The 56,945-nt window shown below is 68.9% G+C and carries 53 protein-coding genes, 1 pseudogene and 1 CRISPR repeat array (2 of these 55 only partly in view); of the genes and pseudogenes, 31 read left to right on the forward strand and 23 right to left on the reverse strand.

Annotated features, from left to right (window positions below; genetic code table 11):
- Positions 1-92 carry the start of a helix-turn-helix domain-containing protein gene (locus SACGLDRAFT_RS11005; RefSeq protein ID WP_040918933.1) on the reverse strand. It extends 748 nt beyond the left edge of the window, so the window shows 92 of its 840 coding nt (coding positions 1-92); it begins with the start codon at positions 90-92; the stop codon falls past the left edge of the window.
- 150 nt (positions 93-242) lie between these two features.
- On the opposite strand from SACGLDRAFT_RS11005, the gene SACGLDRAFT_RS11010 reads away from it, so the two are divergent.
- A complete protein-coding gene (locus tag SACGLDRAFT_RS11010) occupies positions 243-572 on the forward strand; it encodes a zinc finger protein (protein WP_040918936.1) in 330 nt (109 codons plus the stop codon).
- Positions 569-970, forward strand: a complete 402-nt coding sequence (locus SACGLDRAFT_RS21895; RefSeq protein ID WP_005464591.1) for an RING finger protein — start codon at positions 569-571, stop codon at positions 968-970. Before SACGLDRAFT_RS11010 ends, SACGLDRAFT_RS21895 begins: the two co-directional genes overlap by 4 nt.
- 317 nt (positions 971-1,287) lie before the next feature.
- A CRISPR array of direct repeats spans positions 1,288-1,620; the repeat unit is 28 nt; unit sequence GTCGGCCCCGCACACGCGGGGATAGACC.
- An 818-nt stretch (positions 1,621-2,438) separates the two neighbouring features.
- On the opposite strand, the gene SACGLDRAFT_RS11020 is transcribed toward SACGLDRAFT_RS21895, so the two are convergent.
- From SACGLDRAFT_RS11020 to SACGLDRAFT_RS11030, 3 genes are all read right to left on the reverse strand, one after another.
- A complete protein-coding gene (locus SACGLDRAFT_RS11020; RefSeq protein WP_005464595.1) occupies positions 2,439-2,918 on the reverse strand; it encodes an LppA family lipoprotein in 480 nt (159 codons plus the stop codon).
- A gap of 90 nt (positions 2,919-3,008) precedes the next feature.
- Entirely contained in the window at positions 3,009-4,715 is a 1,707-nt protein-coding gene (locus SACGLDRAFT_RS11025) for an alpha/beta hydrolase (RefSeq protein ID WP_005464597.1), read from the reverse strand.
- Entirely contained in the window at positions 4,715-5,014 is a 300-nt protein-coding gene (locus SACGLDRAFT_RS11030; protein WP_005464599.1) for a type VII secretion target, read from the reverse strand. Before SACGLDRAFT_RS11030 ends, SACGLDRAFT_RS11025 begins: the two co-directional genes overlap by 1 nt.
- Before the next feature lie 770 nt (positions 5,015-5,784).
- On the opposite strand from SACGLDRAFT_RS11030, the gene SACGLDRAFT_RS11035 reads away from it, so the two are divergent.
- Together SACGLDRAFT_RS11035 and SACGLDRAFT_RS11040 are read left to right on the forward strand one after the other, a co-directional pair.
- The gene (locus tag SACGLDRAFT_RS11035) at positions 5,785-6,318 is read left to right on the forward strand and encodes a hypothetical protein (RefSeq protein ID WP_005464601.1); all 534 of its coding nucleotides are present in this window, start codon (positions 5,785-5,787) and stop codon (positions 6,316-6,318) included.
- A gap of 29 nt (positions 6,319-6,347) precedes the next feature.
- Entirely contained in the window at positions 6,348-6,884 is a 537-nt protein-coding gene (locus SACGLDRAFT_RS11040; RefSeq protein ID WP_005464603.1) for a 2'-5' RNA ligase family protein, read from the forward strand.
- Positions 6,885-7,121: 237 nt separating this feature from the next.
- On the opposite strand, the pseudogene SACGLDRAFT_RS11045 reads toward SACGLDRAFT_RS11040, so the two are convergent.
- Both SACGLDRAFT_RS11045 and SACGLDRAFT_RS11050 read right to left on the reverse strand, forming a co-directional pair.
- Positions 7,122-7,837: pseudogene (locus SACGLDRAFT_RS11045) on the reverse strand (YoaK family protein).
- A gap of 53 nt (positions 7,838-7,890) precedes the next feature.
- Positions 7,891-8,229 (reverse strand): YciI family protein, encoded by a 339-nt coding sequence (locus tag SACGLDRAFT_RS11050; protein ID WP_040918939.1) that lies wholly within the window; start codon positions 8,227-8,229, stop codon positions 7,891-7,893.
- A gap of 110 nt (positions 8,230-8,339) precedes the next feature.
- Here SACGLDRAFT_RS11050 and SACGLDRAFT_RS11055 point away from each other — a divergent pair, with 110 nt between their 5' ends.
- The 11 genes from SACGLDRAFT_RS11055 to SACGLDRAFT_RS11100 all read left to right on the forward strand — a co-directional run bounded on the left by SACGLDRAFT_RS11055 (position 8,340) and on the right by SACGLDRAFT_RS11100 (position 18,942).
- Complete coding sequence (locus SACGLDRAFT_RS11055) at positions 8,340-8,861, forward strand: hypothetical protein (protein ID WP_005464609.1); 522 nt, start codon at positions 8,340-8,342, stop codon at positions 8,859-8,861.
- 17 nt (positions 8,862-8,878) lie between these two features.
- Positions 8,879-9,376, forward strand: coding sequence for a DUF421 domain-containing protein (locus tag SACGLDRAFT_RS11060; RefSeq protein ID WP_005464611.1), 498 nt, complete (start codon positions 8,879-8,881; stop codon positions 9,374-9,376).
- A 113-nt stretch (positions 9,377-9,489) separates the two neighbouring features.
- Positions 9,490-9,612, forward strand: coding sequence for a hypothetical protein (locus SACGLDRAFT_RS22930; RefSeq protein WP_005464612.1), 123 nt, complete (start codon positions 9,490-9,492; stop codon positions 9,610-9,612).
- A 722-nt stretch (positions 9,613-10,334) separates the two neighbouring features.
- Positions 10,335-11,258 (forward strand): hypothetical protein, encoded by a 924-nt coding sequence (locus SACGLDRAFT_RS11065; protein ID WP_005464614.1) that lies wholly within the window; start codon positions 10,335-10,337, stop codon positions 11,256-11,258.
- Positions 11,259-11,462: 204 nt separating this feature from the next.
- A complete protein-coding gene (locus SACGLDRAFT_RS11070; RefSeq protein WP_005464616.1) occupies positions 11,463-11,759 on the forward strand; it encodes an SAV_915 family protein in 297 nt (98 codons plus the stop codon).
- A gap of 4 nt (positions 11,760-11,763) precedes the next feature.
- Positions 11,764-12,039: a hypothetical protein gene (locus SACGLDRAFT_RS11075; protein WP_005464618.1), complete on the forward strand. Its 276-nt coding sequence runs from the start codon at positions 11,764-11,766 to the stop codon at positions 12,037-12,039.
- Positions 12,040-12,068: 29 nt separating this feature from the next.
- Positions 12,069-13,217 carry a WXG100 family type VII secretion target gene (locus SACGLDRAFT_RS11080; RefSeq protein WP_005464620.1) on the forward strand — a complete coding sequence of 383 codons (1,149 nt, stop codon included), beginning with the start codon at positions 12,069-12,071 and terminating at the stop codon, positions 13,215-13,217.
- Positions 13,218-13,304: 87 nt separating this feature from the next.
- Positions 13,305-14,390, forward strand: coding sequence for a coiled-coil domain-containing protein (locus SACGLDRAFT_RS11085; protein WP_005464622.1), 1,086 nt, complete (start codon positions 13,305-13,307; stop codon positions 14,388-14,390).
- Between the two features lie 50 nt (positions 14,391-14,440).
- Positions 14,441-15,370 carry an endo alpha-1,4 polygalactosaminidase gene (locus SACGLDRAFT_RS11090; protein WP_005464624.1) on the forward strand — a complete coding sequence of 310 codons (930 nt, stop codon included), beginning with the start codon at positions 14,441-14,443 and terminating at the stop codon, positions 15,368-15,370.
- Positions 15,371-15,531: 161 nt separating this feature from the next.
- The gene (locus tag SACGLDRAFT_RS11095) at positions 15,532-17,088 is read left to right on the forward strand and encodes a hypothetical protein (RefSeq protein WP_005464626.1); all 1,557 of its coding nucleotides are present in this window, start codon (positions 15,532-15,534) and stop codon (positions 17,086-17,088) included.
- A 261-nt stretch (positions 17,089-17,349) separates the two neighbouring features.
- Positions 17,350-18,942: a hypothetical protein gene (locus SACGLDRAFT_RS11100; RefSeq protein WP_005464629.1), complete on the forward strand. Its 1,593-nt coding sequence runs from the start codon at positions 17,350-17,352 to the stop codon at positions 18,940-18,942.
- Between the two features lie 51 nt (positions 18,943-18,993).
- Here SACGLDRAFT_RS11100 and SACGLDRAFT_RS11105 read toward each other — a convergent pair whose 3' ends face one another.
- Positions 18,994-21,624, reverse strand: coding sequence for a beta-N-acetylglucosaminidase domain-containing protein (locus SACGLDRAFT_RS11105; RefSeq protein ID WP_232283951.1), 2,631 nt, complete (start codon positions 21,622-21,624; stop codon positions 18,994-18,996).
- A 312-nt stretch (positions 21,625-21,936) separates the two neighbouring features.
- Here SACGLDRAFT_RS11105 and SACGLDRAFT_RS11110 point away from each other — a divergent pair, with 312 nt between their 5' ends.
- Positions 21,937-22,269: a YnfA family protein gene (locus tag SACGLDRAFT_RS11110; protein ID WP_005464632.1), complete on the forward strand. Its 333-nt coding sequence runs from the start codon at positions 21,937-21,939 to the stop codon at positions 22,267-22,269.
- A gap of 262 nt (positions 22,270-22,531) precedes the next feature.
- On the opposite strand, the gene SACGLDRAFT_RS11115 is transcribed toward SACGLDRAFT_RS11110, so the two are convergent.
- The 9 genes from SACGLDRAFT_RS11115 to SACGLDRAFT_RS11155 all read right to left on the reverse strand — a co-directional run bounded on the left by SACGLDRAFT_RS11115 (position 22,532) and on the right by SACGLDRAFT_RS11155 (position 34,444).
- Positions 22,532-23,545 (reverse strand): oligopeptide/dipeptide ABC transporter ATP-binding protein, encoded by a 1,014-nt coding sequence (locus tag SACGLDRAFT_RS11115; protein WP_005464634.1) that lies wholly within the window; start codon positions 23,543-23,545, stop codon positions 22,532-22,534.
- Entirely contained in the window at positions 23,542-25,527 is a 1,986-nt protein-coding gene (locus SACGLDRAFT_RS11120) for a dipeptide/oligopeptide/nickel ABC transporter permease/ATP-binding protein (RefSeq protein ID WP_005464636.1), read from the reverse strand. Before SACGLDRAFT_RS11120 ends, SACGLDRAFT_RS11115 begins: the two co-directional genes overlap by 4 nt.
- 2 nt (positions 25,528-25,529) lie before the next feature.
- Positions 25,530-26,480, reverse strand: a complete 951-nt coding sequence (locus SACGLDRAFT_RS11125) for an ABC transporter permease (RefSeq protein ID WP_005464638.1) — start codon at positions 26,478-26,480, stop codon at positions 25,530-25,532.
- A gap of 41 nt (positions 26,481-26,521) precedes the next feature.
- Positions 26,522-28,111: an ABC transporter substrate-binding protein gene (locus tag SACGLDRAFT_RS11130; RefSeq protein WP_005464640.1), complete on the reverse strand. Its 1,590-nt coding sequence runs from the start codon at positions 28,109-28,111 to the stop codon at positions 26,522-26,524.
- Positions 28,112-28,324: 213 nt separating this feature from the next.
- On the reverse strand, positions 28,325-28,960 hold the full coding sequence (locus tag SACGLDRAFT_RS11135; RefSeq protein WP_005464641.1) for a response regulator transcription factor: 636 nt from the start codon (positions 28,958-28,960) through the stop codon (positions 28,325-28,327).
- Entirely contained in the window at positions 28,951-30,177 is a 1,227-nt protein-coding gene (locus SACGLDRAFT_RS11140) for a sensor histidine kinase (RefSeq protein ID WP_005464643.1), read from the reverse strand. Before SACGLDRAFT_RS11140 ends, SACGLDRAFT_RS11135 begins: the two co-directional genes overlap by 10 nt.
- Positions 30,178-30,344: 167 nt before the next feature.
- Complete coding sequence (locus SACGLDRAFT_RS11145; RefSeq protein ID WP_040919878.1) at positions 30,345-32,825, reverse strand: ABC transporter permease; 2,481 nt, start codon at positions 32,823-32,825, stop codon at positions 30,345-30,347.
- Positions 32,822-33,571, reverse strand: a complete 750-nt coding sequence (locus tag SACGLDRAFT_RS11150) for an ABC transporter ATP-binding protein (RefSeq protein ID WP_005464647.1) — start codon at positions 33,569-33,571, stop codon at positions 32,822-32,824. Before SACGLDRAFT_RS11150 ends, SACGLDRAFT_RS11145 begins: the two co-directional genes overlap by 4 nt.
- A 171-nt stretch (positions 33,572-33,742) precedes the next feature.
- Positions 33,743-34,444: a FadR/GntR family transcriptional regulator gene (locus tag SACGLDRAFT_RS11155; RefSeq protein ID WP_232283952.1), complete on the reverse strand. Its 702-nt coding sequence runs from the start codon at positions 34,442-34,444 to the stop codon at positions 33,743-33,745.
- Positions 34,445-34,689: 245 nt separating this feature from the next.
- Here SACGLDRAFT_RS11155 and SACGLDRAFT_RS11160 point away from each other — a divergent pair, with 245 nt between their 5' ends.
- The 4 genes from SACGLDRAFT_RS11160 (at position 34,690) to SACGLDRAFT_RS22935 (ending at position 37,951) form a co-directional block, all read left to right on the forward strand.
- Positions 34,690-35,619: a dihydrodipicolinate synthase family protein gene (locus SACGLDRAFT_RS11160; protein WP_005464651.1), complete on the forward strand. Its 930-nt coding sequence runs from the start codon at positions 34,690-34,692 to the stop codon at positions 35,617-35,619.
- A complete protein-coding gene (locus tag SACGLDRAFT_RS11165) occupies positions 35,616-36,515 on the forward strand; it encodes an ROK family protein (RefSeq protein ID WP_005464653.1) in 900 nt (299 codons plus the stop codon). The genes SACGLDRAFT_RS11160 and SACGLDRAFT_RS11165 overlap by 4 nt, the downstream gene beginning before the upstream one ends.
- Positions 36,497-37,219: an N-acetylmannosamine-6-phosphate 2-epimerase gene (locus SACGLDRAFT_RS11170; protein WP_040918946.1), complete on the forward strand. Its 723-nt coding sequence runs from the start codon at positions 36,497-36,499 to the stop codon at positions 37,217-37,219. The genes SACGLDRAFT_RS11165 and SACGLDRAFT_RS11170 overlap by 19 nt, the downstream gene beginning before the upstream one ends.
- 597 nt (positions 37,220-37,816) lie before the next feature.
- Positions 37,817-37,951: a hypothetical protein gene (locus SACGLDRAFT_RS22935; protein WP_269726975.1), complete on the forward strand. Its 135-nt coding sequence runs from the start codon at positions 37,817-37,819 to the stop codon at positions 37,949-37,951.
- A gap of 169 nt (positions 37,952-38,120) precedes the next feature.
- Here SACGLDRAFT_RS22935 and SACGLDRAFT_RS11180 read toward each other — a convergent pair whose 3' ends face one another.
- Complete coding sequence (locus SACGLDRAFT_RS11180; RefSeq protein WP_005464659.1) at positions 38,121-38,879, reverse strand: SDR family oxidoreductase; 759 nt, start codon at positions 38,877-38,879, stop codon at positions 38,121-38,123.
- An 88-nt stretch (positions 38,880-38,967) separates the two neighbouring features.
- Between SACGLDRAFT_RS11180 and SACGLDRAFT_RS11185 the strand changes: the two genes are divergently transcribed.
- The gene (locus SACGLDRAFT_RS11185; RefSeq protein WP_005464661.1) at positions 38,968-39,438 is read left to right on the forward strand and encodes an RrF2 family transcriptional regulator; all 471 of its coding nucleotides are present in this window, start codon (positions 38,968-38,970) and stop codon (positions 39,436-39,438) included.
- Positions 39,435-40,556 carry a tyrosine-type recombinase/integrase gene (locus SACGLDRAFT_RS11190; RefSeq protein WP_005464663.1) on the forward strand — a complete coding sequence of 374 codons (1,122 nt, stop codon included), beginning with the start codon at positions 39,435-39,437 and terminating at the stop codon, positions 40,554-40,556. The genes SACGLDRAFT_RS11185 and SACGLDRAFT_RS11190 overlap by 4 nt, the downstream gene beginning before the upstream one ends.
- 12 nt (positions 40,557-40,568) lie before the next feature.
- Here SACGLDRAFT_RS11190 and SACGLDRAFT_RS11195 read toward each other — a convergent pair whose 3' ends face one another.
- Positions 40,569-41,612 (reverse strand): FAD-dependent monooxygenase, encoded by a 1,044-nt coding sequence (locus SACGLDRAFT_RS11195; RefSeq protein WP_005464665.1) that lies wholly within the window; start codon positions 41,610-41,612, stop codon positions 40,569-40,571.
- 55 nt (positions 41,613-41,667) lie between these two features.
- Between SACGLDRAFT_RS11195 and SACGLDRAFT_RS11200 the strand changes: the two genes are divergently transcribed.
- Positions 41,668-42,234 (forward strand): TetR/AcrR family transcriptional regulator, encoded by a 567-nt coding sequence (locus SACGLDRAFT_RS11200; protein ID WP_005464667.1) that lies wholly within the window; start codon positions 41,668-41,670, stop codon positions 42,232-42,234.
- Positions 42,235-42,288: 54 nt separating this feature from the next.
- On the opposite strand, the gene SACGLDRAFT_RS11205 is transcribed toward SACGLDRAFT_RS11200, so the two are convergent.
- Complete coding sequence (locus tag SACGLDRAFT_RS11205) at positions 42,289-42,996, reverse strand: FadR/GntR family transcriptional regulator (RefSeq protein ID WP_005464669.1); 708 nt, start codon at positions 42,994-42,996, stop codon at positions 42,289-42,291.
- Positions 42,997-43,195: 199 nt separating this feature from the next.
- Between SACGLDRAFT_RS11205 and SACGLDRAFT_RS11210 the strand changes: the two genes are divergently transcribed.
- The 4 genes from SACGLDRAFT_RS11210 (at position 43,196) to SACGLDRAFT_RS11225 (ending at position 48,874) form a co-directional block, all read left to right on the forward strand.
- Positions 43,196-44,506: an SLC13 family permease gene (locus SACGLDRAFT_RS11210; RefSeq protein ID WP_005464671.1), complete on the forward strand. Its 1,311-nt coding sequence runs from the start codon at positions 43,196-43,198 to the stop codon at positions 44,504-44,506.
- 42 nt (positions 44,507-44,548) lie between these two features.
- Positions 44,549-45,997 (forward strand): acyl-CoA synthetase, encoded by a 1,449-nt coding sequence (locus tag SACGLDRAFT_RS11215; protein WP_040918949.1) that lies wholly within the window; start codon positions 44,549-44,551, stop codon positions 45,995-45,997.
- Positions 45,990-47,312 (forward strand): carboxyl transferase domain-containing protein, encoded by a 1,323-nt coding sequence (locus tag SACGLDRAFT_RS11220; protein ID WP_005464676.1) that lies wholly within the window; start codon positions 45,990-45,992, stop codon positions 47,310-47,312. The genes SACGLDRAFT_RS11215 and SACGLDRAFT_RS11220 overlap by 8 nt, the downstream gene beginning before the upstream one ends.
- Positions 47,313-47,404: 92 nt before the next feature.
- Positions 47,405-48,874 (forward strand): alanine/glycine:cation symporter family protein, encoded by a 1,470-nt coding sequence (locus tag SACGLDRAFT_RS11225; RefSeq protein ID WP_005464678.1) that lies wholly within the window; start codon positions 47,405-47,407, stop codon positions 48,872-48,874.
- Positions 48,875-48,905: 31 nt separating this feature from the next.
- On the opposite strand, the gene SACGLDRAFT_RS11230 is transcribed toward SACGLDRAFT_RS11225, so the two are convergent.
- Positions 48,906-50,363, reverse strand: coding sequence for an amino acid permease (locus SACGLDRAFT_RS11230; RefSeq protein ID WP_005464680.1), 1,458 nt, complete (start codon positions 50,361-50,363; stop codon positions 48,906-48,908).
- 104 nt (positions 50,364-50,467) lie between these two features.
- On the opposite strand from SACGLDRAFT_RS11230, the gene SACGLDRAFT_RS11235 reads away from it, so the two are divergent.
- Positions 50,468-51,022: a GNAT family N-acetyltransferase gene (locus SACGLDRAFT_RS11235; protein WP_005464681.1), complete on the forward strand. Its 555-nt coding sequence runs from the start codon at positions 50,468-50,470 to the stop codon at positions 51,020-51,022.
- Positions 51,023-51,201: 179 nt separating this feature from the next.
- Here SACGLDRAFT_RS11235 and SACGLDRAFT_RS11240 read toward each other — a convergent pair whose 3' ends face one another.
- Positions 51,202-51,711 (reverse strand): DUF421 domain-containing protein, encoded by a 510-nt coding sequence (locus tag SACGLDRAFT_RS11240; RefSeq protein WP_232283953.1) that lies wholly within the window; start codon positions 51,709-51,711, stop codon positions 51,202-51,204.
- A 260-nt stretch (positions 51,712-51,971) separates the two neighbouring features.
- On the opposite strand from SACGLDRAFT_RS11240, the gene SACGLDRAFT_RS11245 reads away from it, so the two are divergent.
- From SACGLDRAFT_RS11245 to SACGLDRAFT_RS11255, 3 genes are all read left to right on the forward strand, one after another.
- Positions 51,972-53,396, forward strand: a complete 1,425-nt coding sequence (locus tag SACGLDRAFT_RS11245) for an MFS transporter (protein ID WP_005464685.1) — start codon at positions 51,972-51,974, stop codon at positions 53,394-53,396.
- Positions 53,397-53,449: 53 nt separating this feature from the next.
- Entirely contained in the window at positions 53,450-54,229 is a 780-nt protein-coding gene (locus SACGLDRAFT_RS11250; RefSeq protein WP_005464687.1) for a thymidine kinase, read from the forward strand.
- 229 nt (positions 54,230-54,458) lie between these two features.
- Positions 54,459-54,803 (forward strand): RNA polymerase-binding protein RbpA, encoded by a 345-nt coding sequence (locus SACGLDRAFT_RS11255; protein WP_005464688.1) that lies wholly within the window; start codon positions 54,459-54,461, stop codon positions 54,801-54,803.
- Positions 54,804-54,884: 81 nt separating this feature from the next.
- Here SACGLDRAFT_RS11255 and SACGLDRAFT_RS11260 read toward each other — a convergent pair whose 3' ends face one another.
- Positions 54,885-55,658 (reverse strand): polyprenol monophosphomannose synthase, encoded by a 774-nt coding sequence (locus tag SACGLDRAFT_RS11260; protein ID WP_005464690.1) that lies wholly within the window; start codon positions 55,656-55,658, stop codon positions 54,885-54,887.
- Positions 55,630-56,945, reverse strand: the 3' portion of a protein-coding gene (gene lnt, locus SACGLDRAFT_RS11265; protein ID WP_005464692.1) for an apolipoprotein N-acyltransferase. The gene runs 328 nt beyond the window's last position; 1,316 of the gene's 1,644 nt are visible here — the last part of the coding sequence; its start codon lies off the right edge, out of view — the gene reads right to left on this strand; the stop codon is at positions 55,630-55,632. The genes SACGLDRAFT_RS11260 and lnt overlap by 29 nt, the downstream gene beginning before the upstream one ends.

The following is a 56,945-nucleotide window of genomic DNA, read 5'->3' on the forward strand; positions in this document are numbered from 1 at the left end:
AGAGCGGCCAAGGTGTAGCCCTTCGCTTTTCGCGCGTCGCGAAGTTCGGCACCAAGCGCGAGGGCTTTCGGGAGATTCCTTGTGCTCGCCACGCACACGATCGTAGTCGAGGCATAGCCGACTGTGATCGTCATCCTATCGGGGCATTGCCTCTGATGTGCTGACACATTCAGCATGTGTGAACACATTAAGTGTGAGGCTACACATAGCCTAGTGAACCGGGGGTCACTAGGCAGCGTTATCTGTGGCAGCAAGCCGATGGCAAACGGCATGTCTACGACACCGTCAGGCACCGGGTACAAGCCGGGTGCCCCTTTACTGCGCTGTGTGGGGAGACCGTCACTCCTCAAATCGAGCGCGGCGACATGACGGCGGGTTTGTGGTTTGACGGTGAATGCCCGGTCTGCACCGTCGTGCTCGCCAAGGCCTTGGGCTGGCCTGTGCGGGAGATCTTCGATCTGGCGCATCGTTTCGCCTGGTCTTTGGAACTGCTTACGCGCCTGGCGGAGGTGCTCCACTGCTCCTTCGGGGAAGTCACTGAACTGACCGGGGCGCGGATGGTGGGCGCATGACGACTGTCCGGGATCTTGCTTTGCTCGACCGTCTGTCGCAGACCTCTCGCGCGCTCGGGATCATCACCGCCGAGTTCCGCGTTTGCCAGGTCTATGGTGAAGACCTCAACCCCGACACATTGCGGGAGATCGGGGAGAGTCTGCGTTCGCTGGGTGAGGCCCTGCTCGCTCGCGCCGACGAACTCGACACCACCCCACCTCCACGTCCCGGCAGATGCGCCCTGTGCGGCGCCGAGCCCGTCGCTTGTCCCCATGCTGAGGCGTGGATGGTCGAAAGCCGCTTTTGCGTCGACTGCATTGACCGTTGTCTCAGCGATGCCCGCCATGGCCACTGGTGCCCCGTTGATGCCTTCGCCCACGACCAGGAAACAGGTTCCCGAGGTCGCGGCGATGAATGACGTACCGGTCGCCGTGGTCACCCCACCGCCCGAGACCGAGACCGAGCGGACCGCACGGCTCTGGCTGCCGGATACTTGGCAGTGGCCCATCCGTGACCCCGATCCCCCACCCGAGAACGTGATCGCCGAAACCCACACGGCACTACACCGGTGCGATGAGCCGACCCTGCCGATCCTGCACGCCGTCCTCACCGAACTACGACAGCAACTCCCCCACACGGCCCCGGAGACACCGGGGAGTGGAAGGGATTCCCTCCTGCGGTGGCAGACTGAATGAAAACTGCTCGTTGCTCGGGTAAACTCCCAGGTCAGCAAGTGTCGGCCCCGCACACGCGGGGATAGACCATAGTCGGCCGGTTGTCCGGGCCATACGTCGGCGTCGGCCCCGCACACGCGGGGATAGACCGTCGAACAGGTCGCCGGACGAGCTGCTGGATGCGTCGGCCCCGCACACGCGGGGATAGACCCGGAGACACCATGTCCGACGAGACGATCCGCTTGTCGGCCCCGCACACGCGGGGATAGACCGGCCTCTAGGGGGCTTTAGCTTGGTGAAACACGGTCGGCCCCGCACACGCGGGGATAGACCTACGCCAACAGCATCGGGATGAGCACTGCGGCAGTCGGCCCCGCACACGCGGGGATAGACCGCGGTTGCCGGGCTTGGTGGCCTCGCGGGCCAAGTCGGCCCCGCGCATGCGGGGATGTTTTCGATACGCGCCCACCTCGTTGGTTTCCCAGTGGGTGTGGGGTCGGGCTGGGATGGCGTGTTGGCCGTTAGGGCTTGTCAACCGTGCGGTGTCGAGGACTAGTGGCCAGGTGTTCCCGGGGCGGTGAGTGGGGTTTCCGGTTCCGGGCAGTGTGGTTGAGCGGCTTACTTCAGCCGTTGCAGGCCCCGGAGGGTTTCCTCCGGTAATTGCGATGCCGGTGGTGGGCATCATGGGCCTCCTTGGTGGAGGCATGATCAGGGTTTCGGTGGGGTGGTTCGGTGGTTGGTTGGCGCGCCGTCGAGTGAGGTGGGCGTGTCGTTCTCGGTCGTGGGGAGCACGGCTGTGGGCTGTTCGTGCTCGACCGTGGTTCAGCCCCAGTGATCGAAACCCAGTCCGGTTTGGCGTGATGCTCGGCCTTCGACTGCAATCGGTGGGTGAGTGGGTCGGCCGTGGTCATTGTGGTGGTGGGGTGGCCGTCATGTCGAGGCGGTTCGGTGTCGTCGCGGGCCGTGGGGTGATCGCAGTGGTGCAGCGGGCGCGCAAGTCGTGAACCTGACCTGCCCGGTGAGTTCGGCTCGGGTTCGCGACGACCGCTGCGTTTCGTCGCCCCGCTGCAGCTCGGCGGCTGCCGGTTCGGGGCTTTCCATGCGTGACCGCGGTGGGGCCGACGGACCGGTAACCGGCCTCGGGGAGTTCCACGCGCGCCTACGAGAACACCCTTACCTCCACCGAAGACGGTGCATACCCCCGACATCGGGTCAGTAGAGCGGTTCCTCGGGAGCGGGGGTGCCTCGCCGGTGGGCTTCGCTGGTGAGGTGGCAGCCGGTGCTGAGGCTGATGATGGTGTTCTTGGCCGTCCCGAAGATCAGCTCGGCGCCGTACTGGTCGTAGAGGGCCACTTCGTGGTCGCCGGGCCGGTCGACCACGGTTCTCGGGTCGGTGAAGCCCTTCTCCGCGGCCAGCTCGGTGACCAGCTCCACGGCGCGAGGCCAGGCCTCGTCGGGGAGGTTGCCGGGCGAGCGGCTCGCGGCGATGTGCCGGACCTCCGCCTCGCGGACGGTGGAGAACTCGCCGGGACACGCGGAACCGGTGACCGGTTCCGCGGCGTCGAGGACGAACGGCGCGATTCCGAAGTCGCTGACCAACCGGTCGCGGATGAGGTCGAGCAGCGCGAGGTAGTCACGCTGCACGGTCTCGATGTCGGGACGGCCCAACAGCTCGTCGAACAGGGGGTTCACTGATCCGTCCTTCGCTGGGTCGGGGCCGCATCCGGTCGCGACCCAGCACGACAGCGGATGCGAGTGCGGTGAGCAGGGAGGTCTTGCGCATCAGTTCGAGAAGGGCTCGGTCAGGGTATCGCCGAAGCCCTTCTCGGTGCCTTTCACGACCCGGTCCGACAAACCGGCGGTGATGACGGCCATGTTGTACTGGCTGGTGCTGCCGTCCTTCAGATACGACGTGTGGCCGGTGACGCCGGTCAGCACCCGCCCGTCGCCGGGGTGTCGTGCCTCGGCCGAGGACGCGTACTGCATGCCCTCCATGTGGCTGGGGTCGATGCCGAACCGGCGGAAGTCGCCCACGGCGTCGTTCTTCGCCTCGATGTAGGTGGCGTGACCGTCGGGGACCTTGATGTCCTTGATGTCGTCGGTTCCGATTCCCGGCGAGCCGAAGAACACCACGTCGTCCACCCCGGTGTTCTTCTGGAGCGCGAAGCCCGTGGTGGTCGAACCGTAGGAGTGACCGAGCGCGGTGAGGTGGGCGTCGGTGTCCCGCGCGGTGTCGATGCCCTGCAGGAACGGGGTGAGTTTCTCCGCGCCCGCCTTCGCGGCGTCGTCCATCACCACCGAGTTGTCGGAGAACAGGCTGCCCGCCGTGAGCTGCGGAGCCTGGTAACCGATCCAGGTGACGGTGGCGACCGTGCCGCCGTCACCGTAACGACTGAGCTCGTCCTCGGCCCGCTTCTTCAGGTGGGCCATGTTCGAGTCGTAGCCGGCCATGCTGTCCGGCACGTTGGACGTCAGACCGGGGACGAACACGGCGACGTGATCGGCGGTGTCGACGTTGCCGTTGGAGATGGCCGCCTCCGTGCGCTCGCTGTCCGTGTTGAACAGCAGAAGCTGCCGCTCACCCGGCTTGGCCAGGGTTTCCTCGATCGCCTTGATCGACTCGAGTTTCTCCTTGACCCGGTCGAGTTTGTCGTCGGTGTCGGTGAACAGGCCACCGAGGAAGCTGTCGTCCAGCTCGGCCTGCAACCGGCGGGCCTCCTCCTGCAGCCGCTCCTTCTCGCTGACCAGCAGCGCACGGTTGGCCTCGTCCCGCGCGGTGAAGGGGATGCCGTCCCGGTTGCCGATCCACTCCGGATGGTTTTCGATGACGTACTTCTTCTCCTCGTCCGAGAGCGTGTCCCACCATCCGGCGTTGTCCCCCGGCGTGCCCTTGCCGTCGGGCGGTTCCAGCACCGACAACACACCTTGGCGTTGCCCCGCGGCCGCCGCCTCGGCGAGCGTCGTCGCGCCGTCGTCCCCGATCTTCCCGCTGGCGACCTTGTCCAGCACTCCGGCGAGGTCGGAGTCGATGTCGTTGGCTCGGCGCAGGATCTGCTCCACGCGGTCGACGAGTTCGGCGCGGATCCGTTCCCGCTCGCGCCGAACCTCGTCCTCCTGCCCGGCGGGCACCGTCTGCGGCGGTGCGACGTCTTTGACGGAGCCGTCGTCACCGATGGCGAACCCGTTGGCATCGGCCAGTCCGTCGGCCTCCTTGACGGCGTGTCCGAGACCGATGACGGCGTCCGCCGTCCGGCCGATCGCCGAGCGGACGGCGGACACCTCGGCGACGAGATGTTCCATCCGGTCGATGATGGTCTTGTGCTTGGCTTTCGCGGAGTCGGCGGCGTCGCCGGTCCACTCCGCGGGAGTGCCCGTCTCGGCGAACTCGTCGGACAACCCGAGCAACGTTTCCGAATGGCGCTTGAGCTCCTGCTCGGCCTCGTCGAGCGGGTCGGGGCGCCACTGTCGCACGTCTCCGTAGGTGGCCATCAGCCCGCCCTCGTTCCGCCGAACGCCGCGCTCGCGGCGTCCTCGTTGGCGCTGTAGTCGTCGGCCGCCTTGTTCAGCGCGTCGGCGTAGTCGTCGGCCTGTTTGACCCATCCGGTGAGCGCTGAATGCCACGTTGTGCTCACCGCGTCGAACGACCGCACACAGCGCGACCCCGGCATACCGTCTCCGGCGCTGCGAATCGCCCCGGCCAGATCGACGTCCGACACTTGTTCGGACGCTTTACGCACCGCCTTCGCAGCGGCCCGCAAGGCATCGATCTCCGTCTGGTACCCGGCCACTCGTGACCTCCCCCAGCCTGTCCACCCGCATGGGCGCGAATGATTGCGGGAATCATGCCACTCATCGGCGGGCGTGCGCAGCAAAAACGTCGTTAAGAGTTGATCACTGTTCGAGGGCCGGGCTCGTGGTCGCACGTCGGCTCAACGCCGCCTCGTTCCACCCCGGCCGCCACGCCGCTTCCCGCTTGTTATCCCCCCGGCACGCGGTGGGACATGCTCGTCGGTTGGCTCGCGTGGCGTCCGGGAGGGACAGGTGTGAACCGAGGTGTCGGGGCTAGCGCTCGCCAATCGCGCGGCGTACGACAGCCGCACGACCTGAGTCAAGGAGCGAGGCCGCCCCCTCCCGGCCGCACGGGGTCGGCGCCCCGGCCCGGTGCGGCCGGGAGGGGGCGGCTTGCCGGTGACGAGCGAAACGAGGGTCGGGGCCGCTACCCCACCGTATGCCACATAACATCCATTGTGTGTCACCCTAGTTTTTCGTTTCGCGTGTCGTGTTTCTATTTCGCGTATCGCGTTAGCGAAACTAAAGTGGCAGGTGGGCGCGGAAACGGGCGGGGGATTCCCGGCCGAATGCCGGGCGAGGAAACATGACGGGATGGCGAAGACACGGACGCGGCTTCCGCGAGCCACTCCGCGGCAGGGACGCCGGATGGATCACCGCGCCGTGATCGGAGGGGCACCGTGGTCCGAACAACTCGTCGTCGGGCAGCTTCCGGTCCTCGGGCGGTCGGTCGCTACCGTCTCTGTCCTACGACGGGAGGGAGGTCGGCATGGCGACGGAACGGGAGTTGGGCGCGGTTCTCGGCCGGTACGAGACCGACAACCGGCGGAGGCGGAAGATCGCGGTGATCGGCGTGCCCGCGGGCGCCGCCCTCACCGCGATCGGAATGATGGTCGTGCTGTCGGGGCTGGGCACCCCCGCGATCGGGGTCATGGTCTTCCCCGCGTTCGCCACCGGGATCGGACTGGGTGTGTTCGTGGTCGGGGTGTGGCAGGCTCTGCTGTCCGTCACGCGCACCGACGAGGCCTTCACCCTGCACGAGGGCGGGTTCGTCCACTCCTACGCCGGGAAGTCGTGGGCGATCGCGTGGGACGAGATCGCCGACGTCAAGGACAACGGCAGGGACACCATGCTGCAGCGATCCCTGGGCGGGGACGTGCGATACCGCGTCAAGCTCCGCTCTCCCGTCGGCCGGCGCCGGAGTGTAACGATCACCGGTTTCACCACCGACGCCGTCGAACTCACCAAGCTCGTGGAGCAGGCGGTGGTCCACGACGTGCGCCCCACGCGGGAGTCGACCTGACGCCGTCGCGACACGAGCCGGGGAGAGCGGTGGGGTGGTCCTCGGGGCATTCGGTCATCGCCGTTCCGGTCCCGGAGCTCGACGACTACGTACGCGGGCGAACCGCCCACTACGACGCGTCGTTCCTCTCCCCCGACCCCGCTTTCGTGCACGCCCACATCACGTTGTTGGGGCCGTGGTTGGCGGAGCCGTCGCGTGCCGACCTCGACGCGGTCGCGCGGATCATGGCGGCGACGGACCCGTTCGAGACCACGCTCGCGCGGGTCGAGACCTTTCCCGACGGACTGATCTATTTGCGTCCCGACCCGGACGAGCCGTTTCGGGCGCTGACCGCCGCCTTGGTGGAGGCGTTCCCGCACTGCCCGCCGTATGCGGGGGCGTTTCCCGATCCGGTGCCGCACATGACTCTGGACCGGCGCGCCGAGGGCATCACCCCGGAGAGCGTGGAGCACGACCTGCGGCACCTGTTGCCCACCCGGATCGTCGTCGATCGGGTCGATCTGCAGTGGTGGGCCAACCACCACTGCCACGTGCGGGAGTCCTGGAAACTCGGGACGTCCCTCTGACGGTCCACCCCCGTCAGTGACCGGCGGAGGCCTTCACCTTGCCGGGGATCACCGCCGCAAGGCGCCCCCGCATCCGATGAGCGGTGCCACGAGGAACGCGGAGAGTGTTCCGGGCTCGGATGTCCTCCGACGCGGTGCGGCATGGACGCCGGGAGCACCTACGCGACACTCGGCGCCGCACTGCGCTCCGTCGGTCTGGCCCTCCCCCCGCTCCGCGCGCTGAACACGCGACACCGCTCACCGTCCGTGCCGCTGTTCGCCTTCCCGGCCGACGCGCGCGAAACACACGGCGACGAGCGCGACGCCGAGTGCCGCGAGGACGAGCACCAGGCTCGGCGACACGCGTAACAACAGTGCCCCCGCGCTGGCTCCCGCCAGCATGACGGCAATGGACCCGAGCCGTCGATGGGGCCGTGCCATGCGGCCTCCCGCGATCTGGCTGTAGGTCACCACACCGGCGAGGGACAGGGTGAGCACGGTGGTCGTGAGATGGGGGACCCCGAGGTGATGCACCGTGCCGTTCTGCACCCCCAGTGCCACGGCCAGCACCATCACCGTGACCACCGTGCCGTCACCGGCGACCGGCAGCACGTCGACCGCGGTCAGCGCCGCCACGAGCGCGATCACGAAAGCCTCGATGCCGAACGCCACGGACAACCACCGCCGCGGTGTCCGATCGAACCGGTCCGCCGCCCGCCCGGCGATCAGCGCTCCGGCGATGAATCCCCCAACGCCGACAGCGGTGTGATCGCGTCGATGTGCGCGTCGGGGTGGAGGCTGAGACCGAGGAACGTGAGGTTGCCGGTCATGTTCGCGACGAACACCTGCCCGAGCGACAGGAAGCTCGCGGCGTCCACGAGCCCGGTGACGCAGGTCAGCACCAGCAGCAGGCCGACAGTCCACCGACGACTCACGGGACTTTTCGTCGCGGCCACCGTCATGTCGAGCAGCATGGCCACACCGGTGCCGGCCCGCTCGGTGAATCACCCCACCGGGGATCGCCGACTCAGGCTCGGGTCGTGGAGCGTGCGGCGAGAATGTCCGCCAGTCCGGGATGGGCCCGGCCCGCGGCGACGGTGGTGATCTCGTACCGCGCCACCCCGGCCACGACGAACGGGTCCTGCGCCGCGATGGCCTCGGCGGTGTCCCGGTCGACGCCGCATGCCACGATCACCCCACCGTCCTCCGACGGCACGGTCTGCCCCGAGAGCAGGAACGTGCCGTCGGCATGATGGCGCCGCAGATAGTCGACATGCGCCGCCGTGTACGGCGCGGAGTCGGCCTCCGTGCCCGTGTAGTGGACCCGCAGCACGTGCAGCGGGACCTCTGCGCTCGCTCGACTCACAGCCGAGCAAGCTAGCGCACCGGTCCGACAGTCCCGCCCCGAGAGCGGCTCGGGTTTCGACGACCGCGTGGTCGGGAAGAACCTGCCCGTTCCGTGGAGGAGGAGGCAGGGTGAGCGAGTCCGACGCCGACGGCCCCGACGTGGCCGATCTCATCGACGAGAGCCCGTCGTTCCAACGTCGCGAATGGGTGGTGAACCGGGTCGGGTGGGTGGTCATCGCTTTGATCGTGACGGCCGGGCTCGCCGGTGTCTGGGGTGACGGACTCGCCAGCCGAGCACAGGTGACCAGCGTCGACGGGCGGCTGCGCGTGGACTACGAGCGCTTCGTGCGCAACCTCGGTGAGGCCACCCTGCAGGTGTCCTTCGCGCGGGGAAGTGCGCGGGACGGCGCGTTCCGGCTCGCTCTGTCCCAGCAGTACCTGTCCAAGCACGAGGTCATGGCCACCACGCCCGAACCCGACACGATCACCGTCGCCGGTGGTCAGCTCGTCTACGAGTTCCCCGGACGCGGTGACAGCGCGCTGACGGTGACGTTCGACCTGCGCCCCACCTCGGGACCGGGCGTGCTGGACGCGGTGGTGGGGGACGTGTCCGGGCCGCCCGTGCGTTTCCGGCAGTTCGTCTACCCCTGATACGAAAGAGGACGTCCGTGGACACCGTGATCCGCACGCTGGCGATCTACCTGATCATCGTGGTGCTGTTCCGCGTCACCGGCAAACGCACCATGTCCCAGGTGACCACCGTCGACTTGGTGCTGCTGCTGGTGATCAGCGAGGCCACCCAACAGGCGTTGCTCGGTAACGACTTCTCCCTCACCACCGCGGCGCTGGTGATCGTCACCCTGGTGTTCTTCGACCGCTTCGCCGATCTGCTGAAGTTCAAGTCCAAGAAGTTCAGCAAGCTGGTCGAGGGCGCTCCGGTCGTCCTCGTCGCCCACGGCAGACCGCTGGAGCAGCGTCTCCGCAAGGAACACCTCAACGTCGACGACGTGCTCGCCGCCGCCCGCAGCCAACGGGGACTGCTCCGGTTGGACCAGATCGACTACGCCATCCTGGAAGGCTCCGGCGGCATCAGCATCATCCCCGCCACCGACACCGCGTCACGCGACCGCGCCGGAGGAGAAACGTCGGCGCCGCCCGGAGCCTGACCCCCGTCGCGTGTCGGGCCGGGCAGCGGGTGTCGGATGGACGAAGATCGCGGTGAACTAGTCTCCGATGCGGATCACCCGCACACCTTTTCCATCTGGGGGAGAAAGTTCCGATGCCCAAGCGAATCAACCGTCGAGCCCTTCTGGTCGGTTTCTTCGCCATGCCCGTCCTCGTCGCGTGTGGAGATCCCGCGAAGCAGAGGCTGCGTGGCAGGAGGCGTGTCGTCAAGCACTGAGGGCCCGTCTTGCCCATCGCCTCCGTGATGGGCAAGACGCGGTTTCGCCTGTTTTCGTCCCGGCTCCTGCCCACGGAAGTGGCGCTCGGCGATGGCCGGGGTGCTCAGCGCACGCCTCACCACGTCTTACTTCCCGGCAGTTCGCCGCATGGCTCCGGCACCGTTCGTCATCACCACTATGGGACCCGGTGGGCGCTGATCGCCCTCGTCTACTTGTCGCCGTTGTTGTCGGTGGTGGGTTCTTCCGTGTGTTCTCGGATCGTGGCGGCGCTCGCCCTCCCGGCTTCGACCAGCGAAAAGACCGAGGCTCGTTGACTTCTTTTAGTTAATGTCATTTACTTAGTGATCATTATTTTCTGGTCGGTCGCGAAGCACGCCCCAATCGGTAGGCGTCTTCGGGGCGACGAGGGAACCATTGGGCGACACGGAGTGCGACAACGGACATGGCCCGCCAACCGGGGAAGAACGGCGATTCCGCAGCGGGAAGACCCCTGTGTCCAGGGATGTCGTGAATCCGGTCACCGAGTCGGGTCCGCTTTCCTCCCGAGGACAAGGCGTCGTCGACGTCCGGTGTCGCTCGTGCCGCGGGCGGGGACCCGGTGCGGAGGCACGGATCACCGCGGAAGTGGCCCGAGTCGAGCTCAGTGACTTCCTCGGCCTTCCAACCGGACCAGCAGAGTCTTGGGTCCGCTGCATGACGTGAAAACGCAAGGAGGGAACATATGGACATCACCGACGTGGCCGCGCGGGCCGTGGCCATCGTGGGCAGTTACCTGGCGGACGTCGCCGCAGGCGTTGTCGACCGGGCCCAGCGGTCGGCGCCCCAGGCGCTGACCGCCTTGATCGCGGATCGGCTCGGCCGTACCCAGGCTGGGGCGGCCCTGCTGCAGCAGCTCCAGCTCCAGCCCGCCGATGCGGGGGTTAGGGAACAGGTCAACGCGGCGGTTGCGGGGATGGCGGCCGAGGATCCGGGGTTCGCCGCGGAACTGGAACGCGCCGTCGGGGCCGTGGCCGCCCCGGACAACACGATCGACCGTGCGATGGCGCAAGGACAGGTCACTTTCCACACCTCGGGTGGGTCGATGGAGCGAACTGTCATCGCGGGCCGCGACGTCGACCAGTCCCGCCGGTTGAAAATCGGCGGTGGGCTCGTCGCCGTGCTGTTGTTGGGCGCAACGGGAGGCGCGGCGGGCACCTACTTCGTGCTCGACGGCAACGAGCCGGCACCACCCGCACCGACCCAGAGCATCAGGCCTGACGCAGCCGACTCCGACGTCACCGACATTGGCATCGGAGACGACTCCACGGACGTCGTCGAGAATCCGGCTACCGTCGACGAGATGCCGAATTCCTCGGACAGCGTCCCGGTCGACGGGTATCTCGTTGCGGAACCGGACACTGGCGTGCCGGGAAGTACCGTCGTGCTGACGGGAACGGACTTCTTCGCCGGTGAACGTGTGCGAATCTATTGGAACAGTATCGCGGAATACAACGCGTTGCGCGACACCACCGCTGACGAGAACGGAGCCGTCTCGGTCGAGGTCACAGTCCCCACGGACGCCGACGTGAACGAGATCTACCACGTCTACGCGCTGGGTTTGACCAGCAATCACAAAATCAACACGCTGTATCACGTCACGGAATAACGTTGTTCCCCACGCCCCCGAGATGGGCGTGCGAACAAATGCAACCCCCCTTGCGTGCGCCGAAGGGCGAACGACTCCGGCGCACGCAAGATCACGGGACCCAATCCCGCCGTCGTCCACAGACCACACCCGACCGGGAACCGGTGGGCGCCTCCACGCCGTCAAAAGCGGCGTCGTTGCCGACGACGGAAGGAGGCACCTTCAATGAGCACGGACTCCGCCCGTGTCACGGCGCCCGAGGTCATCCCACCCGTGGTGTACGTGCCGTGCAGCGCGGTCGCCGAGGACGAGGTGACGGTCGACGTGCGCGAAAGCCGAAACGGTGAGCGGGTGTTGCTGGTCTACTCCGCGCTGGACCGGTTGATCGAGCTGGCCGGCCCACACCAACCCTGGGTACTCCTACCGACCGCCCAGCTCGAACAGGTCAACGAGTACGCGCCGTTCGACATGATCGTGTTCGACATGGAGATCCCCGAAGAGCACCGGCGGAAGGCGGCGTGACGACATGTCCGACGGATACGAACTCGATCCCACGACACTGGAGGCCGTCGCCGGGAAGCTGCGGAACGCCTCCACCACCCTCAGCGGTGTCGACCTCGGCCAGGGCCCACCGGACGCCGGCAACCTCACCGACCTCATGGCCGGGGTGATGACCAAGCTCGTGAACGACACCTCGGAACTGGTGGCGGGCGCGGGCGCCGCGGGCGACCAGGTCGCGAAGGCCCGACAGGAATACCTCGACCAGGAACAGCGAGTCCGTGAGGACCTGTCCGTCGACTGACCTCGCCGAGGAAGGACACCGACACCACGATGAGCATCGACACCAAGATCGAGGGGGACCCGGAAACCATCCGCACCGCCGCGCGCTGGCTGCGGAACACTCTCGCCGAGGCCGTTCACGACTGCACAACACAAATCTACGCCGCGCGAACGGACACCGAAGCCGACTGGACCGGCCCCGCCGGGGACGCGTTCCGCGAGAAGATGACCAACGGCGGTAAGAAGGCGGACGGCATCGCCGACGACGCCCGTAGCGCCGCGGACCACTTCGATCGCTTCGCCGACGACCTGCACACCGCACAGACCCGCATGGAACGGGCCCGCGCGATCGCCAGGGACGGCGGCGTCACGGTGCAGGGCACCCAGATCATCGATCCGGGCCCCGGCCCCGACGCTCCCGGCGACCTGCCCGACGACGCCACCCCCGAGCAACGGGCCCAGCACGCCGACGCCGTCACCGCACACCAACAGCACGCGAGGAAGCTCGCCGCCTACCGGGAAGCGGCCACCGAGGCGTCCTCGGCCAGGGAGGAGTTCAACCTCAAGGAATCGATCACCAAGAACCTCCTCTACGAGGTACAGAAAAAGCCACCGTTCCACGCTTCCTTCGTCGCCGACGGGCTCTTCGCGGGCTACGCCGCCAACCGGGCCGCCGCGAAGGCGTTGACCGCGAAATGGGCCAGGATGGGCGCCGCGCGCCAACTGTCCAATGTCACCGGAATAACACATCGCGGCCTGCCGCACAGCGACACGGGCAGGGCACTCAAAGCGGCGGAACGGGCTCGCGGCGCGGCGGCCAACGCGAGGACGTGGAGCCGCACCGCCCGAGCCGTCGGCGGCAAGATACCCGTCCTCGGACTCGGCATCACCGCCGCCAGTACGGCGTACGACATCGCGGCGGGTGACACGCCCGCGGGCAAGGCCATCGTGGTCAACGGTGGCAGCCTGGCCGCCTCCATCGCGGCGGGCGCCGCGGTCGGCTCGGTGGTCCCGGTGGGAGGAACCGTGGTCGGCGCCATCGTCGGCACGGGTGTCGGCCTCGTCGCCAGCGGCGCGCTGGGAACCGCCTGGGACGCGGCCGCGAACACCGAGATCGGCAAAGCGGTCACCGACGGCATCAACAAGGGTGCCTCCGCGATCGGCAACGGCCTGAAGAAGGCCTGGAACTCGATCTTCTAGCCCCGGTTACCGCCGTGGCTCGCCGGGAGTCGTGCGTGGTGGCGGGCCGGAGCCCGGCCCGCCGGCGGCGTGGGTGACACTGGACGCGTGGTCGAGGAGCTGGCAAGCGCCGAACGGGCGCGGGAGAAAACCCCACAGGGCGTGTGCGCGCTGGACGGCTGCGACAACCCCTTGCCGCCGCCCGCCGTGGACGAGAACGGACGCCGCAAGGGCGGCAGGCCTTCCTCCTACTGCTGCAAGGCCCACGCCGACGCCGCCTCACGGCAACGCCGAGCCGCGCGCACCGCGGCCGTGGTGGACCCTCTCGTGGAGCTGCGCCGCGCGGCCGAGGCTTTCGAGACCGCGTCCGCTCCCCTACGCGCGGCCCTCGCCGACATGACCCAGCGTCTCACCACGGCCGAGGACCAAGCCCTCGCGCAGGTGAAACAGGCCGAAGAGCAGGCACTGGCGGCCCGGTCCGACGCCGAGGAAGCCCAACAGCGGGCCGAACGCGCCGAACGCGACCGAGACCACGCGCTCGCCCGGGCTCGCGACGACCGGGCCGCACGAGAAAACGCCGAACTCGCCGCCCAACACGCCAAGGACGAAGCCGAGTCCGTCAAGAGCCAGGCCTGGGCCGCGATCGCCGACCACGAACGCGCCCGCGGCGCGGCGGAGTCCGCCGCGAACGAGGCGATCCGCGCCCGCGACGCCCTGGCCGCCGAGCTCGACACCACCCGACGCGCCCTGGATGCCGTGCGCGCCGAACGCGACGACCTCGCCCGGCAACTGCAGGACACGAAACGCGAACTGCACGACCTCACCGCGGCCCACTCGGCGACCACGGAACGCCTCACCGCCGCCACCACACAGAACGACACCCTGCGCGCCGAGCTCGACACCACCCGAGCCGACCTCACCGCCGCCCGCGAGGAAACAGCCGCGCTCCGGGCCGAGCTCGACACCACCCGCGACCAACTCGCGGCCGAACGCACCGCCCGATCCGTGGCCGAAGCCAAGGCCGACGCCGCGCACACCGCACTCGCCGACAAGGACACCCGCATCGCCGAGCTCACCGAGCAACTCCGCAGGGCTCACGCCCACCTCGACCGGGTCCTCGCCGACAAGGACACCCGTGCCTCCGACCAGCCGTCCGGGGAACGGCCCGAGGAAAGCCAGGCGCTCGAGAGCTGACATCCGCTCGCTACACTCCGGCGGATCACTCATCCCCGGGGGTTCCGTCCTTGTATCCCACCACCCGTTGCTCGGCGGCGATACTCGCCGTCCTGTTCACCCTGGCCGCCTGTCACTCGGCTCCCGGCGAGCCCACCACGGCGACACCCCACGCCGCCCTGCCGGAGACACCCTCCATGGCCTATCAACTCCAGGGCTATCCCGACGGCACCCTCGACGCGCTCGTCGACGCGCCCCACGACATCGCCGTCATCGACCTCGCCCGCGACGGCGGGCGGGACTACTTCACCGCCGACGAGATCACGCGAGTGCGAGAATCCGGCACCATGGTGCTGGCCTACTTCGAGATCGGTTCCCTCGAAGACTTCCGCCCGGAGTTCGACCGAATCGAAGCCCACCACGGCGACCTGGTGCTCAACGACGTCCCGTCCTGGCCCAGTGAACGCTTCGTGCGGTACTGGGACGACCGCTGGTGGGACGACACCGTGCGCCCCCGTCTGGACCGGGCCCTGCGAACCGGCTTCGACGGCGTGTACCTGGACACGCTCATCGCCTACGAACAAATCGACCTCGCGCTGGTGGACGGCCACGACAGGCGCAGCCTCGCCGAGGAGATGGCGGCCCTGGTGATACGGATCGCCGAGTACGCCCACACCCGACGCCCCGGCTTCCTCGTCTTCCCGCAGAACGCGCCCGAACTCCGGCAATTCGCCGGATACGTCGACGCCATCGACGGCATCGGCATGGAGGACCTGTTCTTCCTCGACACCGATCGACCGTGCGAGGAGGACTACTGCACCGAAAACCTCCACCACGTCCGTGCGCTCCGCGACGCCGGTAAGACGGTGCTGGCGGTTGACTACGCGACCGACCCCGACAACGTCGCCGAGGCCTGCCGCCGGCATCGGGAGGAAGGTTTCGGCGGAACGGTCACGACCGTGGACCTCGACACCATCGCCCCACCCTGCCCCTGGAGGTGAGCCACTCGGAAGTTGTACCCCGTAAGGGGTTACGACCAGACCTCCGAACGGCGGTTTACACCACTCCGGTGCAGCCGGAACGTAGGAGGGTGAGGCGGAAACGACTGGACCGAGCGTACCGTCGCGCCCGTTACAGACGTTGGGGAACACAATACGCGACGGTGATTCTGAGTCGGCCCCTGCGTTCCTCGGCTCATCGCGGCGAATGGCCGGACATCGCCGAGAAATTGTTGGACGTCATGCTGCGAGCCCGTGACGAGCGGGCCCGTGCCCGAGCGCGAGCCGCGGTCGAGTCGGCGTGGGCGACCAACGACGCGGCCCGTGACGAACTCTGGCGCGCGGCCCGGCGGCTCCTCAATGCGCACTACAACCAAGGAGCGTTCCGGAATGACGAGGTCAACGCGGTGCTGCGGTTCCTTCTGGAACCTGTCCCCCATTGCCGTTACGTGCCGCGGGTACGACTGCTGACGTGCTTGTGGCCCGAGCCCAGCCACGAGGAGCGCCGCGCCGGGGACGGTGAGCCCGAACTCACACCCTTGATCAAGGCCGCGATCGGGGACAAAGACTTCCCCGCCCGCGACGCTCTCCTCGAACTGCTGTGCACCACCGACCACCCACGCCTGCTCACCGAACTCACCCATGCCCTGGAGAAAAGCCCCGACAGAATCTCGCAGTCCGACACTCGGGTAGTCGACGACTACGACCTGTGGGACGACAACGGTGAACCCCGCCCACTGTTACGAATCCTGACCACCAACCCCCACCTACCTCTCCGCCCCGAGATTCCGGACACGGCACTGGTGAGCATCCTGCGGAACAGGTTCGACCTCCTGGGCGAGTACGACCAGGAAACCTCGGCCCGCGCGTTGGTCACGGTGCTGGCCACCACCCACAAAATCCCCGCCGAAACCTCGGCCGCCCGTGTCGTGGAAGGCTGCCGCCGGGCGCTCCGGGAACTGCTGCCGGGCGCAGGTCGGGAACTGGTATGCCAACGAGCGATCGCTGGCGACGACGAATCGATCACCGCTGCGATCGACGCGGGCTACCGGCCCTCCAACGAGGAACTGCACCCGCTTTTCCTCTTCTCGACAGAGCAGTGGGACGCCTACGACCGTCTCGACCCCAACGGCGAAGCACTGATCTCCGGACTCCTCACCCTACCTCATGTTCAGATCGAAGCAGCAGTCACCCACCTGCTCGAAGTCCTCGGCACTCACGAGATACCCCCGACAGCAGCGAGGAAAGCTCGGTCCGCGCTACGACGCCTGCCCGCACCGCCAAAAGGACAAGACTCTCCGGACCATCCGGAAACGATCGCCAGAGAGACCGTCTGCCACCGCGCCATGTGGGGTGACACGCAGGCCAAAGCCGCCGCGCGCGAGGCGGGCTACCGGCCCTCCGACAAGAAGCTGTATCCGGCCTTCCTGTTCCTGACCGAGCAGTGGGACGCCTACGACCGCCTCAAAGCCAGTACCCGACTCCGGAAACTGCTCGACGAGTCACCTCGCTATCCCCTCCCACCCCTGTCCGTGTTCGAAGAAGTAGCCCTGCGATCAGGACGAAGACTCCCCGATTCATACGACCCCTCTCGCCATCGTCGCCATCGTCGCCGCGATCGTCGCCGCACCGGCATCACCGGCGGGTACCACACCGACTACAGCTCCCCCGGCGGTGACGTCGGCGGTGGCTACGACGGCGGAAGCTTCGGAAGCTACTGACCAACCGCACCGAATTTCCGCCACGGCCGTACTCCCAGACGGATCGATAGCTGACCCGTGAGTACCACCCGCCTCCGAACGGCGGTTTACACCACTCCGGTGCAGCCGGAACGTAGGAGGGTGAGGCGGAAACGACTACGGCGGGTGTACGACCGCGCCCGCCACGGGCGAGGGTGGAGAGCACGCCACGCGACGAGGCTCCTGATCCGAAAGCTGCATTCCCCCGCACCTCGTGACGGGAGGCATCCGGACCCCGCCGAGATGCTGCTGAACGTCATGCTGTGGGCCCGTGACGAGCGGGCCCGTGCCCGAGCGCGAGCCGCGGTCGAGTCGGCGTGGGCGACCAACGACGCGGCCCGCGACGAGCTCTGGCACGCGTCCTGGCGACTTCTGGCCAGCGCACACTTCGACCGAGAATGGTTCCGCGAGGACCGAGTCGGCGCGGTGCTGCGGTTTCTCCTGGAGCGTGATCCCACCTCCCGCTACGTGCCGCGGGTACGACTGCTGGCCTGTCTGCCTCCCGAAAGCAGCAGCAAGCGACCACGCGCCGCGGAGAGGGAGCCCGAACTCGCCCCCTTGATCAGGATCGCGATCGGGGACAAGGACTTCCCGGCCCGCGACGCTCTCCTCGAACTGCTGTGCACCACCGACCACCCGCGCCTGCTCACCGAACTCATCCAGGTCTTCCGGAAGAACCCCAGCGGGCTTCCGAACCAAGACCGCCGCGGAAACACTTACGACCTGTGGGACGACAACGGCGAACCCCGCCCACTGATGCGGATCCTGCGAACCAACCCGCATCTGACCCTCCCCCCGGAGATTCCGGCCACGGCGTTGGTGTTTCTCCAGATGGGCAGGTTCGACCGGCTCTCCGAGTGCGACCCGGAGGATCTGGTCCGCACCCTGCTCGCGACGGTGGCCGCCGTTCACCAACCACACCTCAACACCCCGCCCTCCCACATCATGGCCGCCTGTCGCCGGGCGCTCCGGGAGCTGACCTCGGCCGAGGCACAGGCCCTGGTGTGTTGGAAAGCGATCGCAGGAGACGCCGAAGCACTCGCCGCGGCGCGAGACGCGGGATACCGCCCGTTCGACGACAAACTCCAGCCGCTCTTTTTCTTCCTCACCGAACAGTGGGACGTCTACAACTGCCTCGACCCCGATGGAAGCGAACTGGCCACCGGGCTGATCCGGCTCCCTCGTAACCAGATCAAAAAAGCGATCGCGCGACTGCTCGATCCGTCCTCCCTGCCCGAGGTGGTGGCCGAGAAGGCACGCTTCGCACTGCGACACCTGCCCTCCCCCGCCGAGGCGGACGACAGTGAAAGCCTGGCCCGGCTGAAGAGCCTGGACAAGGAGCTGCGCTCCCCCACCGAACCACCCCACCAAAAAGATCAACTGGACGACTTCCTGACCAACCTGGACAGCCCCAGAATGTTCGCCCGAAACCTCGTCTGCATCCACGCCATGCGAGGCAATGCGGAGGCCAAGGCCGCCGCGACCGACGCGGGCTACCTGCCGTCCAAACCGAAGCTGCAACCGGCCTTTCTGTTCCTCACCGAACAGTGGGACGCCTACGACCGCCTCGACCCCGACGGCACCCGGCTGCAAACAGTGCTGGCCGAGTCGTGGCGCTACGGCCTCCCGCTGTCCGAGTTCGAGGAAGTCGCCGAACGAGCCGGCCGACCGGTCCCCGAACCACCCGAACCCCGCACCTCCCACCGCCGTCACCGAAGCGCGGGCGCCTACCACACCGACTTCGGCGCCGGTGACTCCGGCGGCGGCTATGACGGTGGCGGCAGTTACGACGGCGGTGGCGGCTACTCCGGATTCAGCGGCTTCGGCGGTTACTGAACCGGGACCCGCTCGGGCGGGCAACCACACGCCCGCCCGAGCGACCACCACTCAGCCGAGCACCGGCACGACCTCGTGCACCGTCGGCTGCTCACCACCGGCCCACACCAGACGCACCGCACTCACCGGCTCGCCCCCGACCTCCACCGAGGCGTACCCGCCGGACAACTCACCCACCGACACCCAGTCCCCCGACTGCCGGCGAACCTGCACGGTCGCCGCCGCGGGCGCCTCCGGGGCCTGCATCACCACCACACGCTCCACCGGCCGCGCCCGTGACAACGTCACCACCAGCGCCTCACCCGGCTCCGCCGCCCGATCCGCGACATACGCCGTCGCGAGATCACCGTCGACCACCAGACCCGCACCGCTACCTTCCCGCGCCGGCGGCACCGCCTCCACGGCATACGACACCAACTCCGGCGTGGCCACCGCGAACTCCCGGACCACGATCCAGAACCCCTCGCCGTCCGCCGTCGCCCGATACCGCACGTAACGCGCCCGCGTCCCCTCCGGCGCGATCGCGGTAACTTCCGCCTCCGACGCCGAGAGCAACTCCGTCCACGTCTCGCCGTCCACCGAGTACTCCAGCACTCCCTCCCGGAAGTAGTCGTCCGGACTACCCGGCTTGCCCATCAGCACCTCGATCCGCCCGATCTCGGTCACCGCACCCAGGTCGACTCCCACGTAGTCGCCGACCCGCGACGCCCGCGAACTCCAGAAGTACGTGTCCACATCCCCGTCCACCATGTTCGCGGGCCCGTACCCCTGATACGTCGGAAGACTGACCTCGGCGACCGGACGCCCCACCACACCGAGCCACTCGTCCACGAACCGGTTCGCCTCGTCCAGGAACACGTCCAACACACCGTCGGCGATCTTCGGCCACGTCGAGGAATGCGGCTCCTTGTCGTCCCGCACCGCCATCGCTCGCTCCATCAGCAACGCCACCCGACTCCGCTGCTCCCACGCCGCGTCCCGATCCCCGGCGTCGTAGGCGGCCAACATCTCCACGGCCGCCCCACCGGCGGCAAGCCAGTGCCCCGCCGCCTCCAACCACGCCGCGATCTCCGCACGAGCCCGCGGCTCGGGCAACTCCTCCAACGCCCCCGCCGCCGAGGCATAGGAGTCGAACACCGCCGCCAACCGAGCACGAGCCTCCGCCCGATCACCCGACTCCCACGACGCCCGGAAGCCGTCGATCTCCTCGGACAACCGCGGCGACTGCACCCGATGCAACGTCCCGTCGTACCACGACAGATCAGCGAACTCCCGCAACGCGGCCGCGAGCTCCTCGTCACCACCCGCCAGTTCCACCGTCGCCGCCGTCCACGACTCCGTCGCGTCGTAGTCGACGTCGTTCCAACCGAACTCGGCGAACGAGTACAACGCGAGCTCACTCAACGCCGCCTGGTTCATCGGGTTCGACACGACCCCCGACACCTGCGCCGACAACCCGTTCTCCCGGCCCGAGTACGGCGCCAACAGCAACCGCCCCGCCGCGTAGTCGTTGACCGGGTAGTTGTCCCAGATCAGGATCTCGTGCCCGAACACCTGCCGCGCCTGCTCGGCCTCGGCCACCGTGATGCGCTCCGGGACCACGGCGGTGCCCGTCCACATCACCACGATGTCCTCGTCCATCTCCCGCAGCTCACGCTTGTAGGGGGACTCGGCGACGTTGTAGTACTCGGTGGGCACCATCTGCAACGGCGCCACGTCACCCTTCGCCTCGACCCACTCGCGCTGCACCCGGTTCAACAAATACGCCTGCGCGCGCCCCGCCGCGTCGGGCCCCGTGCCGAACCGCTCCACATCGGCGTCGCAGTGCCAGGTGTTGTAGTCGATGTCGTCGAGCGGGATGTTGAACGATCGAGCACCCAGCTCGTACAGCGCCTCGAACTTCGCGATCAGCGCCTCGAAGTCCTCCTGCGAGGAATAGCAGATGGAAAGACCGGGCGACAGCGCGAACGTGAAGTCCACCCGGTTCGCCACGGCACGATCCACCAACTCGCCCAGCTTCGCCAGCTCCTCCTCCGGATACGGCTCCCGCCACCGCTCCCGGTGATACGGGTCGTCCTTGGGCGCGTACTCGAAGGTGTTCATGCGATGGGCGCCGAGGTAGTCCATGAGCGCCAACCGGTCCTCGTGCGACCACGGTGTGCCGTAGAAGCCCTCGATCAACCCCCGGTACGTCATCGCGGGCCAGTCGCGGATCTCCACGCCCGGCACCCAGTCCACCCCACGACGCGCCCGCACGACCTGCTCGAACGTCCGCGTGGCGTAGTACGTGCCGTCGGCGTCGGCGCCGTCGAGCACCACCTGCCCCCGCCCGTTCGCGTCACGGCCCGCCGCGAGCACGAAGCCCTCGGCCGCCAACGCGTCGGCCCCGGAGACCCCGAGCTCGGACAGCACCCGGCCCCCGTCGCCGAGCCACACGGTGACGGGCGTGCGCGAGCCGTCGTGCACCGGGACGATCCGCCGCACCCCGGCCTCCCGCAGGACTCTGCGTATCTCCCGCTCCGTGGCCTCGTCGGCGTCCTCGGACGTCACCAACCCCACCACCGGGGTGAGCGGGAAACCGTCGTCGCGCTGTGTCAGCTCCCGCGGCGCGGGCCACACCGACACCGGCTCCTCGGCGGGTTCCTGCGCGGCCTGGACCACTGCGGGGAAGGCGGCCGTCACCAGCGCCGCGGCGAGTGTGACCGCGCTCCAGCGCCGATGACGAGCCGGTCGGGTACGTGCGTGCGGATCACGTGGTCTTCTGACGAGCATGACTGTCCCTCCGGATGAAGCCGTGGTCTGGTCACACGTGTGCCGGGCACGTCCACCGCATCGTGCTGGTAGATGCCGTGACGATCAAGCAAGACCGCCCAACTGGTCTAGTCCTTTTCCGGTCACCCGTCCGGTGACCACGGCGGGCACCCTCCGTCGGCGCGGTCGGCCCGCCGGTGGTGAACTGACAGTCGACCGACCCTCGCACCGGGAGCGTTTTTCGTGGTTGTCCTTCGTTCGATCGTGCTGTTCGTGCTGGCGGCCCTCGCCGAGATCGGCGGGGCCTGGCTGGTGTGGCAGGGAGTCCGAGAGCATCGCGGCTGGCTGTGGATCGGCGCCGGCGTCCTCGCCCTCGGCGCGTACGGCTTCGTCGCCACGCTGCAACCCGACGCACACTTCGGCCGCATCCTCGCCGCGTACGGGGGTGTGTTCGTCGCCGGATCACTGGTCTGGGGCATGGTCGTCGACGGCTACCGACCCGACCGGTTCGACGTCATCGGAGCCCTCGTCTGCCTGGTCGGCGTCGCCGTGATCATGTACGCGCCCCGCCAGTGATCACCGGGCCGGAGTGTTCCCTTCGGAGCTTTTATTGGTTCTGGAGTATGAGTTGTTGCGTGGGGTTGTCGTGTGTGAATATCCTCCAAAGCCCCGCTGTATAGGTCGTTATACACCTGGCTTCGGTGAATCCCGCAGCTCTCAACCGCTCGGACGCCCCGGAAACGATCACGCTCGGCGACGTCACCCACGGGCGACCCGATCGATCACCACACCGACGCTCCCCTCCGGGGCCGTGGGCCGTGTGTCTTCCTCCCCTCCCCTACGTCCTCGCGCCCTCGGCAAGCGACACGGCGTCGCCCACGATCTCCTCCTCGGGATACGGACAGTGCCACCGGTGCTCGGCCTGCGTTGTCCCCTCGGGAAAACGCAGGGCACAGTCGTCGGTGGCCTTCCAACAGCGAGTCCGGAAGGGACATCCCGACGGAGGGTGCGTGGCCGACGGCACGGGACCGTGGAGCACGATGCGCTCGCCGTCGGTCAACAGGCTCGGCGTGGCCGAAAACAGCGCCCTGGTGTAGGGGTGGCGCGGCGCGATGGCCACCCGGTCGGCCGGCCCCTCCTCGACGATCCTGCCCAGATACATGACCGCGATCCGATCGGCGAGGTAACGCACGGTCTGGATGTCGTGGGAGATGAACACCATGCCGAGCCCGAGCCGCGCCCGCAGGTCCACGAGCAGATTGAGCACCTGGGCGCGCACGGAGACGTCGAGGGCCGATGTCGGCTCGTCGGCGACGATCACCTCGGGGTCGAGGGCCAACGCCCGCGCCACCGCGACCCGCTGGCGTTGCCCACCGGAGAGCTGGGCGGGCACGGCATCGGCGACGTGAGCCGGGAGCCCCACCAGGCTCAACAGTTCCTCGACCCGCCGATCACGCTGCGCCCTCGAACCGCGCCGGTGGACGTCGAGCGGGTCCCGCAGGATCGTGCGCACCGGAAGCCTCGGATTCAGTGCCGTCGCCGGGTCTTGGAACACCACCCCCACCGATGCCCCGAACTCCTCCCGGCGGCACCTGGCGGGCAGCGACCACAGGTCCTCTCCCCGGAACCGCACAGTGCCGTGCGTGGGAGGTTGCAGTCCGGTCACCACGCGCGCCAGCGTCGACTTCCCGCACCCGGACTCGCCGACGACGCCCAGGATCTCGCCCTTGCCGACCGCGACGGTGGCGTCGGTCAACGCATACACCTTGTCGCGGCGGAACAGCCCGCCCGTGCGTGCGGTGTGGACGACGTGGACGCCGTCCAGGCTCACCACCGGCTCCGATCGCGTCACAGCAACGCTCCTTCCGTCGCCGCCGACGATTCCCGATCGGCGGGGTTCCAGCAGGCGACCGTGTGCTCGTCGGAGGCACCGGAGAGCACGGGCGGCCGGGTGCGACACACGTCGGTGGCCGCCGGGCAGCGGTCGACGAACCGGCACCCCGCGGCGAAATCGCCGGGAGCGGGCACCACACCGGGGATCTGGTGCAGTCTCCGGGCTCCGGACTCCAACGACAACACCGAGCCGAGCAATCCCCGCGCGTAGTGGTGGCGTGGGCCCGCGAACAGGTTGTCCACCGTGGCCACCTCGGCGAGCTGCCCCGCGTACATCACCGCGACGCGATGCACCATCTCGCCGATGAGCGCCAGGTCGTGAGACACCAGCACCATGGCGAAACCGAGCTCGTCGCGCAGCTCCGCCAACAGCTCCACCACCTGAGCCTGCACCGTCACGTCGAGCGCCGTGGTCGGCTCGTCGGCGATCAGCAGTCGAGGGCTGCGGGACAGGGCCATCGCGATGAGGACCCGCTGCCGTTGCCCGCCCGACAACTCGTGCGGGTAGCTCTTCAGGCAGCGTTCGGGAGACAACCCGACCAGCTCCAGCAGTTCCTCGGGGGTGCGCGTGCCACCGCGTCGAGTGAGCTGACGAAGTTGTGTGCCGACGAGGACGGACGGGTTCAACGACGACATCGCGTCCTGATAGACCATGGCCAGCTCCGGGCCCGCCAACGCCCTCCGCTGAGCCGGAGACAACGACAGCAGGTCCTTGCCGTCGTAGACGATGCTGCCGCTGACCTGCGCCCGGCGCGGCAGCAATCCCATCAGGGCGAGGCTGGTCAAGCTCTTGCCGCATCCGGACTCCCCGACCAGACCGAGCGTCTCCCCCACCTTGACGTCGAACGAGACACCGTCCACGACCGCCACGTCCCCGTGTCGTTCGGGGAAGCGGATTCTCAGGTCGCGCACCGACAGCAGCGTCGGTGTCTCGGGGGCCACCGGCGGCAGCGACGCCGTCCTCTCCCCGACGGTGGTGGCCAGTCGCGCCAGCGCCCGTTCCACGTCGTCGGTGCCGGCGCTTTCGGTCGGCGACGCCTCCACGACGGTGCCGGGCTTGTCATCCTTCCCGGCGCCCTCGCTTCGGGGAGCCGTCGTCTTCGGGGTCGACCACGCGTCGGTGAGCCCTTCGGACAACACGTTCAACGCCAACACGGTGAGCAGGATCGCGACGCCGGGGAAGAACGTGGCCCACCAACCGCCGGAGAGCAGGATCTGCCGACCGTAGGACAACACGTTGCCCCAACTCGGCAACGGGTCCTGGATGCCCGCACCGATGAAGGACAGACTGGCCTCGTAGATGATCGCGTCGGCGACCAGCACCGTGGCGAACACGACCACCGGCGCGGCGCAGTTGACCGCCACGTGCTTGATCAGAATGAAGGACCTCTTCGCGCCGATCACCTTCTCGGCCGCGACGTAGTCCTCCCCGTACTGGGCGAGGACGTTGGCTCTCACCACGCGCGTGAGCGACGGCACGTAGACCAGGGCGATCGCGATGATCAACACCGGAATTCCGGGACCGAACACCGCGATGAGGACGGCGGCCAACGCGATGCCGGGGAAGGCCATCACCACGTCCAGCACGCGCATCACCGTCTCGTTGACGACCTTGTGGGACGTCGCCGCGATGCCGCCCAGGATGCTCCCGACGACCACCGCGACCACGGTGGCTCCCAGACCGATCACCAGCGAGTAGCGCGCGCCGGCCACGACACGGGCGAAGACGTCCCTCCCGGCGCGGTCGGTGCCGAACCAGTGCTCGGCGCTCGGCGGTTGGGCGGGAACCCCGGTGGCGAGAGGGTCCGGTGCCAGGAGGGGACCGAACACCGCCAGCGCCGTGATGCCGGTCAACAGCAGCAGGGCGATCCGGGCCGGCCAACGCAGCGCGCGGAACCGGATTCCGGGACGGGACAGGCGGGTGGCGAGACGGGAACGCATGCTCACACCCCTCGGATACGTGGGTTGACGACGAGATACAGCAGGTCCACGACGAGGTTGACCACCAGGAACGTGAACGCGATGGTGAGCACCGCGCCCTGCACGAGCGCGACGTCGCCCGTGGTGACCCCCGTGAGCAGCAGCTCCCCCATGCCCGGAAGTCCGAAGATGGTCTCGATGACCACGGCACCGCTCAACGCGTAGCCCACGCGGAGCCCGAGCACGGTCAACGGCGTGATCATGGCGTTACGCAACGCCGCTCGCACCACCAGCCAGCGAGGCAGCCCGTTGCCCGTCGCGGTGCGCACGTAGTCGCGGTCCAGCTCCTCGACCAGCGAAGTGCGGACCAGCCTCGCGAGCTGGCAGCCCACGGGAACGGCGATGGCGAACGCGGGCAGCGTCAGGGAGTTGAGCCAGCCCGACACCGAGTCGGCCGGGTTCACGTAACCGCCGGTGGGAAACCACTCCAGGTTCAGGGCGAACTGCTGGATCAGCAGGATCGCCAACCAGAACGAGGGAGTGGCGATGCCGATGATGGAGAGCACCCGAGTCACGTGGTCGGGCCAACGGTCCCGGCCGAGGGCGCCGGTGATGCCGATGACCAGCGCCAGCACCACCGCGCCGCCCATCCCCAGCAGGGTGAGCTGGATGGTCAACGGCAACGCCGTGAGCACCCGGTCCATCACGGGCACCGAGGGCGGCGCCGTGTAGCCGAGGTCGCCTTGCAACAGGCCACCGAGGAAACGCAGGTACTGCACCGGGAGCGGGTCGTCGAGTCCGTGCTCCTCGGCGTAGGCGGCCCGAGCTTCCGGGGTGGAGTTGACGCCGAGCGCGTTGAACGCCGGATCGCTGGGCGAGAACTGCAGAACGATGTACACCAGGAGCGTGACACCGAGCAGCATCAGCGGCAGTGCCAGCAGTCGGCGCGCGACAAGCCGCAGGAACGCCTGCATGGAAGACACTCCTTAAGGAAACGGTCGCGACACGGGGTGGCTCAGCCGCGGCCGACGTCGAGGAAGGACAGACCGGTGGTCGGCAGCGGAGCGAAGCCGTCCAATTCGTCCGGTTTCCATCCGGTCGGCAGCTTGCGGTGCAACAGTGGGTAGGTGTGCGCTTCCTCGGCGATCAGGTCGACGACCTTTTGCCAGAGGTCGCGGCGCTTGCCCTCGTCGGTGGAGCGCACCGCCTCGTCCATGAGCTTGGTCGCCCGCTCGTACTCCGGGGTCCGAGACCAGTAGCTGTAATTGGTGGGCCAGTTGCCGTAGTTGTACCAGCGCAGCAACAGATCCAAGTCGTTGCCGAACACGGAGGGGTCACCGGGAGCGATCATGACCTGGTAGCGGCCCGTGGCGACCTTGTCGGCGTACTGGCCGCCCGACTCGCCGATGTCCAAGTTGGTCCGCACGCCGATGGCGTCGAAGTCCTCCTTGATGAAGGGGGCCGCGTCCTGCACCCACCCGGTGTTGGTGGCGACCAAGTCGATACTCAGGTTGCTCACCCCGGCCGCTTTCAGCAGCGCCTTGGCCTTGTCGGGGTCGTAGGTGTAGACCGTGGAGGGCTCCAGGTGGTCCGGGTGCGACCGCGGGGTGTAGCCCACGGCGGCCGAGGCTCCGCCGAGCAACGCCGAGTCGATCAGCTTCCGTTTGTCGATCGCGTAGTGCAGGGCCTGCCGCACCCGTCGATCGTCGAAGGGGGCGGAGGCGCAGTTGAACATCAGGAACAACATCCCGAAGGACTGCACCTGTTCGACCTTGCCCACCTTCGCGAGCCGGTCGATGTCGATGTAAGGGACGTCCTCAATGGCCTGGACGCGCTCGGACTCCAGCGCCGTGACGCGCGCGGTGGGGTCGTCCAGCAACCGCCAGGTCATGCTCGACACCCTGGCGGGCCGAGGACCGTTGTAGCCGGCGAACTTCTCGAAGACGAGCTTGTCGTCCTTGATGCTTTCGACCAGGGCGAAGGGGCCCGAGCCCACCGGGTTGGCGTCGAAGCTCTTCGGATCCGCCTCCACGAGTTTCCTCGGAACAATCTTCACGACCCCGAGCCGTTCGTTCACCAGCGCGAACGGGTACTTGAGCGTGATGTCCACGGTGGTGTCGTCGACGGCCTCGACCCGCTCGACGAACGGGATGAACGTCGCGTACAGCGACTCGTTGGCGGGATCGAGCACGCGCTCGTAGCTGTAGACCACGTCGTCGGCGGTGACGGGTGAGCCGTCGTGGAACTTCGCCCGCGACCGCAGGGTGACGCGCAGCGTGGTGTCGTCGCGTTGCTCGGGCAGGGCCGCCGCCAGCGCCGGATACGGTTCGCGGGTCACCGGGTCGAGATCGACGAGGCCTTCGAACACGTGCAGGTTGGCGGCCACCGGTGTGGCCCCGGTGGCGGTCATGGGGTCGAATCCGGTCGACAGCGTGTAGGAGATACCGGCTTCGATCGTGTCGGTGGCTCCGTTGCCGGCGCTTCCCGTCGACGCGGGACCGCCACAGGCGCTGAGGCTTCCCGTGAACGCGGTGGCGGCTCCCGCGGCTCCGACGAACCGCAGGAACTGCCGGCGTTGCATCGGGGCCATGGCGAATGGGGACACGTCGGCTCCTTCGCTGAGTGTGCGGGTAAGACGTCTGATGTCAGACACCTTTGGGCTGAGACCCTAGACAGCGATGGCGTCGAGCACAAGAGACGCTGCGTCCTCGGCGGCGAAATCGTGTTCTTCCCACCGTTTCCCACTCCCGGTGGGCACGGGTCGCACAGCCCACGCGAGACGAAACGCGCCTTCGGTGGAGTGCGTGGCGGGCCGAGGTCAGGAGTTCACATAGGCGAGCACGGCAAGGACCCGACGGTGCCCGCTGTCGGTGGGTGGCAGGTTGAGCTTGCGGAAGATGTTGCCGATGTGCTTGGACACGGAGCGTTCGGTGATCACCAGTTCCTTGGCGATCGCGTGATTGTCGTGCCCCTGCGCCATGAGGTGGAGTACCTCCCGCTCCCGGCCGGTGAGAGAACGCAGCGGATGCTGACGGTTCATCAACTGCGTGACCACTTCCGGGTCGAGCGCCGATCCCCCGGCGGCGACCCGTTGGAGCGCGTCCAGGAATTCCTCGACGCGCCCGATGCGGTCCTTGAGCAGGTAGCCGATGCCGTTCGCCCCGGTGGCGAGCAGTTCGGTGGCGTAGGCGTGCTCGACGTACTGCGACAGCACGAGAATGGGCAGACCGGGGATGCGCTCACGGGCCTCCACGGCGGCACGCAACCCCTCGTCGCGAAAGCTCGGTGGCATGCGCACGTCGAGCACGGCGATGTCCGGCCGGTGTTCGAGCAGTGTCGGCACGATTTCCGGCCCGCTGGCCGCGATGCCCGCGATCTCGTGCCCAGCGGTCTTCGCGAGCAGGACGATTCCTTCCCGCAGCAACGCGTTGTCCTCTGCGACGACTATCCGCACGGAAGCGACACCTCGATCACCGTTCCCTCACCGACGGTACTGCTGAGCCGGAACTCACCATCCAAAGCGGCCACTCGGCGCCTGATGCCGAGCAGCCCCGTGCCCGCGGTCTCGTCGACCCCGCCCCGGCCGTTGTCTTCGACCCGGATTCGTAACCGGGCTCCCTCGGAGTCGACGACGTGGTCGACGTCCACGGCGGCGTGGTCGGCCCGACTGTGCTTGGTCACGTTGGTCAGCGCCTCGGCGATGACGAAGTACGCCACGGCCTCCACCGAGCTGCTCAGCCGGGGCAACTCGTCCGGGATCCGCACCGAGACGGGAATGTGGTGTCCACCCGCAAGGGTACGCACCGCTCCCGCGAGTCCACGGTCGGTCAGGATCGGCGGGTGGATACTGCGGATCACGCTCCGCAGGTCGGTCAACGAGTCCTCGATCCCTCCCCTGGCCTCGCGCAGCAACGTCAACGCCGTGTCGGGGTCCGTGCTCAGGACCCGTTCGGCGATACCCAACCGGACGGCGACGGACACCAGTTGGGCCTGCGTCCCGTCGTGCAGGTCCCGCTCGATGCGGCGGAGTTCCGCGCCGTGGGACTCGAGTGCTTCGCTGCGACTGCGAGCGAGTCTGTCGATTTCCTCGACCCGACGCGCCCGGCAGGTCGGCCCGAGCAACCATCGGGCGACGTGGAGCTGCCCGCGCGCCCAGAGGGGAACCACCCAGCACACCACGGCGGCATACAGCACGGCCCGCAGGAACGGCAGCGTCAACGCCTGGGCCCAGGTCCTCAACTCGACGAGCACCGCGGTGAACGTGCCGGGCGGGAAGACCCACCAGTACAGCGGCAGCAGCAGGCTCGTGACGGTGGCGGGCCAGAGCGCCGCCGCGAGAAGACCCATGATCGTGCCCCCGATTCCGTGCACGACCAACCAGACCAGATCGCGCCAGAGCGCGGGGTCGCCGAGCGTTGCGCGGACCCGCTGCCAATGCCGTCCCTCGCACCGACGGTAAGGGTTTTCGACGGTCCTTTCCGCATAGCGGCCGACGCGGGCACGCTCGACGTTCGCCAGGGACCGTATCGGTTCGACGGCTCGCGGAAACATCGGCAGGGCCACCAGCAGCAACGGTGCCGTGACCACACCGAACAACGCCGGGACGGCGGTCCGTAGGCCTTTCACCAGGATGACGGTCGCGTCGGCGCCATGCTTGATCGCCGTCTGCATCGTTCCCCCAGTAGGACCACTGGTGTCCGAATCCTACTCAGCTCCGTGACCGGGGTTTTACGCACCGTGTCGCACTTCGACACGGATGGGGGATACCGGAAGGCCGGGCATCCGGGACGGCGATCCGAATGCCCGGCCCGAACTTCACCGCGTCCCCGGACGCGGGCTCATTCGCCCACGCCCATCGCCTCCACCGGTTTCTCGCGAAGCGCGAACCTCGTGGGAAGCGCGATCGAGCACCAGCCGAGCACGACCGCGACGGCCACCACACCGAGATAGGCCAGCGGCGGGACGGACGGCAGCGCGTCGCCGGTCAGACTGAGACTGATCCCGACCAGCGGGGGCACCGCCGCGAGCGTGCCGAACACCACGGACGTGAGGACGACGATCGCCGCCTCGCCGTGCATCATCGCGCTCACCTGCCGGGTTCCGGCCCCGACCAGCCGCAGCAACGCGAACTCCCGCGCCCTGGCCGCCGTGGCGAGGACCAGCACGTTCACCACCGCGATGGAGACGAAGGCCAGCAACGCCAGGTTGAGCAGCAAAGCCACCGCGTTCTCGCCGTTCTCGTCGGTCTCCCGGCCCGCCACGAAGGAGTTCCGGTCGGTGACCTCGACACCGGGGTGGTCCGCCAGCACCGCGCGCAGGGCGTCCGGTGCCGCTCCCCGCACCAGGACGTAGGTGTTCAACCCACTCGTCGTGTGCTCGACGAGGACGTCGTTGGGCAACGTCACGTCACCGAAGCCCAGACCGTTGCCGTAGACGGCGACCACGGTGGCAGTGTGCGGGGTTCCGTCGCCGAGCCGCATGGTCAGTGACTCCCCGACGTCGACGCCGAAGGTCCGGGCCGCGAACTCGCTCACCGCGACACCGTCGTCGGCCAGCCCGGCCAAGTCTCCGCTCCGCATGTCGAGGTCCATCACCTTCTCGATCCCGGACGGCGGGACGCCCTGCGCCGAATACGCCTCACTGGTCTGCTCTCCCCACTCGTCGTAGGTGACCAACACCTGTGAATGCGCCACCGGCACGGCCGTCGCGTTCGGAACGCGTCCGACGGCGTCCACGACCTCGGGCGCGACCCCACCGGGAGCGATCAGCACGTAGTCGCTCACCAGGCCGGTCTCAAGCTGCCGTTCGGTCGCCGCGGTCGTGGTGGTTATCGTGGCGATCTGCACCAAGGCCATGGTGACGCCGAGAACCAGCGGCGTGGTGGCCGAACCGAGCCTGCGCGAGTGGGCTCGGGCGGTGTGGTAGGCGAGCCAGCCCGCGGCCGGGCGCGCGAAACCGATCCTGCCGAGCAAGCTCGTGGTCATGGTCAGCAGTCGCGGCCCCACGAGCCCCATCCCGATCACGACGAGCAACGCCGAGCCCGCGGCCCCGGCCGTGGCGGTCGGGCCGCCGATGGTCAGCGGAAGCGCGATTCCCGTGACGACGCCGACGACGACGAGGGACCATCCGGTGACGAGGCGGCCCCGGCCCAGCCGTGGCGGTTCCCTCGTGGCTTCGCCCAACGCCGAGACGGGACTGATCCGCGCAGCCCGTCGAGCCGCGATCACCCCCGCGACCACCGCGCAGGCCACGCAAGCGACCACGGACACCACGACGGGAAGCGGTCCCAACACGAACTCGAACTCGGGCGGTATGACGCCGAAAGCGGCCAACGCGTCGCGCAGCGGGAAGCTCAACCCGACGCCGGGCAGGGCGCCGAGAACCGCTGCCACCGTGGCCAGGACGGCCGTCTCGGAGGCGATCAGCGCGTAGATCTGTCGAGGCGTGGCGGCGATGGCTCGCAGGAGTGCGAACTCCCGGCGTCGCTGTTGGACGGACAGGCCGAGGGTGACCGCCACGATCGCCAGCACGACCATCAGCATGGTGCCGCCGAACGAGCCCGCTATCAGCATCAGGAACGACCGGCTCGTGCCGACGTCGAGGAACTCCGCGTCGGCCCGGTCGTCCCCGACCAGGGCCTCCACGTCCGGCACCGCGGCGCGAATCCGCTCGGCGAGCTCGTCCGCGGAGACGTCGGGTTCGCTCAGGACGGCGATCGCGTCGACGGCATCGGGGCGACCGGACAGCGTCCTGGCGCCCTCGTCGGTCAGGAAGGCTTGGTCACGGGCCGCGGTGGTCACACCCACCACCCGGTACGAGGTCGCGACACCGCCCGTGCGGATCTCCGCGGTGTCTCCCGGCCGCGCGCCCGTGTCGGCGGAGAGCACCACCTCGTCGGGTCCGGCGGGTGGTGTGCCGTCGACGAGGGTGATCGGGCCGAGCGCCGAGGACGACCAGCCGTGCACCTCCAGCGACTCGGCGCCGCCCGCGGTTCCCCTTTCCGCCCGCACGGTCACATCGCCCACCGCGTCGCGAACACCGGGCACCTTCGCGACCGCGTCGAGGTGGGAGACCGGGACGGGAACCCGCTCGACGAATCGATGCGTCATCCCGAACTCCAGATACAACTCCTGCGGCCCCGTGACCACCACGGGAGCCGAGGCGTAGCGTTGAGGCGGGATGCCGCCGCGTTGGCCCGAGTCGATGAGGATGCCGCAGAGCGTGATCAGCACGGAGCCGCAGAACACCGCCACGAACGCGGCGACGAAACCGGACAGATGGCCCCGTAGTGTTTGCCGAGCCAGGGCGAACACGCTCACCACTCCCCGAGGTGCGCCATGCGCTCGGCGATGCGCTCGGGTTCCGAACGGGGAAGTTCGTCCACGATCCGGCCATCGGCGAGGAACAGCACCGTGTCGGCGTATGAGGCGGCGACGGGGTCGTGGGTCACCATCACCGAGGTTTGCTGCCAGCGGTCGACCGCGTGACGCAGGGCCTCCAGGACCTGCCGGGCGGTGCGGGTGTCCAGCGCGCCGGTGGGTTCGTCCAGGAACATCACGTCGGGTCGGGTGACGAGCGCGCGGGCGATGGCGACCCGTTGCCGCTGTCCGCCGGAGAGCGTGCCGGGACGCCGGTCCATGGGCACGTGCACCTCGACCGAGCGCGCGACCTCCGCCAGAAACTCCGGGTCGAACGGCTTGTTCGCCAGCCGCAGGGGCAGCACGATGTTCTGCTCCACGGTCAGCGAGTCGAGCAGGTTGTAGGCCTGGAAGACGAAGCCCACCCGTTCTCGGCGCAGTTCCGTGAGTTCCTTCTCCTTCAGCGTGGTCAGGTCGGTGTCACCGAGCAGCACCTTTCCCGACGTCGGCCGGTCCAGACCGGAAGCACAGTGCAGGAACGTGCTCTTCCCCGAGCCGGACGGCCCCATGACGGCCGTGAAGCTGCCACGTCTCAGTCCGACCGACACACCGTTCAAGGCGTGCACGGCGGCTTCCCCGTCGCCGTAGGTCTTGTGGACGGACTCCAATCGCACCGCGCAGCTGAGTCCGTCCATCACCGTGGTCATCCGTTTCTCTCCTTCCGAAACCGATGACCCGAGGCTAGGAACGAATTCCCGATGGCACAGCGGACTCAGCACCCGAATCGACGGTGTAGGTAGGTACACCCTCGGGAAGCCGGAGGAATCGGACGAACGAGAGAAACGACCCGACGTCGGCGGCGGGGCCGCCGGGGAGGCTCAGTCGCCGGTCGCCGGTCGGTCCGAGGTGGACTGATCACCCAGGTGCGCGGCCAGGTGTTTGCGCACCGGGGCGTAGTGGGCCCTGATGGCTTCCCGGAACTCCGCCACGTCGCGCTTGCGGGCGGCGGCCACGATGGCGGCGTGGGCCTCGGCGGTCTCGCGCACTTCCGGCACCGAGGGCGCGAGCAGCGGGGCGACCATGCTGTGGACGTCCCAGAACGCGCCGATGAGCTGGCTCACCAGCTCGATGCCCAGGGGTTCCGTGAGCAGCAGGTGGAACTTGCGGTCCTGTTCGACGAACTGCTCCCCGCGGTCGGCGTGTTCGCGCATCTCCTCGACGACCGCGTCGAGCGCCGCGAAGTGGGTGTCGTCCAGGGTCTCGACGAGCGCCGACGCCAGGCCCTGTTCCAGCAGTTCGCGGATGCGGATCACCTCGTGCAGCACCGCGAAGTCGTCCTGGCTGTTCAACTGCGCCCGGAACGCCAGGCTCTCGACGAGGGCCGCCAGCGACAGCCGCCCCACGTAGGTGCCGTGACCGTGACGTACCTCCACGATGTCCAGCGCGCTCAGGGTCTTGATCGCCTCACGCACGCTGGACCGGCTCGCGCGCAGCCGTTCGCAGAGCTCGACCTCGCTCGGCAACGGATCTCCCGGACGGAGGTGATTGCGCAGGATGAAGTTCTTGATCTGCTCGGTCACCTCGTTACGGCGTAAGGGATGCCGATCCGATCCGGTTTCGGAGAACGCCCGCACCATGACTTGCCTCTCTGAATCGTCCTTACTAGTGTCCTAGCCTAGCCGCATCAGACATCTGACGTCTGACCGACACCGTGGGCCACGACGCCTCATCGTCCGTCCGGTACCCGCTTCCGACGCCACCACCCTGCCACCGGAAGCGGCCGGTCGCCCCGCGCCCACTCGATCACCGACACAAGGAGCATCGCGTGACCTCCACACCGCAGAGCCTCCACGGAGTCATTCCTCCCGTCGTGACACCGCTGCACCCGGACCGTTCGATCGACACGGCGTCGCTGGAGCGACTGGTGAGGTTCCTGCTGGATGCCGGTGTCCACGGCCTGTTCGTCCTCGGCAGCTCGGGAGAGACCGCGTATCTCACCGACTCCCAACGGGACACGGTGCTCGACGTCGTCGTCGCCACCGCCGCCGGTGAGGTACCCGTCCTCGCCGGATGCGTCGAGACCACCACCGGGAGGGTGATCGAGCGAGCGCGTATGGCGGAGAAGGTGGGCGCCGACGCCCTCGTCGCCACCGCCCCGTTCTACACCCGGACCCACCCCGCCGAGATCGACCGGCATTTCCGAGCCGTCAGGGCCGCCGTGGACCTGCCCCTGGTCGCCTACGACGTCCCCGTCAGCGTCCACGTCAAACTCTCCGTGGACCTGCTCGCCACCCTCGCGCAGGACGGCGTCGTCGACGCGGTCAAGGACTCCAGCGGTGACGACGCTGCGTTCCGGCAGCTGCTCCTCCGCACGGCCGACCTGCCGAACTTCGCGGCACTGACCGGCCACGAGGTGGTGGTGGACGCGATGCTCCTGGCGGGCGCCCACGGCGTGGTGCCCGGACTCGGCAACGTCGACCCCCACGGCTACGTCCGGCTCTACGAGGCCTGCCGCGCCGGTGACTGGGCCGCGGCGAAGGCCGAACAGGACCGGCTGGCCCGGTTGTTCTCGATCGTGGAGGCGGCCTCCCCCGCCACCGCGAGTGGGTCGACCGCGGGAATCGGGTCGTTCAAGGCGGCTTTGGCGCTCCGGGGCGTCATCGCCGACGCCACGCCCGCGCTGCCCATGCGTCCCCTCGACGAGGACGAGACCGCGGAGGTGCGGCGCGTGCTGGTGCGGGCGGGCCTGCTGTGAGGCGAGTCGCCGCCGTCGACATCGGCGGCACGAAGATCGCCGTCGCGGAGGTGAACGCCGAAGGGGACCTCGGCACGCGGCTGACCGCGCCGACTCCCTCCGACCGCGGAGCGGACGCGGTACTGGACACCGTCACGGACCTGGTGCTCTCGCTGAACGGCGTGGAAGCGGTGGGCGTGGGAAGCGCCGGGGTGATCGACCCCCGCACGGGCGTGGTGGTGTCCGCGACCGACACCATCAAAGGTTGGGCGGGCACTCCCCTGCGAGCCGAGTTGGAAAACCGGCTGCGGGTCCCCGTCGCCGTCGCAGGCGACGTCCACGCCCACGCCGTCGGTGAGCACCGGCTCGGCACCGCGCGCCACGCGACCTCACTGCTGCTGGTCACCGCGGGCACCGGGATCGGCGGGGCGTGGAGCGTGAACGGCGAGGTGGTCCCCGGCACGCACGGGGCCGCGGGTCACCTCGGCCACGTACCGGTCCCCGCCGCCGTCGGACGCCCCTGCACGTGCGGGGGCCATGGTCACGTCGAGGCCGTGGCCTCGGGACCGGCCATGACCGCCGAGTACCGGCGGCGGTGCCGCACCACCGTGCACGGGCTGACCGACGTCGTGACCCGGGTGCGAGCGGGAGACCCGGTGGCCGCCGCCGTGCTCACGGACGGCGGTGCCGCCCTGGGCAGCGCTCTCGGCGGCGTGGTCAACACCCTCGCCCCGGACCTCGTCGTGGTCGGGGGCGGCGTCGCGAACAGCGGTGAACCGTGGTGGTCGGCGCTGACCACCGCCGTGGCCGAAGAACTACTGCCGGCTCTGCGCGACGTACCGGTCGTGCGGTCGATCCTCGGATCCGACGCCGCGCTCGTGGGCGCGGCCTTCATGGCATGGGAGAGCTTTCGGTGATCGACGTGATGGAACGCCTGCGCGGCGGACTCATCGTGTCCTGCCAGGCCTACCCCGGTGAACCGATGCGTGACCCCCGCACGATGACCCGGATCGCGCGGTCCGTCGTGGACGGTGGTGCCGCCGGGGTGCGGTTGCAGGGCCTCGACGACATCCGCTCCGGTGCGCTGGCCCTCGACGTGCCGATCGTGGGGATCTGGAAGGACGGCGACGCCGACGTGGTCATCACCCCCACCCTGCGGCACGCCCTGGCGGTCGCGAAGGCCGGCGCCCACATCGTGGGGTTGGACGGCACTCGCCGCCCTCGGCCCGACGGCCGGACCCTCGCGAGCACCGTCGCCGAACTCCGCGATCACACCGACACCCTGATCATGGCCGACTGCGGTTCGCTCGACGACGCGCTGGCCGCCGAGGACGCCGGGGTCGACTTCCTGGGCACCACCTTGGCCGGCTACACCGGCGAGCGCGCCCGCACCGAAGGCCCCGACCTCGACCTGCTCGACGAGATCCGCGGCGCGTGCCGGCTTCCGGTGATCGTCGAAGGGCGCGTCCACACCCCGGCGCAGGCCGCCGCGGCCCTCGCGCGCGGCGCGTTCGCCGTGTGCGTGGGCACCGCGATCACCCACCCGAGCACGATCACGAGCTGGTTCCGCGCCGCCATGGACGAAGTGGCCACCGGCGCCGAAGCACGGGACCGTCCTTAGTCGGAAGACACAATCACTGACCGTGGAAGGCCTGATAGATCACCACGCAGGCCACGGTGGCCGGAATCGCGATGACCGTCAGCGCCACGAAGGTGGGCCTGAGGCGCCGCACCGAGGTCACCGCCGACACGGGAGAGCGCACCGGTCGGGGAGGCCGGGCCGGCGGCCGCGGGCTCACCGGTGCGCGGCGTGGTGGTGCGGGCGCGGGTTTCGACACCGGTGGTTGTGGTGGCGGAGGAGTCCTCTTCGGTCGCGACGCGGACGCGGGGAGGGCATCCGGTTTCGGGGCACGGGGCTGTCTCGTCTCCGTCGCGGCTGCGGGGAGACGGTCGGGTGGGGCGGTGGACGCGGGCGATGGTGGCGTGCCGGCGGGAAGGGTCTCGGGAAAGCCGTCGGCCAGGAGTTCGTCGCGAGTGGGAGCGAGGGTGTGCAGGTCCGGCACACGGCAGGCCCGAGTACCTTGTCGGCACTCCAACACGGTCGCGGGCACCGATTACGCATCCGGTGCACTGGCCGCCGCAACCACACCACCCGCGACTCCGCCCCGGCAGGCCCTCGCCCGAGGTCCCCGGTCCCTTCTGCACCCGCACCGGCACGATGTCGACCGTAGTGATCATCGGAACGGGCATGGTGCCGCCGAACGAGTGGCAGCGGCGGGAGCACATCACCGGGGTCGGCGGCCACGCCCACCACGTCACCGCGGCGCCAACAGTCGACGCGGCGACCACGTGAAGACCCGGCCCACCACCACGACAACGGCTTCCGTTCCCCGCGCGAGGTGCCCTTTCGGCGCCGCCTCCTCCACACCACGCCAGCACAGATCACGAGGTGGTCCGACCGCGCCCGTGGCATCCTCGCGTCCGGGCCCGCCCGTTGTCACCTGGCGGGCCCGCATGCTCGCTCACGCCTTGGCGGTCGGCTTCTGCGTCTTCAGCCATTCCTCGAACGTGGTCGGGGCGATGCGCGCGTCCTTGCCGGGGAGGAGAACCTCGCCCGCCGTGTTGGGTCCGAAGATTCCCGACCACGTGGGGACGAGCTTGATGTCCCGGCCGCGCGCCTGATAGGTCCGCCGTGCCATGTCGACGAGATCCTGGGTCTCGGGGCCGGCGACGTCGACGTAGCGGCCCTGCGGTTCTCCGACCGCGATCTCGGCGAGGATCTCGGCCACGTCGTCCGGGTCGATGGGTTGCAGGAGCAGCGGCGCGACGGTGGCGACTCCGTCCTTCTCCGTCCATTCCGCCGTCATCGCGGCGAAGTCGTGGAACTGCGTGAACGGCATGATGGTCCACGGCACCGGCCCGGCTTCCACGAGTCGTTCCTGTTCCCGCTTGCCGAAGTAGTGGGGGTCGGCGTCGACCTTGTGGACTCCGGCGATCGAGATCAGCACGTGGTGCCGTACTTTCGCCCGCTCGCCCGCGGCCAACAGGTTGCGCGTCATGGTGCCGAAGTACTCCACCGTCTCCTTCACGTCGGCGTGGGGCATGCTCACGGCGTCGATGACGACCTCGACACCGGCGAGCGCGTCGTCCAGCCCCTTGCCGGTGTTCAGGTCCACGCCGAGCGAACGGCTGATGCGGACGACGTCGTGACCGTCGCGTTCGAGGACGGCGACGGTGCGAGCACCGACGTTCCCCGTGGCCCCGGCGACTGCGATACGCATGACGATCTCCTTCGTGACGATCTTCGCGATACGGCGCGACATTATCGCGGACTTAAGAGATCCGCAATGTCTTCGATACACTGGAGAAGTGAAGTTGCCAGTGAGTACGGAGTGGGTGTTGCACTGCGCCACCACGTTGGCGCAGCTCGATCCGCGGGACACCGTGTCGGCGGCACAACTGGCGGACTACTTCGACCTCCCCGCCCCCTACCTCGCCAAGCAATTGAAGGCTCTCGCCAAGGCGGGCGTGCTCACGGCGACTCCCGGACCGCGTGGCGGCTATCGACTCGCGCGTTCGGCGGCCGACATCACGCTGCTGCAGATCGTGGAGGCCGTGGACGGCACGGCCTCCCCCTACGAGTGTCACGAGATCCGCCAGCGGGGCCGGGGCGCTCTGCCTCCCGAGGACTGTCGTGACACCTGTGTGCTGGCCGCGAAGATGGCCGACGCCCACGAGGCATGGCGCCGCAGCCTGGCGGGCGTCACGCTCGCCGACATCCTCGACGAGATCCCGTCCTGGGCACCCGCCCGCACCCGTTCCCTGCTCACCGGAGCATGATGGAGTCCCTCGACCGGCCCTTCCCGGCCCCACGTCCCAATCTTCCCGACGTCGCGCCTCACCTCGCGCCGCTGCCCCCGCCCTCCACCGGGTTGTCGCCCCACCGCGTGGACGAGGCCGTGCGTCACCAACTGGTGTCCGACATCGGCGCGGAGCGGCTCGAAGCGTTGGCGCGGTGTCTGGACCGGACCACGTTCGGTGTGGTGCTGCACTGGCTGTCCAGTTACCAGCGCCGTTCCCTGGACACCAAACGCGGTTACGCCGAGGACATCTGCCGCATCGCCGAGTGGTTCAGCGCCGCCACCGGACGCCGGCCCGCGGATCTGCTGACCAGCCTCACGTTCGACACCGTGACCGCCTGGTCCCTCTACGCCAAGAGCAAGGGTTGGTCGGCGCGCACCCAGCGCCGCTACCTGTCCGCGCTGTCCTCGTTGTTCGACCACGCCCGCCGCGCCCACCGCATCCCCGTGGAGAACCCGGTACACCTGGCCACCCACGCGCCCCCGATCGGCACCTCGACCAACGGCCGCCCACCGGGCGCCACCCGCGTGCTGGAGTTGTCCGAGGTCGCCGCACTCTCCGCCGCGTGTTCCAGCCACGAGGAACACCTGGTGTTCGAGTTGTTGTTCACCCAGGGGCTGCGGGAGTCCGAGGTGGTCTCGCTCGACATCGACAACCTCGATCGCACCCACATGCCCCCGGTGTTGTCGGTGGCCCGCAAGGGAGGCCGGTGGATACGGCGCCGGCTCGGCGACGCGGCGGCTCGGCACCTGGACGCCTACCTCGACGGCCGCGCCACCGGACCGGTGCTCGTCCATCCGACGACGGGGCTGCGGCGCGACCGGCACCAGCTCATCAGCATCACCCGGCGGCTCGCCCGCCACGCCCGCCTCCACGAGCCCCGCAAGGTCACCCCGCACGTGCTTCGGGCGACGGCCATCACCGCCCTGCTCGACAAGGGAAAGCCGTTGCAGGAGGTGCAGGAGTGGGCGGGTCACGCCCATGCCTCCACCACCCGCGGCTACTGGGAACGGCGTAACAGCATGCAGCGTGACGCCGCACTGTCCGCCACCCTCACCGCCGATCTCGCCGACGCCGCGGCACGGTTGGACGAGTGACCGGGGCGCCGGTCAGGCCGCCAAGGACCCCACCGTACGCAGCAGGGCGTCGCGTATTCCCGTGCCGTGGCGAACCGTGCTGATCCACCCCAGCCACCGCGCGGCCGCCGCGATGCGCTGGGTGGGGCGACGCCGTCGCCGGTCGTATTCGCGCAACCCGGTACGCACGTCCTCTTCCGTCACCGCCCGCGCGAGACAACGAGCCAACGTCAGCCCGTCCACCAGCGCCTGGCACGCGCCCTGCCCGAGGTCCGGCGTCATGGTGTGGGCGGCGTCGCCCACGAGCACGGTGTTTCCGACGACGTAGCTCGGCAACGACGGAGCGAGGTAGTGCAGGCGGTGGCGGAGCATCCGCTCCGGGTCCGCTCGTCGCAGCACCGAGGCCACCGGGTCCGGCCACTCGCCGAAGTGCGCGAGCAGGGCCCGGTGATCCTCGTCGAGCGTCCGGGGCACGAGTGGGGTTTCCAGGACGGCGTAGAAGTTGGTGCGGTCGGGCGTCAGGGGTGAGTAGCCGAACTTGGCTCTCGGCCCCCACACCTCCCCGGCGTGCCGAACGCCGAAGTCGATCACGGAACGCCACACCGTGTATCCCGTGTCGCGCAGCCCGTGCCGGGCTCCGAACAGACGCCGCCGCACCGCGCTGTGCGCGCCGTCGGCGCCGATCACCACGTCCGCCTCGCCCTCCCATTCCCGACCGAAGTGGACGGTTCCGTCGGGCAACGACTCGAACAGCAGTCCGAGGAGGTCCGGTCGCGCCACTACGTACACGTCCTCGCCCGCACGGCGGCGGATGCGGGTGGTGTCGATCTCGACGAGTGTCCGTCCGTCCCAACGCTGGATCACACCCGGTCGCTGCGGTTTTCCGCGACGACGTAGTTCGTCGGCCAGCCCCAGTTCCGCGAGGGCTCGGACGGCGTTCGGCCACATGCCGAGCCCCGTCCCGTCGTTCGCCAAGGCGGGCGCGCGCTCGTACACGTGCACTCGCCAACCCGCGCGTGTCAGCCCGGCCGCCGCGGCCAGTCCCGCGATTCCGCCTCCGATTATCCGTGCTTCCATGCCGCCACCGTACTACAGATGTAGTAGATCGCACTACGGGTGTAGTGTTGGGTGCGTGACAGCACGGAGGGACCAGGTACTCAACGCCGCGATTCGCGTCCTCGGCACCAAAGGAACCAGACAGCTCACCCACCGGGCCGTCGACGCCGAGGCTCAACTGCCCCAGGGCTCGACCTCGAACTACTTCCGCAACCGCGACGCGCTCGTCGCGGGCGTCCTCGACCGGCTCGTGGCTCAGGACGAGCAGGCCTGGGGGCTCTTCTCCGCCGACCTGGCCACCATCACGCTCACCCTCGACGGCTTCGCCGACGCCGTGGTGCAGTTCGTGGAGGAACTCGCGACCACCGCCCGCACCGCCACGCTCGCCCGGCACGCGATCTTCCTCGAAGCCGCGCACCACAAGCATCTCCGCGACCAGATCGAGATCCGTCAGCGACGCCTGGCGGCCTGGGGCGCACCGTGGCTGGAACGGTTGGGGTCACCGCACCCCGAGCGGGACTTCGCCGCGCTCCGGTCCCTCCTGGACGGTCTGCTGTTGCACCAGTGCTCGCTGCCCGACCCCGACTTCGACCCGTCGGGACCGGTGAAAGCCCTGCTCGACGGGCTGAGTCGCCGCTGGTGACACGCGCCTCGCCCGTGCGGCGCCGTGGCGAGGGAATGGCCGTCCCCGAACGGGCTAGGCGTCTTCGTCCGGGTCCCAGTCGAGCAGCCGAACCTTCGCCACCGTGCGCACGTGACGACGCATGGCCGCCGCCGCACGGGCGGGCTCTCCCCGGCTGATGGCGTCGAAGATGGCCTGATGCTGCCGCAGCGACCGGCGGGGCCGTCCGGGCTGGCGCAGCGATTCGGTGCGGCTTTCGGTGATCTGGTCGGAGATGGAGCGCATGAACTCCGCCAGCAACGCGCTGCGGGCGGCCGCCGTCACCGCAGCGTGGAAGCGTCGATCACCCTCAACGCCGTGCCCGCCCGCCTCGATCTCGGCACGCATGTGAGCCAACGCCGCCTCCAGTTCGTCGAGGTCCTCGGGGGTGCGGCGTTCGGCGGCGAGTTCGGCGAGCTTGGTCTCGATCGCCTCGCGCGCCTCCAGGACGTCGGGCAGCCGCCGTCGCCGCGCGACGAGTTGCTCCACCGGCTCCACGTCCAGCGTGTCGCGCACGAGGAAGCTGCCTCCGCCGTGGCGGGTCTCGACCAGTCCCTGGACCTCCAGCACCACGATGGCCTGCTTGACCGAGGCCCTGCTCACGCCGAGCCGCTGCGCCAATTCGCGTTCGGCCGGCAGTCGATCCCCCGCCCGCAGCCGGGAGTGGGCGACGTACTCCCGCAGCCGCTCGATGACCTGCTCGTACAACCTGGGCCGCGACATCGGCCGCAGAGCGTCTGACACTTCGTTTCCTCTTCGGCGCACGGTCTTCCCGCGGATTCGATCCTCGCAGCCTAACAGCGCGACGCCGGGGAAGCGGGTCAGTCACCGAACCGGAGAGGATCTTGACAGCTGTGGCCGGCCTCACGCAAAGTGGTTCAGCCACTGAGCCACCAGGCCACTCGGACACCCTGAGCGAGCCCAAAGACGGGAGTCGTCGCGTATGTCCCCCCAAGTCGTCGCGATCATCGTTCTGGCCGTGGTCTTCCTCGTCGCCACCACCCGGTCCATCAACATGGGGGCGCTGGCGTTCGCCGCCGCGTTCGGCGTGGGCACGCTGGTGGCCGACATGGACGCCGACGCGATCTTCGCGGGCTTCCCCGGTGACCTGTTCGTCGTGCTCGTCGGGGTGACCTACCTGTTCGCCATCGCCAAGGCCAACGGCACCACCGACTGGCTGGTGCGGGCGGCGATCACACTCGTCGGCGGGCGGCTCGCCCTCGTCCCCTGGGTCATGTTCGTGATCACCGCCGCGTTGACCGCCATCGGCGCGGTCAGTCCCGCCGCGGTGGCCATCGTGGCCCCGCTGGCCCTCGGCTTCGCCGCCGAGTACGGAATCAGTCCGTTGCTGATGGGCGCGATGGTGGTGCACGGCGCGCAAGCCGGCGGCTTCTCCCCGATCAGCGTCTACGGCTCGATCGTCAACGGCATCGTGGCGCGGGAAGGCCTGCCGGGCAACGAGATCGTGCTCTTCCTGGCGAGCTTCGCGACCAACCTGGTGATCGCGGCGATCGTGTTCGTCGTCTGCGGCGGGCTCAAGCTCACCCACGCGGGCACCGTGGCCACCCGACGACTCGCCCCCGTGGGGACGGCCTCCGACAAGCCCCCGAGCCCCACCGGCTCGGGGAAGGACTCCCCGGACACCGAGCCCGTCACGCTGACACTCGACCGCGGCGCGACCCTCGTCGCCCTGATCGCCCTCGTGGTGTGTGCGCTGGGCTTCGACCTCGACGTCGGGTTGACCGCGATCACGCTCGCCGTGCTGCTCAGCGTGATCTGGCCCGACATCAGCAAGAAGGCCATCGGACAGATCACCTGGCCCACGGTGTTGCTGATCTGCGGCATCCTCACCTACGTCGGTGTGATGGAGGAGATGGGCACCATCGACTACGCCGGTAACGCGGTCTCGGAGGTGGGCGTCCCGCTCCTCGCCGCGCTGCTGATCTGCTACATCGGCGCCCTGGTCTCGGCGTTCGCCTCGTCGGTGGGCATCATGGGCGCCCTCATCCCGTTGGCCGTGCCGTTTTTGACGGAAGGAACGGTGGGGCCGATCGCGATGATCGCCGCACTGGCGGTGTCGTCCACTGTGGTGGATGTCAGTCCGTTCTCCACCAACGGTGCCCTCGTACTGGCGAACGCCCACCACGTCGACCGTGACCGTTTCTTCCGCCAGTTGCTGGTGTACGGAGGGGTGATCGTCGCGGCGGCTCCCGTCGCGGTGTGGCTGATACTGATCGTGCCCGGTTTCGGGTGATCCCCACCGGCCCCTGCCCGGAACTCGACGACAAGGAGATCGGTGACCGTGCTCTTCCCCGCCCTGCACACGGCCCAGGACGCGCCCGCGTTGCGGTTCGGCGACCGTGCCCTGACTTACGGCGAGCTGGCCCGGATCGCGGGCGCGCTCGCCCACCGCATCCGCTCGGCGGTGAGCGAACCGCCACGGGTGGCGGTGTGGGCGACGCCGAGCCCGGAGACCGCAGTGGCCACCGTGGCGGCACTGCTGGCGGGAGTGCCCGCCGTCCCGATCAACCCCAAGATCGGGGAACGCGAGCTGGCCCACATCGTCGCCGACAGCGAACCCGGCCTGGTCCTCACCGAACCCGACGCCACCCTGCCGCCCGGACTCGCCACCGTGCCCCGCCTGGACGTCATCCTCGACGCGGGGACCGACCCGGTGTCCCTGCCCGAGGAGCCGGACGAGGAGGCACCGGCGTTCGTCATCTACACCTCCGGCACCACCGGTGCCCCCAAAGGCGTGGTCCTCCCCCGCCGCGCCGTCACCAGCACGCTCGACGCCCTGCGGGACGCCTGGCAGTGGACGGCCGACGACGTGCTGGTGCACGCCCTGCCGCTGTTCCACGTCCACGGGCTGATCCTGGGCATCCTCGGGCCGCTCCGGCGGGGCGGCAGCGTGCGGCACGTCGGCCGGTTCTCCCCCGCCGCCGTGGCCGCGGAACTGACCTCCGGCGCCACCATGATGTTCGGCGTCCCCACGATGTACCACCGCATCGCCAACGAGGTGGAGCACGACCCCGAGCTCGCAGCGGCACTGGCCGGGGCGCGCCTGCTGGTCTCGGGCTCGGCGGCATTGCCCGTGCACGACCACGAACGCATCGCCGCCGCGACGGGCCAACGGATCGTCGAACGCTACGGCATGACCGAGACGCTGATGAACACGAGCGTGCGCGCCGACGGCGAACGCAGACCGGGCACGGTGGGGCTGCCGTTGCACGGGGTGGAGCTGCGACTGGTGGACGACCGGGGCACCCCGATCGAGACCTGGGACGGCGAGACGGTCGGCGAGATCGAGGTGCGGGGCCCGAACCTGTTCACCGAGTACTTGAACCGCCCCGACGCGACGGCGGAGGCGTTCCACGACGGGTGGTTCCGCACCGGCGACATGGCTGTTCGCGAGCCGGACGGGTATGTGCGCATCGTGGGACGCAAGGCGACCGACCTCATCAAAAGCGGCGGCTACCGCATCGGGGCGGGCGAGATCGAAAACGCCCTGCTCGAACATCCGGGTGTCGCCGAGGTGGCCGTGACCGGCGAGCCGGACGCCGACCTCGGTGAACGAATCGTGGCATGGGTGGTGCCGAACGGCGCTCCCCCGGCCGAGGGGGAACTGATCGAGCACGTCGCGCGACTGCTCACCCCGCACAAGCGGCCCCGCGTGGTGCGGTTCCTCGACGCGCTGCCCCGCAACGATATGGGCAAGGTCATGAAACGGGCACTGCATGGCTGAATCGGCTCGTGATCTTCTCGACTCGATAGCGACGTCTTTCACCGAGTGGCGGCCCCAAGCCTCGGGCGAGTCCGTCGTGGACGGACCGATCGCCTGGCGCGGCTACGACGACGCGCGGGCTCGGGCGGCGGTGCGGACGGGCGAGTCGGAGTCGGTGGTGTGCGGTCAGGCGACCGTCGGCGATATCGAGGTCGCCCTCGTGGTGTTCGAGTTCGGTTTCCTCGGCGGCTCGATCGGAGAGGAAACCGGACGCCGGGTGGCGACGACGTTCCAGCGGGCGCGGCAGCGGCGGCTTCCGGTGGTGTCGGTGATCGCCACCGGGGGCAGCCGCATGCAGGAAGGCATGCGCGCCTTGAGCCAGCTTCACGGGCTGGCGCGGGAGATCGCGGCTACGCGAGCGGCCGGGCTGCCCCAGGTGTCCGTGCTGTGCGACCCCACCACCGGTGGTGGCTGGGCCACGCTCGGTGCCGGTGCCGACGTGGTGCTGGCGCTACCGGGAGCTCAGGTCGGGTTCGCCGGGTCACGGGTGCGGCCCGACGGCGACCCGCGCGCGTACACCGCCGAGGCGCACTGGGACACGGGACAGGTCGACCAGATCGTCGACCGAAAGCACCTGCGGGACGCGTTGGCGCGGTGGCTGCGGCTGCTCACGACCCCGGCCCCACGAGCGGTGGACCCACCGAGGGCGCTGGGCGCCACGGACTCGCCCGCCACCGGATGGGACGCGGTCGTGCGCGCCAGGGCCCCGGAACGGCCCCGCGCGGCGCGGTATCTGGACGCCTACTTCGCGTGGCGGGAACCGATCCGGGGCGACCGGGCCGGTGGCGCGGACGACGGGGTGCTGTGCGGATTCGGGTGGCGGGACGGCGCCGCCGTCGCCTACGCCGCGCAGTGCGGCACGGCCACGCGTCCGGCCGGTTTCCGCACGGCGACCCGACTGGTGCGCCTGGCCGACCGGCTCGGTATTCCGGTACTCACCCTCGTGGACACTCCCGGCGCCGCGGCCGAGGACGTGGCCGAACGCGACGGGGTGGGGCCCGCCATCGCGTCCCTGTTCGAGGCGATCGCCTCGGCGCGGGTTCCCGTCACCAGCCTGCTCATCGGCGAGGGCGGCTCGGGCGGTGCGCTGGCGTTCGCCGCGCCGGACCGGCTGTGGACCACTCCGGACGGTTACTTTTCCGTTACGTCTCCGGAAGCGGCGGCGGCCATCCTCAAACGGGACACCTCCGAGGTGCCCGCGACGGCCGACGAACTGCGGCTTCGTCCGTCCGACCTGGTCGATTTGGGCATTGTGAGAGGGATCGTAGGCCCCTGAGGGCCGTGGGCGGTCAGGACCACGTCCTCCCCTGCGTACACTGGCGCGGCTGAGCGAAATCCTCGGTTACCCACAAGGTGAGGAGCGAGCGCATGGACGCGCTGATGGAATCCATCGGCGAGGTGAACGACGTCTTCTGGACCTACCTCGTCATCCCGCTGCTGGTGCTGCTGGGTCTGTACTTCACCGTGCGCACCGCGGGCGTGCAGTTCCGGATGCTGCCCCAGATGTTCCGGGACCTACGGGGAACACCGGAGCAGACCAAGGACGGTAAGAAGGCCGTCTCGTCGTTTCAGGCGTTCTCCATCTCCGCGGCGGCGCGCATCGGCACCGGCAACATCGTGGGTGTGGCGCTCGCCATCTCCCTCGGTGGTCCCGGCGCGGTGTTCTGGATGTGGGTGATGGCGATCATCGTCAGCTCGCTGGCCTTCGCGGAATCCACGCTCGCCCAGCTGTTCAAGGTCCGCGACCGCTCCGGCTACCGCGGCGGCCCCGCCTACTACATGCAGCACGGCCTGAACGCTCGGTGGCTGGGCGTGATCTTCGCGGTCGTCATCATCTTCACGTTCGGCTTCAGCTTCAACATGGTGCAGGCCAACAGCATCGCCGAATTCGTCTCGACCTCGGTCACCACCGTGACCGGCGCCGAGGAAGCCCCCGGCTGGGTGGCACCGGTGGTCGGCCTCGCGCTGGTCGCCGTGGTGGGCGCCGTGGTGTTCGGCGGCGCGCGGCGCATCGCCCAGGTCGCCCAGCTGACCGTGCCGTTCATGGCCCTGGTCTACCTGATCGTGGGGCTCGTCGTGGTGGGTATGAACCTGGACAAGGTTCCCGACGTGTTCGCCGACATCGTGAGCTCGGCGTTCGGCTTCGAGCAGATCGGCGGCGCGGCCGTGGGCACGGCGATCATGCAGGGCGTCCGTCGCGGGCTGTTCTCGAACGAGGCGGGCATGGGGTCCGCGCCCAACGCGGGCGCCAGCGCCGCGGTGAGCCACCCCGTCAAGCAGGGCCTGGCACAGTCCCTCGGCGTCTACTTCGACACCCTGCTGGTGTGCTCCATCACGGCGTTCATCATCCTCGTCTCCGACCCCGACTACGGCGCCGACGACGGCGGGCTGCTGACCCAGACCGCGTTGGAGAGCCACTTCGGATCCTGGGCCGTACACCTGCTGACGATCCTCATCCTCCTGCTCGCCTTCACCTCCGTACTGGGCAACACCTTCTACGGCGAGGCCAACCTGCGCTTCCTCACCGGCGACGACCGGGTCGTGCCGGTGTTCCGGGCCGTGGTGCTCGGCATGCTGTTCCTGGGGGCCGTGAGCTCGCTGAACCTGGTGTGGAGCTTCGCCGACGTCACCATGGGCGTGATGGCCGTGGTGAACCTGATCGCCGTGGCTCCACTCGGCGCCCTCGTGATGCGACTGCTCAAGGACTACCAACAGCAGCGCCGTGAGGGCCTCGACCCGGTGTTCACCCGCGACAAGCTGCCCGACGTGCGCGGCATCCAGTGCTGGGAGAAGGAGCGAGAGAGCACCGACCGGGCCCCCGCCCCCGAACAGGCGTGACCGCCGACACCCGTCGGGAAGGCGAGGGAGTTCAGTCCCGCGCTCGCCCGACGGGCGTCACGTCGGGAAGACCGTGACGAGCGACCCGGCGCTTGGCGATCTCGTACGTCGCGCCGTGGACGGCGACCAGCACCACCGTGGCGATGAGCCCCGCGTAGGACGTGTCGCCATCGAGGGCCAGCGAGCAGAAGATCGTGGCGAGGACGGCCAGGCAGATCCAGTCGGTGTACGGGGAGCCGGGCATGCGGAAGCTGACCCCGTCGAGAGACCCGTCACGCACCCTCGCACGGAAACGCAGGTGCGAGATGAAGATCGACATCCAGCTGAGGAGGATGCCCACCGACGCCGCGTCCAACGCGAGCGAGAAGATCGACCCCGCATCGGCGAACAGGATCAGCAGGATTCCCACCAGGTACAGCGCGCAGGTGAACACCACCGCCCCCACCGGGACGCCCCTGCTGGTGATCACCACCGTGGCCTTCGGGGCCGAGCCGTGGGCGGCGAGGTTACGCAGGAACCGCACCGTCGTGTAGAGGGCCGCGTTGACTCCGGACAGTGAGGCGCTGAGCACCACCACGTTCATGATGCCGCCCACGTAGGGAACCCCGAGGCTGGCCAACGCGGTGACGAACGGCGACTCCTGCCCGCTGTAGCGCACCGTGGGCAGCAGCATCGACAACACCACGATGGAGCCGATGTAGAACAGGCCCATCCGGAACACCACCGCGCGCACGGCCTTCGGCATCGACCTCGCGGCGTCCTTCGCCTCACCGGCCGCAGTGGCAGTCACCTCCACCGCGGAGAACGAGAACACCACCGCCTGCATCACCAGGACGACCGGCCACACCCCATTGGGCAGGAACCCGTCCGCCCACAGGTTCGTCACGCTCGCCTCGGCCCCCGAACCGCTGAACACCACGATCAGCACGCCGGTGATCAGGAACAGCACGATGGCGATCACCTTGATCGCCGCCGCCACGCTCTCGATCAACCCGAAGAGCCGCACGGTCAGCATGTTGGTGCCGAACACGAGACACAACGCCACCAGCGGGGACAGCCACGCGGGCGCGTCCGGGAACCAGTAGGTGGTGTAGACGCCGACGGCGGAGATGTCGGCGATGCCGACCAGCACGACGACGGTCACGTAGATCCAGCCGGTCAGGTGGGCGAAACGCGGCCCGACGAACTCGCGGGCGTACGAGACGAAACCCCCGGTGGTGGGCCGGTACACGGTCATCTCGCCGAGAGCCCGCATCAGCAGGTACACCAACGTCCCGACGACCAGGAACGAGATCACCAGTCCGGGACCGGCCGTGTTCAACTGCTCACCGAGGCCGAGGAAGAGTCCGACACCGATGGCGCCACCGAAAGCGATCATCTGGATCTGGAGGTTCGAAAGCGTCCTCCGGTACCCGACTTCGCCCCGTTCCTCGTAACCGGACGGCGCCGCGGTCTCGTCGTGTGCGGCGGGGTCGGTACTCGCGGACATGTCGCCGCTCCTTCCGGGTTCGGCCTCGATCGGCGTCGAGCCATGATAAGGACGGCGAGGAATCCGGTTGCGGACCCGGCCCCGCTTGAGCATCTTCTGTGCCCATGACTGTCTTCTGCGTCACGGACCGCATGGTGCTCCGTCGCTTCACCGCCGCCGACGGCGACAATCTGGCCGCGCTGCACGGCGACGCGGAGGTGATGCGCTTCGTCGAGAACGGCAGGCCCGTACCCGCTGAGGTGGTGCACAACCGCACCCTGCCGTCCCTGTTGTCCGAGTACGAGCGGCTCGGCGGACTGGGGGTGTTCGCCGCCGAGTCCTCCTCCGACGGGGAGTTCCTCGGCTGGTTCGAGTTCCGGCCTCCCAGACAAGACGCTCTCGACGACGTGGAACTCGGCTACCGGCTGCATCGCCGACACTGGGGCCGGGGACTGGCCACCGAGGGGGCGCGGGCGCTGGTCCGTCTCGGGTTCACCGAGCTCGACGTGCGGCGGGTGTTCGCCACGGCGATGGCGGTGAACCACGGCTCCCGGCGGGTGCTGGAGAAGGCCGGCCTGCGTTACGTGCGCACGTTCCACGAGGACTGGCCCGACCCGATCCCCGGCTCCGAGCACGGCGACGTGGAGTACGAGCTGCTGCGCGACGACTGGCGGGGCTGACCGGCCCCTCGACTTCACGAGATCGACGCCGCGACCACAGTCCTCTTCGGAGCGAAGATCTCCATCTCCCCCGGATTATGGACGATTCTTACGATCGAAACCATCCACAGTGTCCTTTCCGGGGGAGCCGGAACGGCCGCCACCGGCACTCCGGAAGAGTTCGACGTGGTGACGTCGGGTCATTCCGCGGAAGGCTTGGAGGGCTCGTCCGGGGTGCGACGTTCCCGGAGCAGGACGCTGATCATTCCGTTGGGCTCCAGATACGCCCGATGGACGACGCCGATGTCCTCGATACCGTGGAGTCGCAGCTGACTGGCCACCTCCTCCGTCGTCATGAACTCCCGCTTCAGCACTCGGTGTTCGAGCTGTCCGTCCTTGATCATCAGACGCGGTCGGGCCTTCAACAGCGCCGCCAACCGAGGGAACCGGTAGGAAGCGGCGTCGACGAGCACGCTGCACGCCAGGATGACCGCGACGAGGAGGACGGAGTCGGTGATGCTGTCCGACTCCCCGGAGAGGCCTCCCGCGGCGGCCTGCGCGATGAGCACGACGATCAGCACGTCGGTGAGCCCGAGCCCACCCGCCTCCCGCTGCCCCACGATGCGCATGAGGACCAGCAACGTCACGTAGATGACCACGCCTCGGACGACGAGTTCGAGCCACGGCATCTGCGATTGGAACAGGTTCATCCACTCGACCATGGCTTTCGAGTACCCGGCGAGCACCTCCTTGCAATTTCGGTGGTCGGATGTCGAGTCCGGTTACGGACCGCTTGACTGGTAACTTTCACTTTTCACAGCCCCGCCGTATAGGCCGTTATACACATGGCGTGCCGTCCTTCGTCGAGGAGGTGACGACAGCGTTGCGGTCGAGCGATCGCCACCCGTCGGGCGGCGCGGTCCAGTAGTCTCCGCTCACCTGGAACGATCACCGAGCGAGGAAGACCCGGATGAGCACCGTGGGCAGTGGTCCGTCCCCCGCGTCCGACAAGCGCGAGCGGCGGCGGGAACAGTGGGGTTGGTACTTCTACGACTGGGCGAACTCGACGTTCTACACGTCGGTGATCACCGTGTTCGGCGCCCTCTACATGAGTTCGGTGGCGGCACTGGACGCCAAGTCGCACCCGGAACGCAACGGCCCCACCCCCTGTGTCGACGAGCACGGGGTGGACAACAACCTCGTCAACTGCGACATCAGTCTACTGGGCCTGACGTTCCCCGCCGGATCACTGTGGGGTTACCTCCTCGCCGCCTCCACCGTCATCCAGGTCCTGATCCTGCCGATCACGGGGGCCATCGCCGACCGCACGCAGTACAAAAAGCGCCTGCTCGGGTTCTTCGCCTTCCTGGGCTCCGCGGCCTCGGCCCTGCTGTTCTTCGTCGCGGACGACCGCTGGGAACTCGGCGTGGTGCTCTACATTCTCGGCAACATCGGCTACGGCGCCTCGATCGTGACCTACTACTCCTTCCTGCCCGACATCGCCACGCCCGACGAACGCGACGACGTGTCCTCGCGCGGCTGGGCGTTCGGCTACCTCGGCGGTGGAGTCGCGTTGGCGCTCCAACTCGCGTTCTACCTCAATCACGAGACCCTCGGCATCAGCGAGGCGCTCGCCGTCCGGATCTGCTACCTCTCCTCGGGACTGTGGTGGGCGCTGTTCACCCTCGTCCCGCTGCGCCGCCTGACCGAACGACAGCCGCCGCACGGGCACGAGCACGGCGTGTCGGTGCTCAAGGCCGGGTTCGCGGAACTGCGCGACACCCTTCGCGCGGCGAAGGCGTTCCCCCTGACGCTGGCGTTCCTCGGCGCCTACCTGGTGTTCACCGACGGGATCTCCACAGTGGTCTCCGTGTCCGCGCAGTACGGCTCCGAGGAGCTGAAGTTCGGCAACGAGGTGCTCATCGCGACCATTCTCGTGATCCAGTTCGTGGCCTACCTCGGCGGCATGCTGCACGGGCTCGCGGCGCGGCGCTGGGGCGCGAAGAAGACCATCCTGGCGAGCCTCGTGGTGTGGATGGTGGTGCTCGCCTCGGCGTACTTCATCGAGGCGGGCCGGCAACTGCAGTTCTACGCCGTGGCCGCGGGCATCGGCCTGGTGCTGGGCGGCACCAACGCGTTGTCCCGCTCGCTGTACAGCCAGATGATCCCGGCGGGCAAGGAAGCCCAGTACTACTCCCTGTACGAGATCGGTGAGCGCGGCACGTCCTGGCTGGGGCCCCTACTGTTCGCAGGTGTGGGCCAGGCCACCGGCTCGTTCCGGTACGCGATCATCGCGCTGCTCGTGTTCTTCGTCGTCGGATTCGTGCTGGTGGCGCTGATCCCGGTGCGGCGGGCGATCGCGGAGGCGGGCAATCCCGAACCGTCGGTGTTGTAGCTCGCCCCCGTGTCGCGAGGACGCCACACCGGGTACGGATAGGGTGCTTCGTCGTGACCGCTGTGCATGACGACGACACCGATCCGACGGACGCCCTCTCCCCCGTACCCGCCGCGGCATGGCGACGGGACATGCCGGTGACGGGCAAAGTGAAGTTCTGCTACGGCCCGATGGACTGCGGCAAGTCGACGTTGGCACTGCAGATCGATCACAACCTCGCCCGGCAGGGACGCCAGGGGCTGCTGCTGGTCCGCCACGACCGCTCGGGTGCCGCGCAGATCAGCAGCCGTATCGGCATCACGCGGAAGGCGCTGGAGGTGGAGGCCGACACCGACGTCCGCGCGGTGGTGCGGCAGGCGTGGGAACACGGCAAGCACGTCGACTACCTGATCGTCGACGAGGCCCAGTTCCTCTCCCCCGAGCAGGTGGAGCAGCTCACCGACCTCGCCGACGAGGCCTGCATCGACGTGTACTGCTTCGGGATCGCGACCGACTTCCGCAGCGAGCTGTTCCCCGGCGCGCGACGACTGTTCGAGCTGGCCGACGAGCTCCAGCCCGTCCAGGTCGAGGTCCTGTGCTGGTGCGGCAGGCCCGGCCGGTTCAACGCCCGAGTCCGCGACGGTGTCGTCTTGCGCACCGGTGACACGGTCTTCGTGGCCGACACGACCTCGTACGCGAGCGGGGGCTCGTCAACCGGTGAGGTGAACTCGGACACGACACGCTCGTCGACGGAAACGACTACCGTGCGTTACCAGGTACTTTGTCGTCGGCACTTCCGTCTGGGCGAGGTAGGACCGGATGCGTCCGGGCCGGGGCAGCTCCAGCTGACCTGACCACGAGAGTCACTCTCACCCGGGCGGGGGATATGAGGAGCGGGGTTGCCGTTGCCGCGTCACAGTGTGACGTGCAGGGCCTCCCTGAAGACAGGCAGTTTTCACGCGGGTGATGCAGCTCATCATGCGCGACGACGGTGTTGTTGGGAATTCAACCGACCACTTCCGTCGTTGCACAGGGTGAGCACCGCCCGGGCTCTCCTTCGGGAGCCGACCGAAAGGACCCATCATGGCCGACCGTGTTCTTCGTGGAAGCCGGTTGGGTGCGGTCAGTTACGAGACCGACCGCAATCACGACCTAGCCCCCCGACGTACCGTGCGCTACAGGTGCCCGAAGAACCACGAGTTCGAGGTGCCGTTCTCCGACGACGCCGAGGTGCCCTCCACCTGGGAGTGCAGGCTGCACGGCACCGAGTCGGAGATCCTCAACGGCGGGGCACCCGAGCCCAAGGAGACGAAGCCGCCCAGGACGCACTGGGACATGCTGCTGGAGCGGCGGTCCATTCCGGAGTTGGAGGAGCTGCTCAACGAGCGGCTCGCCGAACTCCGGAACCGCAGGGGACGGTCGTCGTAACCCACCCGCGCTTCCGACCACGCGAAGGCCACCCTCCCGATCGGGAGGGTGGCCTTTCCCATGTCCGGGACGTCTCCGACGTCAGCGACGCAGCCGGTCGTACCAGGCCCGCACCTGGTCGCCCCGGCGCTTCAGCCCCCACTGCGCCACCTTGAGGAGGGCCTCACCGATGATGGCGCCGCTCATCTTCGACTGGCCCAGCTCGCGCTCGGTGAAGGTGATGGGCACCTCCAGGATGCGGAAGTCCTCCTGCGCGGTGCGCCACGTGAGGTCGATCTGGAAGCAGTAGCCCTGCGACGCGATCCGGTTCAGCGGAAGCCGTTCGAGCACCCGGCGACGGTAGGCCCGGAATCCGGCCGTGATGTCGGCGACGGGGACCCCGAGCGCGATCCGGGAGTACAGGTTGGCGGCGCGTGACAGCAGTTGCCGATGCGGCGGCCAGTTCACGAGCGCCCCGCCGGGCACGTACCGGGAACCGATGACGAGATCGGCGTCGTGGAGGGCGTCGAGCAGCCGAGGCAGGTCCTCGGGGGCGTGCGAGCCGTCGGCGTCCATCTCGACAACGGTGGCGTAGTCGTGGTCGAGCGCCCACCGGAACCCGGCGATGTAGGCGGCGCCGAGGCCGGCCTTCTCCGTGCGGTGGAGCACGTGCACGCGGTCGTCCTCCCCCGCGAGCTTGTCGGCGACCTCACCGGTGCCGTCGGGACTGCCGTCGTCGACCACGAGCACGTGAACCTGCGGCAGAACCGTGTGTAGCCGGCGTACGAGTGGCGGGAGGTTATCCCGTTCGTTGTAGGTCGGGATGATCACCAGCACCGGGTCGATCTCATCCCTGTGCTGTGTCCCCTCCGCCATGCTGCTCCCCTTCTGTCGCATCTGCGCGCGTTACTGTCCTCTTCGGTCGCGGCCGGAGCGCGAACCCGGCGACCACGGCGACGAACGCGGCCCCGACCAGCACGTACTCGGTCCACGCACCGAGTCGATCCGACAGCGTAGTCTGCTGGCGCAGCGGCACGTCGGCCACCATTGACGTGGCACTGTAGAGGCTGGTGGAACGGGTGACACTACCGTCCGGCGCGACGATCGCGCTGATCCCGCTGGTGGCCGCCACCACGACGGCCCGGCCGTGTTCGACCGCGCGCAGCCGTGACATCGCGAGATGCTGGTGGCTCATCTCCCCCGGCCCGAACCAGGCGTTGTTGGTGGGGGTGACGAGCAGCTCCGCGCCGGCCCGGACGTTGTCCCTGGCCACGTAGTCGTAGGCGGCCTCGTAACAGATCACCGTCCCGACCCTGGCGCCCGCGACGTCGAGGGCGGCACCTCGGTCGCCCCACCGCATGTCGCGGGTGTCGTCGACGAACGGCGTGAACCACCGGGCGATGCCTCGCCACGGCACGTACTCGGCGAACGGCACGAGCTCCCGTTTGACGTAGCGATCGGTGATCCCCGCGCCGGGTTCCCACACGAGCACGGCGTTCTCGGTCAGCTCGCTTCCGGGTGGGCGGTAGAGCGCGCCGACCAGCATGGGCACGTCGAGTTCCTCGACCAGCGCGTGAAGCTGCGGGTCGGGTCCCCGGACATCGGCGGCCGTCTCGGGCCAGACGACGAAATCCGGGCGGGGAACCGCACCGGAGCGGATGTCGGCGAGCAGGGCCTCGCTTTGGGCGAAGTGATTGGCGCGGATCGTCTCCCGTTCGTCGAGCAGGCCGATGCCGACGTCGGGCGCGTTGCCCTGCACCACGGCGACGGTGCGGGTGCCGGTCTCGGGGTCCGTGCCGATCGTCGGCCAGGTGAGCAACCCGGCCGCCAGGGGCAGCACCACGGCGAGCGCCGGGGCGAGGAGAGCCCGTCCGGACCGAGGCCCGTGTGTTCGGACGCGCACGAGGAGCTGCGCCAGTCCGAACCCGGTGACGAGCACGGCGAAGCCGACCAACGGCGCGCCCCCGAGCGAGGCCAGGGACAGGTAGGCCCCTTCGGGCTGGCTGAACCCCACCCGCCCCCACGGGAAGCCGTTGAACGGCCAGCGCATCCGAGCCGACTCCTGCGCCAGGAACACCAGCGCCTGCCACACCGGGGCGCCGGGCAACCGGGAGACGACCGACATGAGGGCACACGCCACCGCCACGTAGACAGCGAGCACGC

The sequence above is a fragment of the Saccharomonospora glauca K62 genome, from assembly GCF_000243395.2.
Classification (GTDB): Bacteria; Actinomycetota; Actinomycetes; order Mycobacteriales; family Pseudonocardiaceae; genus Saccharomonospora; species Saccharomonospora glauca.

What these genes read in the sequence shown, in the direction of transcription:
- SACGLDRAFT_RS11225 (WP_005464678.1), top strand. Translation starts at nt 47,405, where the DNA reads ATGGACGCGCTGATGGAATCCATCGGCGAGGTGAACGACGTCTTCTGG.
- SACGLDRAFT_RS11120 (WP_005464636.1), bottom strand. Translation starts at nt 25,527, where the DNA reads ATGCGTTCCCGTCTCGCCACCCGCCTGTCCCGTCCCGGAATCCGGTTC.
- SACGLDRAFT_RS11170 (WP_040918946.1), top strand. Translation starts at nt 36,497, where the DNA reads ATGGGAGAGCTTTCGGTGATCGACGTGATGGAACGCCTGCGCGGCGGA.
- SACGLDRAFT_RS11140 (WP_005464643.1), bottom strand. Translation starts at nt 30,177, where the DNA reads ATGCAGACGGCGATCAAGCATGGCGCCGACGCGACCGTCATCCTGGTG.
- SACGLDRAFT_RS22935 (WP_269726975.1), top strand. Translation starts at nt 37,817, where the DNA reads ATGTCGACCGTAGTGATCATCGGAACGGGCATGGTGCCGCCGAACGAG.
- SACGLDRAFT_RS11025 (WP_005464597.1), bottom strand. Translation starts at nt 4,715, where the DNA reads ATGGCCACCTACGGAGACGTGCGACAGTGGCGCCCCGACCCGCTCGAC.
- SACGLDRAFT_RS22930 (WP_005464612.1), top strand. Translation starts at nt 9,490, where the DNA reads ATGCCCAAGCGAATCAACCGTCGAGCCCTTCTGGTCGGTTTCTTCGCC.
- SACGLDRAFT_RS11245 (WP_005464685.1), top strand. Translation starts at nt 51,972, where the DNA reads ATGAGCACCGTGGGCAGTGGTCCGTCCCCCGCGTCCGACAAGCGCGAG.
- SACGLDRAFT_RS11065 (WP_005464614.1), top strand. Translation starts at nt 10,335, where the DNA reads ATGGACATCACCGACGTGGCCGCGCGGGCCGTGGCCATCGTGGGCAGT.
- SACGLDRAFT_RS11210 (WP_005464671.1), top strand. Translation starts at nt 43,196, where the DNA reads ATGTCCCCCCAAGTCGTCGCGATCATCGTTCTGGCCGTGGTCTTCCTC.
- SACGLDRAFT_RS11035 (WP_005464601.1), top strand. Translation starts at nt 5,785, where the DNA reads ATGGCGACGGAACGGGAGTTGGGCGCGGTTCTCGGCCGGTACGAGACC.
- SACGLDRAFT_RS11240 (WP_232283953.1), bottom strand. Translation starts at nt 51,711, where the DNA reads ATGAACCTGTTCCAATCGCAGATGCCGTGGCTCGAACTCGTCGTCCGA.
- SACGLDRAFT_RS11195 (WP_005464665.1), bottom strand. Translation starts at nt 41,612, where the DNA reads ATGGAAGCACGGATAATCGGAGGCGGAATCGCGGGACTGGCCGCGGCG.
- SACGLDRAFT_RS11230 (WP_005464680.1), bottom strand. Translation starts at nt 50,363, where the DNA reads ATGTCCGCGAGTACCGACCCCGCCGCACACGACGAGACCGCGGCGCCG.
- SACGLDRAFT_RS11255 (WP_005464688.1), top strand. Translation starts at nt 54,459, where the DNA reads ATGGCCGACCGTGTTCTTCGTGGAAGCCGGTTGGGTGCGGTCAGTTAC.
- SACGLDRAFT_RS11125 (WP_005464638.1), bottom strand. Translation starts at nt 26,480, where the DNA reads ATGCAGGCGTTCCTGCGGCTTGTCGCGCGCCGACTGCTGGCACTGCCG.
- SACGLDRAFT_RS11150 (WP_005464647.1), bottom strand. Translation starts at nt 33,571, where the DNA reads ATGACCACGGTGATGGACGGACTCAGCTGCGCGGTGCGATTGGAGTCC.
- SACGLDRAFT_RS11080 (WP_005464620.1), top strand. Translation starts at nt 12,069, where the DNA reads ATGAGCATCGACACCAAGATCGAGGGGGACCCGGAAACCATCCGCACC.
- SACGLDRAFT_RS11220 (WP_005464676.1), top strand. Translation starts at nt 45,990, where the DNA reads ATGGCTGAATCGGCTCGTGATCTTCTCGACTCGATAGCGACGTCTTTC.
- SACGLDRAFT_RS21895 (WP_005464591.1), top strand. Translation starts at nt 569, where the DNA reads ATGACGACTGTCCGGGATCTTGCTTTGCTCGACCGTCTGTCGCAGACC.
- SACGLDRAFT_RS11190 (WP_005464663.1), top strand. Translation starts at nt 39,435, where the DNA reads ATGATGGAGTCCCTCGACCGGCCCTTCCCGGCCCCACGTCCCAATCTT.
- SACGLDRAFT_RS11235 (WP_005464681.1), top strand. Translation starts at nt 50,468, where the DNA reads ATGACTGTCTTCTGCGTCACGGACCGCATGGTGCTCCGTCGCTTCACC.
- SACGLDRAFT_RS11180 (WP_005464659.1), bottom strand. Translation starts at nt 38,879, where the DNA reads ATGCGTATCGCAGTCGCCGGGGCCACGGGGAACGTCGGTGCTCGCACC.
- SACGLDRAFT_RS11100 (WP_005464629.1), top strand. Translation starts at nt 17,350, where the DNA reads ATGCTGCTGAACGTCATGCTGTGGGCCCGTGACGAGCGGGCCCGTGCC.
- SACGLDRAFT_RS11070 (WP_005464616.1), top strand. Translation starts at nt 11,463, where the DNA reads ATGAGCACGGACTCCGCCCGTGTCACGGCGCCCGAGGTCATCCCACCC.
- SACGLDRAFT_RS11075 (WP_005464618.1), top strand. Translation starts at nt 11,764, where the DNA reads ATGTCCGACGGATACGAACTCGATCCCACGACACTGGAGGCCGTCGCC.
- SACGLDRAFT_RS11260 (WP_005464690.1), bottom strand. Translation starts at nt 55,658, where the DNA reads ATGGCGGAGGGGACACAGCACAGGGATGAGATCGACCCGGTGCTGGTG.